The sequence below is a fragment of the Bacillus sp. B1-WWTP-T-0.5-Post-4 genome (assembly GCF_009183795.1).
GTDB lineage: Bacteria > Bacillota > Bacilli > Bacillales > Bacillaceae_G > Bacillus_A > Bacillus_A cereus.
In genome coordinates, this window is sequence record NZ_WEIJ01000006.1 from 115,344 (window position 1) to 173,014 (window position 57,671).

Here is a 57,671-nt window from a genome sequence, read left to right on the forward strand (position 1 = left end):
CGTGGTTATATACGATAAAGCACTTAGATGTTGAAGTAGATAAAGAATTTATTTTATATTGTATCGATAAGTTAATGGAAAAGTTTCCGAACTCGGACTTTGTTAAATTGCATGGTGCACAATGTTTTATTCGTCTTCAAGAAGTAGAGAAAGCGGAGCAAATGCTGACAAGCGTTGAGAAGAAAAATAATCGTGCTTTATATCATTTAATAAACGGAAGATATGCGTTTGAAAAGGAAAGTTATCTAGAAGCGATTTCAAGCTTTCGTTTATCGTTACAATTAGATGCAGATCAGCCTATTGCTTGGAGTTTTCTCGCTTTATCCTATATGTATATTGATCAATCTGAAAAAGCAATGCAATACTCTCAAGTTGCATTAGAGCGTAGTCCTGAAAGGTTCACTTTAACAAATCACGGTTTAATATTAATAGATTTAGAAAGATATGAAGAAGCATATGAAATCTTTAATGACTTGTTAAAAGAGTATAAATATGAAGCGCATGTATGGTATGAACGAGCGAGATGTGCACATCAACTAGGGAAATTATATTTAGCAATAAAAGGGCTTAAAGTAGCGATTCATTTGGATAGTAATGCACCTTACATTTATACGAAACTTTCGGAAATATACGAATCTGATTTGAAGGATGAGGAAAGTGCGAAAGAAATTTTATTAAACGGTATTGAGAATTGTGATGATAAAGCACCTCTTTACGTAAAATTAGGTGATTATCATTTTCAAAATGATAGCTTGGAAGAAGCAGAAGTATTGTATAAGCGTGCTTTAGAAGAAAATGATGAGGATGTTTATTCTCACTTCGGACTTACACAAGTTTATATGGCAAGAGAACAATATAAGGAAGCAAAAGAATATATACTTGGTCTTGAGAAGCAAATTGAAAAGAGCCAAGATTTCCTCATGAATGCAGGAATGGTTTTATGGGATGCTGAAATTGAACTTGGTGGAAATGAAGAAGGGTTTAAAGTAGCACTATCTAAGTTAGAAAATGGTATAAAGAAAAGTGATTATAATGTAGTAAGTGCGTTAGATGAATATGTGAATCGAATTAAAGGAACGGAATTTGTACAACGAGGTATAGCATTTTTAAGAACGTTACACAAAGAAAGAAATGAAGTAAGTGAGTACGGTTGTTATGCAGGTATTTTATATGAATCTATTGGACAGTACGGCCAAGCGATGAAAAGATATAATAAGGCGATAGAACAAATGGAAACGGCATTACCGTATTACCGAATTGGTGAAACACTTATGGCATTAGGGCAATTGACGGAAGCAAAACAAGCGTATGAAACATGTTTAGAGCTTGATGGGAATTTCGTAGGTGTACATTTACAGCTTGCGGAAATATACGAAAAAGAAGAAAACCGTTCTAAAGAACAAAGTCATATGGTTCAGGCGATGAAAGAAGAGCCGTTGCATATTAATATGGAATATTTAGCACAGCTTTCAGTAGATATGAATCTTCAGGAAGAATTGCTGACTGAACTAGAACAATTAGCGGACGAAGTACCTGAAATATGGCGTTTAGATGCGATTGCGTATGTGTACGGAGCGATGAATGAAATAGATAAAGAACAAGCACAGGTTGAATACGCACTACAATTAGATGGTGAGCATATAGAAGTTCTATATCATTATGCAAAAGTATTAGTGAAAAAAAGAAATGTAAAAGCAATTGAAGTTGCAATGAAAGTAATACAAAAAGATTTTGATAATGAACGTATATTTGATGTTTATGTAAAAGCAGTAGAGCAACATAAAAAATTGTCTAACATACGAGATTTTCTTCATACGTTAAAGGTGAAAAAAGCAGAAAGAAGTACAGCATTCATGTATGCTGCAGCTGCGGTTACGGAAATATGGATTGAACGCCAGCTGCATGAACAGCCGAAACGATCTATCATTACGAGAGCTTTTTATCGTATGAAAAATCGTGCGAAAGAAATTTCAATGGTTACTATGATAATTGATTTATATGAAATCTCTTTAAAGTTAAATCCGAAAAATAGTATGGCAGCACAGCGATTTGCGCTATTTTATGAGAATGTAGAGATGAATAAAGAAGCAATAGAGATTCTGCACACGTCACTAGAAAATAAATGGGATTATGAAGTAGCGAAGCAACTTGTAAATCTTTTCGTTGAGTGCGAGGAAGAAGATATGTTAAGAGATGCTTTGGAATTAACGAAACAAATGGTTCGAGAACTACCAGATGATTATGATACTCTTCTTCTGCAAGCACAAGTATTCTTTAAAGCAGGGGAAGAAAGAAAAGCAGAAAAGATTATCTTACAATTAACAGAGCAAACACCGTTTGTAAGTAGAGCATTTCTTGCTTTAGGAGAAATATATCAAAGTCAAGAAAGGTTTGAAGAGGCAATTCATGTATTAGAAAATGCTTCTATACATCATCCAAATGAAACAGCAATTCTTCTTTCTTTAGCATCTTCATATCATGGTGCCGGCCAAACGATACAGGCAGAAAAAATAACAAATGAAGTATTAATAATTGACGCGAGTGATTTGTTAGCAAGATATGATCGTGCTTGTTATTTAGCGCAGTTAAATAGAAATGAAGAGGCGAAGGAAGAGCTTGAATTTGTCCTTCGTGAGGATGAATCGGGATTCTTTGCTGAACTTATTGAGGATGATGAAAATTTAGCAGCATTGCGAGAATTTGAAAAGTAATTGTATAAGAATAGGGAAAAAAGATAAGGATATATTTTGAATTAGTTGACAATTAGTTGCTAAATGGCATAAAATAACTTTTAACAAAGTATACAAATCTGAAGACGAGAAAGAGTAAAATAGTGAGCTGTTCTCCAGAGAGCCGGTATATTGCTGAAAGCCGGTGTGCAGACGTTATTTGAAAATCATCTCCGAGGAGCCGAGGCTGAAAGTAAGTAAGCCCGGACGGATGTCTACCGTTACAAAGAACACGTATGATAGTACGTTGCTAAGTGCTATTAGTGAAAATGCTAATAGAATTAGGGTGGTATCGCGGGTAAACCCGTCCCTACTTTATAGGGACGGGTTTTTTGTGTGTTTTAAAATATTCAAAGGAGTGATTGTATATGGAAAAAGTAGATGTAAAAGAATCAGCTGTAGGAAGAGAAATGCGAATTCGCAAACAGTGGAACGAACAAAATATTTTCGAACAATCAATTCAGAATCGAGAAGGCGCACAGTCTTTCGTATTTTATGAAGGACCACCAACGGCGAACGGACTACCGCATGTAGGTCATGCACTTGGACGAACAATTAAAGATTTAGTAGCAAGATATAAAACGATGGCTGGTTATAAAGTGTTAAGAAAAGCGGGATGGGATACACATGGTTTACCTGTAGAATTAGGCGTTGAGAAGCAACTTGGTATTTCTGGTAAACATGAGATCGAAGAATATGGTATTGAACCATTTATTCAAAAGTGTAAAGAGAGTGTTTTCACATATGAGAAGCAGTGGCGTGAATTCACTGAAAGTATTGGTTATTGGGTAGATATGGATGATCCATATGTAACTTTAAAGAATCCATATATCGAAAGTGTATGGCATATTTTGGGGACAATCCATGAAAAAGGATTGTTATATAAAGGACATAGAGTTTCACCATACTGCCCAAGCTGCCAAACCTCATTGAGCTCACATGAGGTTGCACAAGGGTATAAAACAGTAAAAGATTTAAGTGCAACTGTGAAGTTTAAAGTGAAAGATAGTGAAAATGAGTATTTCTTAGGTTGGACCACAACACCTTGGACACTTCCAGCAAACGTTGCGCTTGCTGTCCATCCAAATATGGAATACGTTAAAGCAAAACAAGAAAGTCATGTATACATTGTTGCGAAAGAACGTGTACAAGAAGTATTAAAAGAGAACTATGAAGTATTATCTGTTCATAAAGGCGAAGAATTATTAAACACATCTTATACAGCGCCATTTCCGATGAAAGAAGTTACAAATGGTTACCGCGTTATTGCAGCAGATTTTGTAACGGGAGATAGTGGTACAGGACTTGTTCATATTGCTCCAGCATATGGAGAGGACGATTATAGAGTTGTTCAAAGTGAAGGCTTGTCATTCTTGCACGTTGTAGATGAAAAAGGTGAGTATACAGAGGCAGTACCATTTTTGAAAGGGAAATTTGTAAAAGATTGTGACGTGGATATCGTTCGTTATTTAGCGAAGGAAGGTTTACTGTATCATAAAGAAAAATATGAACATAGCTATCCGCATTGCTGGCGTTGTGATTCACCACTACTTTATTATGCAGGAGAAAGTTGGTTAATCCGAACAACTGCAATTAAAGATACATTTTTACAAAATAATGATTCTGTTACTTGGTATCCGGATCATATGAAACATGGGCGCTTTGGTAAGTTTTTAGAAAATATGGTGGACTGGAATATTAGCCGAAATAGATATTGGGGAACGCCATTAAACGTGTGGGAATGTGAAAGTTGTGATCATCAGTTCGCACCGAAAAGCATTGCCGAATTAAGAAAGCATAGTACGAAAGAAACACCAGAAGATTTGGAATTGCATAAGCCTTATGTAGATGAAGTGCAAGTGTGCTGCGGGAAATGCGGAGGCACAATGAATCGTACACCAGAAGTGATTGATGTTTGGTTTGATAGTGGTTCTATGCCATTTGCACAATATCATTACCCATTTGAAAATAAAGAGTTATTTGAAGAGCAGTTTCCAGCGGATGTTATTGCTGAAGGAATTGATCAAACACGCGGCTGGTTTTATAGTTTATTAGCAGTATCAGCACTATATACAGGAAAAGTACCGTATAAACGAGTGTTATCACTAGGGCATGTTTTAGATGAAGAAGGGCAGAAAATGTCTAAAAGCAAAGGAAATGCACTAGATCCAGTTGATTTAGTAGATAAATTTGGTGCAGATGCGCTAAGATGGGCTTTACTTGTTGATAGTGCCCCGTGGAATGCGAAGCGTTTTTCTGAAAGAACAGTACTGGAAGCGAAATCTAAATTTGTAGATACATTAGTCAATGTGTATAGCTTCTACGTTTTATATGCAAATTTAGATGAATATAATCCGAAAGAAACGTATGATGTAAGGCTTACAAAATTAGACGAATGGGTATTATCAAGATTGCATAGTACAACGAAAAAAGTAAGAACTGCACTTGATGATTATCAATTTACGAATGCAGCTCGTGAAATTGCAGCACTTGTAGATGAAGTGAGTAACTGGTATGTAAGACGCTCACGTAATCGTTTCTGGGAATCTGGTATGAACGCTGAGAAAGCAGCTGCGTATGAGACACTTCATGAAGTGCTTGTAACAATTAGTAAATTAATTGCACCATTTACACCGTTTGTCGCGGAAGACATTCATCTAAATTTAGAAGGAGGCAGCGTTCATTTAGCTGATTATCCAGTTGTAAATGAATCACTACTTCAACCGAAATTAGAAGCGGAAATGGATGCTGTTTTACAAGTTGTTGAACTTGGAAGAAGTAACCGTAATCAGCATTCTTTAAAAGTAAAACAGCCGCTAGCAGAACTTGTATTACTTGAGCATAACGAGAATGATATGGATTGGGAATCTTATCGTGATATCGTTATGGATGAGTTAAATGTAAAAGCATTCCATGTTGAACTCGATGAAACAAAATACACATCATATCAATTGAAGCTTAATTTTAAAACAGCGGGGCCGAAATTCGGTAAAAATGTGAATGCAGTGAATGGTTGGCTAAAACAATTATCACAAGAAGAAGTACAAAACTTTGTATCAACAGGAAGAGCAGTTTACGAAGCAACACCAGGAGAAGAAGTAGTTGTAACTGCTGAAGATGTGTTAGTTGAGAAAGTTGCAAAATCAGGATTCTCTAATACGACTAACGGACAATATACGGTTATGTTAGATACGAATGTAACGGAAGAATTGTTGCAAGAAGGAGTAGCGCGTGAATTCATTCGTGCGGTTCAAGAATATCGTAAACAGTTGAATTTACCAGTTAATTTACGAGTGGATGTTATTCTTGATACAGAAGTAGAGCTACAGCGAACGTTAACGAACCATAAAGATTTATTGGAAGAAAACTTACTCGTTAAACAATTTACATTTGGTCACTTAACGAACGAAGACGATGAACTTTCTTTAGGTGAAACGAAAGTTCGAATTAAATTAAGCGCGGCTCATTAAAGGAGAAGGAAGTTGGAATGATTCCAACTTCCTTCTTGTATGATGGAAATTTATCCGGCTAATTTCCTCATAATCCATTCGATAGGACCTCTAGAAAATTTCTTTCTCCATAACACACTAATTAAAATGCTGAAAATGAAAAATGCAGTAGCAAATAATAAAACGAATAGTAGTGATTGATTTTCCATTCTATTTAATAGAATTAATGTCCCAATACCGATAAATACATGACTGACATAATGAGTTAATGTTAATTGTCCTGTTTGTACAATGGAAGTGACAAACCAATTATTTCTATATTTTTCAGCGATATAGAGGCAAATGATTAATATAGCAATAGAGGATCCTGTAGCAGATAAAATATATAATACATTTGGTAAGATGGGTCCTGTATTAAATAAAAATGTGGCGGCCTCTCTGCCGATGTATGGAATAAAAAAGTGTGTAAGTCCTTTTGATAAAAGTTCTGTCAATATTGTGATTGTAATACCGAGTAAGAGTAATCTTTTTTTTATTTTTTTATTATGAAGATCTAACCTGCCAATTAACATACCGATTAAGAAGAACGAGAACCAAGGGAAAATAGGGTGATAGCCATTAAAGAATAAGTTGCGAAGAAAACCCTTTATTGTCCAGAAGTCTACATAATTTATAAATGGAGTTGGACCTACCCAACCCTCGAAAGTATTGAAAGTAAGCTGAAGAGATTGTGCGAACAATAAAATAATGATAGAAAGAAAAAGTAATAGTTTTTTGCGTACTGTCATGAGTAATGCAGCAACGAAAAGGTAAACACCATAGTAGTGTAATATATCCCCAGTCCACTCCATTACATATAGTAGTAATCCTAAAATAAATAAGAAAAGTGATCGTTTCCATATGGTCTTTCGGCTATTAGAAATTTTTATTTGTTCATTGCTAGCAACGGCTGACCTAGTCATTAAAGTTATACCGATGCCAGCAAGTATAACAAACAAAGCAGAGGCTCTACCTTCAAATAGTGACATGAAGGTTATTAAAAAAGGGGGACCATTTCCTTCTGCACCTGTTATCACCATGAAATTAACAAGTAGCATACCAAACATCGCCCAAGCTCTAGCAAAATCTAAGCCGATAATGCGTTTTTTTATATTCACTTCAACCCCTTCTTTCAAAAATGTTATTTACAGCTTCAATCCAAATTTGTTTATAATCTATCTTTGCATCAATCATCATAAAATTTCCGATATTATCAAGCACTAATGCTAACATATGAGCTTTTGAAACTAGATTTTTATTTTCAATTAATTGAAGTTCATTTGCTTTTGTAAGGAGTACTTCAAATCCATGTAAATATTCTGTTTGCACAGTTAGTAATCGATCTTTGTACATCTTGTTTCTTGAAGATAGTAATACATATTCTTGTAGCACTCGGTTAAAATAAGGGTCGTTTCGCTGTTCATCAATTATTTTAAGGCCAATTGCAATACATTTTTCAATAAAATTTGATTTTGTAAACTCTTCTGTATGGAAATACGAAGAGAACTGCATAGCTTTACATAATTCAGTAAAAATACATTCAATTAAAGCATCTTTAGACTTAAAGTAGTAATATATAGATGGTTTTGCGATACCAACCTCCTCACCAATCATTGTATAAGTTGTTTTAACAATACCGTACGTAGCAAAAAGGCGATAACTTGCTTCCATTATTGAAGAGAGTGTTTCTTCACTTTTACTCATATAGATCCTCCTAAAAAAAGGTTATTTAAATCGTATCATTTACAAGTGATTTTTTCAACCTACCGTTAGGTAAAAATAGGCTATTTTTTTAAACAGTAATATGAAAAGCTTTAGGGATAAGGAATGGATTTAGAAATTTCTTTCTAAAGTATTGTGTTCACTTTACACATAAATATTGAGAAAATTTCACTTACCCTAAATGGAAAGGTAATAGAAGTGTTCATAGAGAATTACTCGTAGATTCAATTTTTATCCATCCGTTTTGCGGGGAATCATTGCCTAGTGGTAATGGGATAAGGTTGAGCTACTTTATTAGGGGGAGTGGTTCTATGTTTAATAAAAAAATGGTGGCAATGGCAATGACTGTGCCGTTAGTAATGGGGACAATTTCTACGGTTTCGGCATTGGAAAAACAACAGCAAGTAAAGTTAGAAGCTTATTCGCCACAGAAAAAAGCAACTGAATATTTAAAAGAAAATGCTGCGCAGTATGGATTGAAAACAGATCTTTCAGACTTGCAATATATTTCTACAACAGAAACGTCAGTAGCTTCATATGTTAGGTTCCAACAAGTTGTTAATGGTGCACCTGTATTTTCAAAACAAATAACAGTTACGCTTAACGGAGAGGGAAAGGGAGTACTCGCTGTTTCTGATTATCAGCCTGTTACAGGTGTGAAGGAAGTAACGACAAAAATTAGTGAAAAAGATGCAATACAAAAATCAATGGCGTATGTTGGAGAAGCAAGTGAGCAAAATTTATGGGCTCCTACAGATAAAGAGTTCGGATATATTGTTGAAGAAGGAATTGCTCGTCCAGTATATAAAGTTGTAGTCCATTCTAATAATCCATTTGGTGCATGGGAAACATTTATTGATGCAGAAAATGGAAAGTTAATTAAAAAGGTTGATATAAACCGAAAAGCTGAAGGGTCAGGAAAAGTATTTTTACCTAACCCAGTCGTATCTAGCGGTAGTAAAGTAGGCTTAAAAGATAATAACGATGCAGATTCAACAGCTCTAACGAACCAACTGAAAACTGTTACGTTAAAAGGTTTAGATGGAACAGGATTTTTAATTGGAGAATATGTAACGATTTCTTCAAAAGCGAAAACAAAATCTACGAATTTACAATTTAACTATACACGCGCAAATGATAGCTTTGAAGATGTTATGTCGTACTATCATATCGACACATTGCAACGTTACATTCAAAGTCTAGGTTTTAAAAATATTAATAACCGTTCGATAAAAGTGAATGTTAATGGTACAACTGATGATAACTCATTCTATTCTCCATCAACAAAAGCTTTGACTTTCGGTACTGGCGGTGTTGATGATGCAGAAGATGCTGGTATTATCGCACATGAATATGGGCATTCGATTCAAGATAACCAAGTTCCTGGCTTTGGTAGTTCAGCAGAAGGTGGAGCGATGGGAGAAGGATTTGGCGACTTCTTAGGTGCTACATATGAAGATGCAGTATCGACTACTGGATATGGTAAAGCATGTGTTGGAGAATGGGATGCGACAGCTTATTCTAGTTCAGATCCAACATGCTTACGCCGATTAGATACGAATAAAGTATATCCGAAAGATATAACGAATGAAGTGCATGATGATGGTGAAATTTGGGCTCAAGGCCAATACGAAATGGCACAAGCTTTTGGCCGTGATGTAGCAACAAAAATCATTTTACAATCACACTGGTCATTAACACCAAACTCTAAATTCAGTGATGGAGCGAAAGCGATTAAGCAAGCGGATGCTCTTTTATATGGCGGACAACATGCTGCTGATATCGATCGCATTTGGGCAGCGAGAGGCATTAGTACGAATTAATATAAAAAGTCGTGGCATTATAAGCCACGACTTTTTAATTTGCTTACGAACTGGTACTAGTAAATAAAGCTATATCAATGATAGTGTGAATATATCCGTATCCCATTTACTTTTTAGCTTCTTTAAAAACAAAATGCTCTTTAAATTTTCTAGATTCAACTTTTTGACCATTTCGCATCGATTGGAATGGGTGTTCTTGCCATGTAATAATAACATCAACTTCATCTGCTTTTGTAGCAACGGGTAAATTAGCGTGTTCAAATCCAGTTTTTCCACTTGCCAAACGACTTTCCTTTAGGGAAAAGAGTTCATATTTCGTTTTCTTATTTGGTTCGTTGCGGAATACTTCGACGTTTACATTATATACTTCACTATTCCCGACATTCTTTACTGAAAAATGATATGTTTGAAATTCATCTTTTTTAGCTTGAAGCATATTCTTGTTTGTTTTTTTCGGTTTATCAATATTCACTTGCCATTGATCAGAGTTTTGAGAGATTGGTAAAGATTTTGGTGAATAGGCATACGTTTCGTTTACTACAATTAAGCAAAACAAAAGGAGAAAGAAACTAATTGCTTTTTGCATATACACACCTCGCTTTAAAATTTTTATTAATATGCGTAAATGAATTAGTTTTTATGTAAAAATTGGAAAATATTAAAGGTGTAATTTTGGATTTAATACATAAGAATATGTATTACAAAATTAACTTTTCACAATTTAGAAGAAGTTAGGAGTTATAAAACCAGAATGTTTCAAAAAAAGCTTGCGTTTTATAAGGTGAGGAGTTAGAATACTCTGTAAATATAAAAAGTGATGATCAGGAAAAGTACATGGTGCAAAGGTCTACAGAGAGCAGCCGATTGCTGGGAAGGTTGCGATACCGCATGATGGAAAGACACCTGTGAGTGTTGCTTTGAACGTGATTATTAGTAAAAGCAAACGGTACCTACCGTTATCAGGGCTAAGATGGTCAATATGACAATTTGGGTGGTACCGCGGAAAAAATCCGTCCCTATTTATAGGGGCGGATTTTTGTATTCTTTGAAAGGGGGTGAGTGACCGTGGATGATGACGATGACAACAATAACGTAAATAAATATAAAATTACTGGAGGGAAAAATAATGGATTCAATAATGAAGCGTTCACTCACAAAAGAATGTACAAAGCAAAGTGGAAAGGTTGTATTACTTCAAGGATGGGTAAAAAAGATTCGACACCTTGGAAATGTTAGTTTTTTATTATTACGGGACAGAACAGGAGTAATTCAATGTGTATTAGAAAATGAATTGGCTGGATATAAAGTTGATGTAGAAAGTGTCGTCCACGTAATTGGTGAAATAGTCGAGACATCGAAAACAGAATTGGGTGTTGAAGTACTTGCTCATGAAGTGAAAGTAATAAACGGTGCAGAGCCACTTCCATTTGAAATAAATAAAAAGAAGTTACAAGTTGGCTTAGATCAACTACTTAATGAGCGAGTAATATCATTAAGGCATGAGCGAACCGCAGCGATTTTTAAAGTGAAATCTACACTCGTTCAGAGCTTTAGTGAATTTCTTATAGAGAACGATTTCACACGGATCTTTACGCCGAAAATTGTTTCGCAAGGGGCAGAAGGAGGAGCAAATGTTTTTAAGCTTCCATACTTCCAAAAAGAAGCTTATTTAGCACAATCACCACAGTTCTATAAGCAAATGATGGTGGCAGGTGGGTTAGAACGAGTTTTTGAAATTGCACCTGTATATAGAGCGGAACATCATAATTCTTCCCGTCATTTGAATGAATATATATCGTTAGACTTAGAGCTTGGTTTTATTCATGATTTTTATGAAGTGATGCAACTAGAAACGGATGTTTTACGATATATGTTTCAACAAGTAGCGAAAAAATGTGAAATAGAACTACAACTATTACAAATAGAAGTACCTGTTATTACTGAAATACCTAAAATTACATTGTTAGAAGCACAAGAAATTTTGAAAAGTAAGTATCGTAAAGAATCTCCTGTAGGGGATTTAGATACAGAAGGTGAAAAGTTACTAGGGAAATATGTGAAGGAAATATATAATAGTGAATTTGTTTTTATTACGCATTATCCGAAAAAAGCGAGACCGATGTATACGATGCCGAATAAAGAGAATCCAGCTATTACTGATTCATTCGACTTATTATATAAAGGATTAGAAATAACGTCAGGGGCACAGCGAATTCATAATTATGAAATGTTACTCGCTTCGTTTAAAGAAAAAGGATTACACCCAGATAAATTTCAATCTTATTTAAATACATTCCGATACGGTTGTCCACCACATGGAGGTTTCGGAATTGGGTTAGAAAGGGTTGTATATAAACTTTTAGAATTAACAAATGTACGAGAGGCGAGTGCTTTTCCGAGAGATTGTACTCGTCTCATACCGTAAAAAGAATCTTCGCGATTATCGCGAAGATTCTTTTTTTATAGTTCGTTTGAAAAGGTGAAAATATAGATTCTTTCTTTTTCTAATAAGCTTAGTAAAAGTCAGTTGAAATATGAACCATTTCGACAAAAAAATCAATATACCCCTTGACAGTTACAAATATAACCGATATACTTCATATTAATTTCAAAAGAAAATATATTCTAAATATTACAATGTGTTGAATAGGAGTAGTAAGGTCATGTATTTGTGCAGAGAGCTATGGGTTGGTGCGACATAGTCAAATGACATCCTGAACTCGCCTAGGAGCAGTAAGGTGGAACGGAATCACATTCTTAGTAAATCTTAACGGTTAACCTTCGATATTAGGTTTGTAATCAAACGATTACTACTAAGGTGGATTCATAATGGAATCAATAAGGGTGGTACCGCGTTAAGTAAATGGCTTAGCGTCTCTTTATATAGAGATGCTAGGCCATTTTTTTATTATATGGAAGAAGAAATGGAGGGTTTATTTGAATAGGTTTATAAAATTTATTTATTTACATAAAAAGATTTAATTAGGAGGAAAATGAGATGAAACAGACGGAGCAATGGACTTCGAAATTAGGTTTTATAATGGCAGCAGCCGGATCAGCAATTGGACTTGGTGCGATATGGAAGTTTCCTTATATCGCTGGGAAGAGTGGGGGAGGAGCGTTCTTTTTAATCTTTATATTATTTACTGTTTTAATTGGACTACCGCTACTTATAGCTGAATTTATGATTGGACGCAGTACGCAGAAACAAGCAGTTGGAGCATTTAAAAGCATCGCACCAAATACAGGATGGCACTGGATCGGACGCCTTGGCGTTGGAACGTGTTTTATACTACTTTCGTTTTATAGTGTTGTAGGTGGATGGGTATTAATTTATTTATTCAGAGGAATAACTGGACAACTGATTACTCCAGGACAAAATTACGGTGCGTTATTTACTGAAACAATTGGGAATCCCACTTGGGCTATTATGGGACATTTCGCTTTTATGTTCATTACGATATGGGTTGTATCAAAGGGTGTACAAAACGGAATTGAAAAAGCAAGTAAATATATGTTGCCAGCATTGTTCGTTTTATTTGTCGCTCTTATTATTCGTTCGTTAACACTTGATGATGCAATGAAAGGTGTGAAGTTTTTCTTACAACCAGATTTCTCAAAGATTACTTCGGAAAGTATTTTGTTCGCAATGGGGCAATCATTCTTTGCAATTAGTATCGGGATTTCAATTATGGTTACGTATAGTTCCTATTTAAATAAAAAAGAAAGTTTACCAAAATCAGCAATAACAATTGTTGGATTAAATTTATTTGTTTCATTATTTGCAGGTCTTGCTATTTTTCCAGCCGTATTTTCATTAGGAATGGAGCCAACAGAAGGACCTGGATTACTATTTATCGTATTACCATCTGTATTTAGTCAAATTCCATTTGGTGGGTTTTTCTTAACAGTATTTCTTGCACTATTTACATTTGCGACATTAACATCAGCATTTTCTCTACTAGAAACTGTTGTTTCAGCATTAGCAAATGGTGAACAAGAAAAGAGAACGAAATTATCATGGCTGATCGGTTTCGGCATTTTCTTAGTAGGTATACCATCAGCGTTATCATTTGGAGTATGGAGTGATATTACGATTTTCGGAAAGAATATTTTTGATGCGGTAGACTTCTTATCTAGTAATATATTAATGCCACTTGGAGCACTATTTATTAGTATTTTCGTTTCATTCAAAATGGAGAAGAAGGTACTAGAAGCAGAGTTTTTTGTAGGTGGAAATTATGGAAAGAAAGTATTTACTTGTTGGGCATTTTTACTTCGATTTGTAGCACCACTTGCAATAATTATCGTCTTCTTAAATGTAATAGGAATTATTTAATATTAAATGTTATAATATTCAGTAAAAAAGGGGTGGTGATCATAAAGGAAAATTTGATAGAAGCAGGGAAATACATGAATATTAGAGGGAAAAAGCTATACGTTGAAACACATGGAAATCCTAAAAATAAGCCAGTCTTATACTTGCATGGTGGACCAGGAGAAAGTTGTTATGATTTTTCATTTCATCAAGCGGAACGTTTAAAAGATTCTCTATATGTAATTATGATAGATCAAAGAGGTGTTTGTCGCTCAGAAGAAATTACTGAAGACGAAGCTTTTGGATTAAATGATTTGATTGAAGACTGTGAGGAACTAAGAAAAGCATTACAAATTGAAAAGTGGTCTGTAATTGGACATTCTTTCGGTGGCTATTTAGCATTGTTATATGCGTCGATATATCCAAGTTCAATAGAGAAAATAATATTTGAAGGGCCAACTTTCGACTTTGCATTAACAAGTAGAGCTTTATTACAAAAAACAGGATATTTATTAAAAAAGCATGAAAAAGAAGAAGTAGCAAAAGAGTGCTTTGCTTATTCATCTAGCTATGCTAGTTCAGAAGAGTTGTTAGAAGCCTATATAAGATTAAGCGCTGAATTAGAAGAAAAAAGAATGGAGATTTACAATTATAAGGAAGATGAGACAGACTATAGTTTATATAGCGATGAAGAGTGGGAAGTATTTTCAAATCGCTCTCAAATTCATTTTGATAGATTAAAATTAGAGGGTGCATGTCATACATCATTATTATATAAAATAAAAGAAGTACAGAATCCAATGTTATTAATTGTAGGAAAACATGATGTAGTAACGTGTGAAGAACAAATTAAAACATTTAATAAAGATGCCCGAAACGGCAAGTATATCGTATTTGAAGAGAGCGGTCATTCACCTCATTATGAGGAAGCAGATAGGTTTGCAGAAACAGTCATACATTTTTTGAAATGAAGAAAAGGGTGCTTCTATAAATGAGAGGCACCCTTTCTATATTTCTGGATATGTGATTGTGATGTTAGGCCACTTACTTTGCCAATTCTTTTTTATAACTCTGTTTTTGTACATATGTAATCGTTCTTTCGATTCAAGAAAATGAGCTGTTGGTCTCACTTGTAAGGAAAGGACATCTTCAATACCACATGGGGCTGTTAATATGACGTTGTTTAGTTCATCAAGTGTAACTCCTAATGCCGTTGCTGTTTCAGGAAATTTAGAAATAGCATCAACAGAAGAAGAATATGGTGGCATATTATTCACTACATGCATACGAGCTTGATTTTTTACAGACCAAGGGATAGTAGCATCAATATTCATTAATTTCGTTTCTAATGATTGTTCGTATATCTCATCTTGATGTAGACTATCATAATAAATTACATCAACATCAGGCATAGCCGTTTTAGCTTCATAGTCATGTAAAGTATCCCAAATTTTAGAACGAACAAATCCGGCACAAATCCACCAATCAGGTAACTCTAGTGATTTTGCCATTTGTAATACATTCATCATCCATTCGTCGTTTTCTATTAAGCGAATGATATCTTGTTCTGTTTGTATAGTCATTTGTTATCTCACCTGCTTTTTTTTAGAGAGTAAATTTAATTCATAAGCTTTATAATCCATGTAATCCAGTAAGCACCTGGTATGAATAACAGTTGAGCAAGTAATGTACCAAAAAGTCTAGAAATCATTAGCCAAGCATACATTTTACTCATTGCTTCAGCACCTTCTTCTGATTGAAGAGCTCGCTCTGTTAAAAGAGCAATACGTGGATCTAGTAGCACTGTTAATAAAATAGTAGCAAAACCATTAATAAGACCAGAAGCTGTAGTGGCTTTTGTTGCGAAAGCTGGAATTAAAAAAGAAGCATATAGTGCGGAAAGAACTCCCGCTGTATAAATTGCAGTAGCGAACATGTTAATAAGCATTATACGCTTTGGAATACCGCCGATACGCAGTCTATGAATCATTTCTAATTTTGGAAAGCGGACATATTTTTTTGTGTACTTTAATTTTTGAATGTTATTCGTTTTCATCATTCGAATGAAAGAACCGTCTGTTTCAAAGTTTTGAATGACATATCCAAATAGTTTTGTCAAAGTTGGATACAGTATAATCGCAAGCAATGTACCGATAGAAGCAGATAATAGTACAAGACGTATAATATGCTCTAAATCAATAGAAGGATCTAGTTTTGCTTCGTCCACAATCCCGCCAAGTAAAAAGGCTTGTAGTAAGTTTGACGTTCTTGAAATGAGTAATACGATTCCTACGACGGATAATGCGACAGCAATCTTCTTTAAACGAACCCCCGCTAATCGAATACTATAAGAGCTTGTTTCAACTGCGTGGATCACAATTGTGAAAGCCATTATAAAAATTAACGTAATTGACATTTGTTTCACCAGTTTCTATTAAAATAATTGTAACTTTTTTACTGTATCATATCTATCGTATTTTGTAACTGAAAGTATGTGACATATGGAAATTGATTTTTCGAAAAAATAGATAATGATAGTATAATAGGGAGAAGTGGAAGAGATGTTAGCACTTAGTTATACAGCAAATTAAGTGGAGGAATGAAGCATGTATAAAACATTTCTATTTGATTTAGATGGAACTTTAACGGATCCGAAAGAAGGGATTGTAAACTCGGTTTTATATGCATTAAAAAAAGTAGGAATTGAAGAAGTACATATAAGTGAGTTAGATTCATTTATAGGTCCTCCTATTCAGCAATCATTCATAGAGAGATATAATATGAGTGAAGGAGAGGTTGAACGTGCTGTTTTTTACTTCCGTGAGTATTTAAAGCAGCGTGGATTGTTTGAAAATAATGTATACGAGGGGATTCTGAAGCTCTTGCAACAATTAAAAAGTTCAGGGAATCGCATATTCGTAGCAACTTCAAAGCCCACTGTATTTGCGAAACAAGTTATAGAGCATTTTCAATTAACGAATTATTTCGAAGACATCATTGGAAGTAATTTAGATGGTACGAGAATAAAAAAAGAAGAAATAATTGCTCATATTTTACAAACAAATGAAGAACTAAATAAAGAAGAAATGATAATGATCGGTGATAGAAAGCACGATATAATAGGTGCGAATCAGAATGGAATTGCTTCAATTGGTGTTTTATATGGCTATGGCTGTGAGAAAGAACTGACTGAAGTTAGTGCGACTTACATAGTGAAAGATGTTGAAGAACTGTATCATTTTTGTGTAGAGAAAAATTTAATAAAGCAGTAAATATAGATTCTAGCAATCCCTTTATAACGTATGACGATGAATTCGTTTCTGTTTAAAGGGATTTTTCATATGTAATCGAATAATTATAATTAGACATTTTTAGCATAAAAATTTGTATGAATAAGAGGAGGGATGTCAGAATTAAAAGGTTAGTAGAAATTTATCAATAAAATTTAGAATATTCTGTTTAATGGAGGGGTAAAATTGGAGTTAGTTATTATATTATTAGCACTAAGTTTACTTATGTTCGTAGCATACAGAGGTTTTTCTGTTATTTTATTCGCGCCGATATTTGCATTATTTGCAGTATTTTTGACAGAACCTAGTTATGTATTACCTTTCTTTTCTAATATCTTTATGGAGAAAATGGTTGGATTTATAAAATTATATTTTCCTGTGTTTTTATTAGGAGCAATATTTGGGAAAGTAGTGGAAATGTCAGGAATTGCAGATTCTATCGCAAAAACGATTATTGAGTTAGTTGGTGAAAAACGTACTATATTAGCGATTGTATTAATGGGGGCTATTTTAACGTATAGTGGTGTTAGTGTGTATGTAGTAGTGTTTGCTGTTTATCCGTTCGCAGCTAAGTTGTTTCGACAAGCTAATATTCCAAAGCGTTTAATCCCTGGAACGATTGTTCTTGGAGCAGTAACGTTTACAATGGATGCGTTACCTGGATCACCACAAATTCAAAATGTAATACCTACAACATTTTTTAAAACGGATATTTATGCTGCACCGATACTTGGGATTGTAGGAGCAATTTTTGTTCTTACATTAGGTTTACTATATTTAGAGAGTAGACGTAAGAAGGCAAAAGCGGCAGGTGAAGGATACTTTGGTTTTAATGATGGAAATACTGAAATGGCAGCATCTTTGCAAGTAGAACAAAAAAATATGCCATTAATTAATAACATTGAAATCACAAGAGCACAACAACTTATTGCATTTATACCACTTATTTTAGTAGGTGTAATGAATAAAGTGTTTACTATTATGATACCGAAGTGGTATCCAAGCGGTTTTGATTTTTCTGCAATTGGTATGAAAGCATTTGGAAAAGTAGAATTAAGTGCAGTAGTAGGAATTTGGTCTGTAGAATTGGCACTTATTATAGGGATCTTAACAACGTTATTATTATATTGGAAGCGAGTAGTAACAGGTTTCCAAGCTGGATTGAATACAAGTATTGGTGGAGCGCTACTTGCAACGATGAATACAGGAGCTGAGTTTGGATTCGGTGGTGTCATTGCAGCACTTCCAGGTTTCGCAATTATGAGAGATGGCATCTCTGTTACTTTCACAAATCCGTTAGTGAATGGTGCAGTAACGACGAATATTTTAGCTGGAATTACAGGCTCTGCATCAGGAGGTATGGGAATAGTATTAAGTGCAATGGGAGATAAATTTATTGCAGCGGCCAATCAATTTGATATTCCATTAGAAGTTATGCACCGTATCGTATCAATGGCATCAGGAGGAATGGATACACTACCACATAACGGGGCTATTATTACTATTCTTACAGTAACAGGATTAACACATAAACAGTCATATAAAGATATATTTGCTATTACAATTTTGAAAACGGTTGCTGTATTTTTAGTTATCGCATTCTATACTTTAACAGGACTCTATTAAAAAATTTGAATCGTAAAGATTCATCAAATCGATAATTTATGTTATAAAATATTAATTAGGATAAGAAGGGGTGGGGGACTTGCAAGAGGTTTCTGAGTTTCGTATGCCAAAGTCGGTATTATATGGAAGGAATTCGCTTGAAAAACTGGGAGAACAATCAAAAAAGTTAGGGAAAAGAGCTTTTATAGTTACTGATACAATTATGGAAAAATTAGGATATGTTGAAAAGTGTATGCAACAATTAAATAAGAAAGGTATTACTGTTAGTACATATAATAAAGTGGATGCTGAGCCTACAAATATACACGTATTAGAAGCGTTATCTCTTTGTAAAGAGGAAAAGTGCGATTTTATTATCGGTATTGGTGGTGGAAGTTGTATTGATGCTGCGAAAGCGGTAGCGGTTTTATATACAAATGGTGGAGAAGTTGAGGATTATGTCCAAAAGGATATTAAAATAGAAAACAATCCACTACCACTTATTGCAATTCCAACAACTTCTGGTACTGGATCGGAAGTTACAAGTGTAGCAGTAATTACGAATAAAAAAACAGATGTAAAAATGATGATGAAGCATCCTAGTTTTATACCGAAAGTAGCAATTATAGATCCAGTTTTGACAAGTTCGTTACCCCCACAAATTACGGCAGCAACAGGAATAGATGCGTTATGTCATGCGATTGAAGCGTATATTTCTAAAGTTTCACAACCACTTACAGATGTACTTGCTCTTTCAGCTATTGAAAGTATTATGAAATATTTACGTATAGCATATGAAGATGGACGTAATATGGAGGCAAGAGAAGCGATGATGATTGCTTCCTTACAAGCTGGAATTGCATTTTCTAATGCATCAGTTACATTAGTTCATGGAATGTCAAGGCCAGTGGGAGCATTATTTCATGTACCGCATGGAATATCAAATGCCATACTATTACCTACAGTGTTAGAGTTTACAAAAACAAGTGCAATGAAAAGGTTAGCAAAAATTGGACGTAGTTTAAATAAGGATTTGTATTCGAATTCTGATGAGGAAGTAGCAGACTACACACTTGGTGAAATAAAAAAACTTTGCTTTGATCTTCGTATTCCAAATTTAAAAGAATACGGAATCGATGAAATTGAATTTGAAAATGCTATTTCTAAAATGGCATCAGATGCAATTGAAAGTGGTAGCCCAGCTAATAACCCACGTGTTCCATCATATGATGAAATCAAAGAGTTGTATCGAGAGTGTTTTAATTATAAGTATAAAGAATTTATAAAAACATCAGATTGTTAATTTCAGAATATTCTATAAAAATTTCCTTGGAAATGAAAGTAGAATTATTCTTTATTATTCCGTTAAAACAAGACTTTATATTCCAAACTTAAAGTCTTGTTTTATTATGTATAATATACATAATAAAACATTGTTATTAGTTTTATAAAAATAGTTTAGGTAGGTGTTTATATGAAAATGATAGGTCTTATAGGTGGTATGAGTTGGGAATCAACTTCTGAATATTATCGAATTATTAATGAAGAAATAAAAGAGAGATTAGGAGGGCTACATTCAGCAAAATGTTTGATTAATAGTGTGGATTTTGAAGAGATTGAACGATGTCAGTCTAGCGGAGATTGGGATGGTGCTGGAGAAATTCTAGGGAATGCGGCATATTCATTACAAAAGGGGGGAGCAGACTTTATAATCATTTGTACAAATACAATGCATAAGGTAGTTGGAAAAATAAAGGCGAAAATTGATATTCCAGTCTTACATATTGCTGATGCAACTGCAAAAGAAATTAAAAGAAAAGACATTCAAAAGGTTGGTCTGCTTGGAACTAAATATACAATGGAGCAAGATTTCTATAAGTCACGTATTGAAGAGCATGATATAAAAATAATAGTACCATCAGGAACAAATAGAGAAAAAGTAAACGAAGTAATATATACAGAATTATGTTTAGGAAAAATAGTAGTTCAATCTAGAGAGTATTATAAAAGGGTTATAGAAGAATTAGTACAAGAAGGAGCACAAGGAATTATATTAGGTTGTACGGAAATAGGTTTATTAATAAAGCAAGAAAACGTATCAGTCCCGATATTTGATACGACCCATATACATGCAATTGAAGCAGTCAAGGTAGCTTTAGATAAATAGATTATAATTATATTATGTAAACTTAATTCGTATATCTGGAAAACATTCAGAAAATATTTTATAATGTAAGTGGTTACATTTAAGGGGGAATGCGTATGTTTTCAGTTCAACCAATCGCATTTGTACATAATGAAAGAAAGGAAATAAAAGATGATGAGTGGGGAGAAGTAAGATCCCGTATAACTTTAACTGAAATGTATGCAGAAGAAAGTATACAAGGGATTGAAGATTTTTCTCATATTGAAGTTGTTTTTTATTTTCATAAAGTAACTGACGAGCAAATTCAGTATTTTGCTAGACATCCTAGAAATAATAAGGATTATCCTGAAGTAGGTATTTTTGCACAGCGCGGGAAAAATCGCCCAAATCGCATAGGTGTAACAATTGTAAAGGTAATCAAAAGAGAAGGTAAATTGAGGGATTAGATGCTATTGATGGCACTCCTATATTGGATATAAAACCAATAATGAAAGAGTTTATGCCGAAAGAAGAAATACACCAGCCTAAATGGGCAACGGATATAATGAGACAGTATTGGAAGGGGAATGGAGTAAAATGAGAATATATGAGGCAACAATTGCAGATTTAGATGGACTAGCATCAGTTTTTAATAACTATCGCATGTTTTATAGGCAGGATTCTGATTTAGAAGGTGCAAAAGTATTTTTACGAAATCGAATTGAGAAAAAAGAGTCCGTTATTTTCGTAGCAGTTGAAGGCGGCGAATATATTGGATTCACGCAACTATATCCATCATTTTCTTCCATTTCAATGAAAGAATTATGGATTTTAAATGATTTATTTGTACAAGCGGCGAAGCGTGGAGCCGGAACAGGTAAAAAATTATTAGAAGCTGCTAAAGAATACGCATTAGAAAATGGAGCAAAAGGTGTAAAATTGCAAACAGAGATTGATAATTTATCAGCACAACGATTATACGCTGAAAATGGCTATTTGAGAGATAATCGTTATTTCCATTACGAATTAACGTTTTAAAAAATTAAGTTGAAAGAGGCATTTTCAAGAAAAAGAATTTCTTTGTAATGAGAAATTCTTTTTTATTTTTGCCTAAATTAAAAAACATGACAAAAATAAAACGATATTTATTTATTGTTAAACAATAAATGTTGTGATAAAATTATGTTGCCATTAAATAAGTGAGGTATTGTAAATGAATCTTAAACGAAGTTCAACAACGTTCTTAAAAGTAATTATTTTTCTTGCTGGAATTTCAGTACTTGCTTTATGCATATTTTTAGTGCCGGAAATGGCGAATTTCGCAGCAAATTTGTATCCTAATATTGCTCCGATGAAATATCTTGTTTTCATTGTGATGTATGGAGCAGCTGTGCCTTTTTACGTTGCTCTTTATCAGGCTTTCAATCTTTTACAGTACATTGATGAGAACACAGCGTTCTCGGAATTATCAGTAAAGGCGTTAAAGAATATAAAGCGCTGTGCAATTACAATCAGTGGTTTGTATGTATTAAGTTTGCCACTTTTTCATTTTATAGCGAAAAAAATGGACCCTCCTATTGGGCTAGTGGGACTCATTATCGTTTTTGCTTCGCTCGTTATCGCCGTTTTTACTGCTATCCTCCAACGACTTCTACAAGAAGCAATTCACATAAAATCAGAAAATGATTTGACGGTCTGAGGTGGCGGATATGACAATCATTATTAATATTGACGTCATGTTAGCAAAACGAAAAATGAGTGTAACGGAGCTTTCGGAGAAGGTTGGAATTACGATGGCGAATCTTTCTATTTTGAAAAATGGGAAAGCAAAAGCGGTTCGTTTTTCAACATTAGAAGCGATATGTAAAGCTTTGGAGTGTCAGCCAGGGGATATTTTGGAGTATAAAAACGATGAGAATACTCAATAAAAACAGATAACAAATGTAAATAATAGAAGTCAATAAAGAAGGGATAGCCACTAAGCTATTCCTTCTTTACGTTAATTGCTGTTACTAATAAAAAATATAATTTGAATTGCAATGTTTGCGTATCAAAAGGGAACTTGCTACCTTTTGAGGTGATCTGTTTTGTGGAATACAATTATTTGCCAAAAAGGCTATTTTAACTATGTTTTAAATTATTTCGGGTGAATCAAAATTTTCATTTGTATTATAGTTGATTTAAAACCCAGTTTGTTGCATCTTCAAAGTTATCTGCAATGTAGTTTGGTTCAATATGTGCCCATTTGTCTCGGTACGTATGCAAAGCATCATACCCAGCGCCTGTTCGGACTAGAATCGTAGTCGCATTTACTTTTGCTCCTGCAACAATATCAGTCCAACGATCACCAACTACAGCACATTGTGTTAAATTAAGTCCATGTTTTTTTGCTGCTTTAAGCAGCATGCCTGTACTTGGTTTACGGCATTCACAACCATCACCGTGTTTATGAGGACATACATAAATATCATCAAAACCGAAGCCTTCTAATTCTTGTACAAAATCGGCTACAGTTGCTATTCCATCTGCGATACCGGGTTGATTTGTGAAAGAGAAAATTTTTATATTTTTAGCTTTTAGTTTTTGCAAGGATGTTTTTGTGAATGGAAATAATGTAAAGGATCCTGGATAATGTATTGTAGTGTCACCACCAATTGTACCGTCACGATCAATGAAAATTGCTTTAATGTTTGTCATAGTTATAGTCCCTTCACTTTATAAAGTAGTTTAAAAATATTTTACAAATCGGTAGCCATTTACTTCATAACCTAATTTTTTGTAAAAAGGATGAGCTTCTACTCTTTTTGTTCCACTAACTAGCCATGTGCCAATGCAATTATGTTTCTTTGCTAATTGCTCGGCATAATCCATCAAAACTTGTCCAATGCCTTTCCGTCGTATGTTAGAATCAACGCTAATAATTGAAATCTCTCCATAACGTGTTACATCTTCTAAATTTTCACGTATACGAAATCCAAGTAATCCAAATATAGATTCTTCTTCCTCGTAAACATATAAAAAATCAAACGGACTCATTTGTACGAATTGTAGGCGGTTGTTCATATCTTCATAGGAAATAGAGGAACCTTTTAATTCTTTCGTTAAAGAACAAAGTGCGTCTATATCATCTATCGTTGCTTCACGAATTTGAAAAGACATATTATCAACTCCAATAAAATGTAATCAAACATTTAATATTCTGTTAAAAAATGTTTTTTCCTGCTATGAAAATAAATATTTTATAATAATATATAGATAATTATATGTTATTATTTTCCTTGATTGTATTAGAAATGGAAATAGGGGAAATACATGTTAGAAGTAAATATCCGCTCAGCTGGATATGAAATAGGCGAAAAAACAATTCATGATATAGCTTTTTCTATCGAAAAAGGTGAACTAGTTACTCTTATTGGAGCGAATGGTGCTGGGAAAAGTACGACGATTAAAACGATACTCGGATTACTTGTAAATATGGACGGTGAAATATCATTCGGTGAAAAGAAAAATCCGTATGCATACGTACCAGAACATCCAACATACTATGATTACTTGACGCTCTGGGAACATATTGAATTATTAATGGCAGCTCGTGGAAGTGAAATGGGAAGTTGGGAAGAACGAGCGGAACAATTATTACATACTTTTCGAATGAATAAGCATAAACATGAGTATTTATCAAAGTTTTCAAAAGGCATGAAACAAAAATCTATGCTAATATTGGAGTTTTTAACTGAGCCAGATTTTTATATCATTGACGAACCTTATATCGGTTTAGATCCAGTAGCTACGAAAGAGTTTTTAAATTATTTATATAAAGAAAAAGAGCGCGGGGCAGGAATTTTACTTTGTACGCACGTATTAGATACTGCTGAAAAAATTTGTGAAAGATTTTTACTCATTTCACAAGGTACATTAGTCGCAGATGGACATTTAGAATCTATTCAAATATTAGCGGAAATGCCGGGTAGTTCATTATTAGACTGCTTTGATGTAATTGTAAGGCGTGAACAACATGATTAAACAACAATTTTATAAGAGATTACGCCATGAACTCCAGCGGAAATGGAAGTCTATATGTTCGGTAACAGATTGGACAGTCGCATTATATATTATTATTCCAGCACTTATATTTATGGGAATCTATTATCGATCGCTATGGATAAATGAATTATCAACGGAAGAGACGATGTATTTCGGATTAGGATTACTCGCATTTTATTTAGTAACATATCCAAGAGGAGTTCGTTCATTTTTTGAGCAAGCGGATAGTTTATTTTTAATTTCGTATGCAACACATATGCGAAAATTAGTCCAGTATGGCATGATGTACACAGTTGTTCGAATAGCGATAACGAATATAATAGTAGTCGTTATTATGTTACCGGTGTTGATGAAAAGTATCGAAGTAACAGAGATACAAGTCCTGTTATTTTGGGTATTCTTTACTATATTTCGATTTATGTTGTCGTTGTTAACGAGATTTGTTCATGTACATGTGGGGAAACGATGGATTTTATGGATTGTAAAAAATGTAGTATTTTCTATGAGCGTGTCCTTTTTTGGAATTAGTTTATTTTTTATTTATAAAAATCCGTTGTATTCAATTTTATTTATCGGTCTAGTAATTTTCTTAAGTAGTGTATTAGTAAAAGAGAAAATGAATTATAAAAAGTTCTTTTTTAAAGAAATCGAGAAAGAAAAGGAGGAAAGCATGCGCTGGACGAGCGGAATTATGCAAGTTGGTGGTCATGCGGCTAAACCGAGTAGTTCGAATAAAAAACCGTGGATGTTTCCGCGCTCTAAAAGACTTTTAGGGAAAAAAGCTGATTCTCGTATTGTCGAATCTTTTTTGAAAGAATTTTTCCGTACAAGTACTGCACGAATATTTTATATTCAAATTGTATGTATCAGTACTGCAAGTATAATTATGACTCCAAGGTGGATTGCAGCTATTGTTCTCGTATTTACTGTAGTTGCAATTTCTCGCTATGCACGTGATTATTGGAATGAATTTACGAATAAGATGTTTCTTCGTTTATATTGTGATGAAGGGAAATTACTATTGTTAAGATGGAAGGCAGATCGTTATTTATTACTACCAGCAATACTTTTATATGGAATAGTTATACTTTCACAGTTTTATTTATTGCCAGCTGTGGTAGGCAGCGTTGTTTTTATTTTATTAATTGTATGGATTGTATTTGTACCATTAAAAAAGAGCCATTGACGGCTCTTTTTCTAGTCTGTAACACATTGATAAATAAAATATACTAAAACGAGTATACTTGCGGCGGAATACATGACATCTAAAGTCATCTGATCGCCTCCTTATTGTTGTTGTATTTTTATTGTATGAAATCTTACAATTTCATATTCAAGTGAAAAATATGTGAACGTTAACAAAAATGTAAAGTGCAAAAATTACAATCATTTTGTATAATAGAAGAAACCACCGTTATATAAAAAATAATGAGTGAAAGGGGAGGGAACATAAATGCCAAATTGGTTTAGAAAAACCTTAGTCGCATTAATTACCGTGTTTACATTTGGTTTAGTGACGCCTCCTTCCATATTACTTGATAATGCCAAAGCTGCGGACAAGCCTACGAGCACAGCTGGGCAACAAAGTTTGGAGAGCACGTCCTATACATATGAAGAAACGAATGACAGGTTAACCACCGATACTTTTATTACTTATGCAATGCAAGAAGCAGAGAAGCAGTCGATGCAAAAGTTTGGTACTAAAATTGGTCCAGTAATTGAAGATGAGTTTAAAGATGTAATATTACCGAAAATTGAAGAGGCAATTGCTGAGCTTGCTAGTGATGTACCAGAAGATTCACTACAATCATTAGCGATTTCTCAAAAACCAGCTGGTGGAAATAATGAGAAGATTTTTCACGTCTACGATACGAAATCTGGAAATGATTTATTGCGTTTCCATGTAAGAAGAGATCATCCACCGCAAGATGGTTATTATTTTAATTTCCATTACCACCGTTTTGATGATGGATACTCTGGACATCATGAGTTAGGAAATATTTATTGGAATACGAATGTACCACCGAAATGGTTGTCTTAAAAAGAACAAGAGAAAATCTTGTTCTTTTTTATTTTTATAGAAGGGACAGACAACTATGTTGTTGAATAACATAGGTTTAGAAAAAAGAAGCAAAGGGAGTATGGGAATGCAAAAATATATTGTTTTTGACTTTGATGGCACATTAGTAGATTCACAAAATATATTTGTACCGATTTATAATCAACTTGCTGAAAAACATGGGTATAAAGCAGTAAAGGAAGACGAAATTGAACATTTACGTAAATTAACGATGCCAGAGAGATGTAAACAACTTAATGTACCACTGTATAAACTACCGATATTAGCGTTGGAATTTTATAAATTATATCAGCCTGCTATAAAAAATCTCGTTTTGTTCCATGGGATGAAAGAAGTATTAGATGAACTACATAAAAAAGGCTACGGAATTGCAGTCATATCATCGAACTCAGAAGAGCATATTCGGGCGTTTTTACACAAGAATGGTATCGAAAATATTCAAGAAGTGTATTGTTCTAAAAATTTGTTTGGTAAAGATAAAATGATAAAAAGATTTTTGAAATCAAAAAAAATAACAGAGAAAGATATGTTATATGTCGGTGATGAACAGCGAGACGTAGCAGCGTGTAAAAAGGCTGGAGTGAACGTAATTTGGGTATCTTGGGGATATGATGTTATTGAAACAGTGAAAAAAGATGCACCAGATTACATGGTTCATAAGCCGATGGAAATTGTGCAAGTAGTACAAGGAGCGTATTCTTAATATGAATACACTGCGAGCAGGCATTCATCATATTGAATTTTGGGTAGCAAATTTAGAGGAATCCATTTCTTTTTATAATAAGTTGTTTTCCATAATTGGGTGGAGAAAGTTAAATGAAGTAGCATATAGCACAGGAGAAAGTGAAATATACTTTAAAGAAGTAGATGAGGAAATTGTAAGGACGTTAGGGCCTAGACATATTTGTTATCAAGCTATTCATAGAGAAGTAGTTGATGAAGTAGCAGATTTTCTTTCTAGTACGAAAGTGAAGGTAATACGTGGTCCAATTGAAATGGATCATTATTCGGAAGGTTATTATACGATTGATTTTTACGATCCGAATGGATTTATTGTAGAAGTTGCCTATACACCAAATGCAGAAATGTAAGGGGAATAGATATGAAGATAATTACAGCATGGCAAAATAATATACAAATAGTAAAAGATGCAGTGGATATTAAAGAAATTTCTAAAGGTTTTTCGCCTGATAAGAAATATATAATTACGAGTACGAATAATGAAAAATATTTATTGCGGACAGGCGATATAAAAGAGTATGAAAGAAAGAAAATAGAGTTTCAAATTTTAAATGAAATGCAAAATCGTAGTGTGCAAGCACAAAAACCAATTGAAATGGGTTTGTTGGCAGAAGAAGGTTTATGCTATGGCATTTTTTCATATTTAGAAGGGGAGGATGCGAAGAAGCTATTGCCTACGTATTCACCAAAAGAACAATATGATATTGGTATAGAGGCAGGAAAAGATTTAGCAAAAATGCATACATATGAAGCTCCTAATAATATACTTCCATGGTATGAAAGAGCAATGAAAAAACATAGTAAATATTTAGAGGCATATAAAACATGTGGAATAAACATAAAAAATGATGATAAAATCATAAAGTTTATTGAAGAAAATGAAATATCTTTAAAGAACCGCCCAAATCGATTTCAACACGATGATTTTCATTTAGAAAATATAATTGTACGGGATGGAAAATATGTAGGTGTTGTTGATTTTAATGGCTACGACTGGGGCGACCCACTTCATGATTTTGTGAAAATTGCACTGTTTGCAAGGGACATTAGTATTCCGTATTCAATCGGACAAATAGAAGGATACTTTAATAGGAAAATACCAGAGGAGTTCTGGAAATTATACACAGTGTACGTTGGCATGACAGTTTTCTCCTCAGTTGTCTGGACATTACGAGCAGCACCGCATATGTTAGAGGATATGTTAGAGCGTCTTACTATAGTTTTAGAGGATCATAATAACTTTGAGTTATCGAAGCCAATTTGGTTTCAACCAGATAAGATTGATATGAAATAGAAAAGGTAGGTGTGATTCGCACCTACCTTTATTTTTTACCATCAAAATACTTATTTAATTTTCTTAAATGTAAGCGGCTGAGTACTTAATGTAGCTGGTACATGTAACTGAAGGGATGGGAATTCACCACTTACATTCATTTCATAAGCGAATAATAAGCTCATTTTCATTTGGAATAAGTCAACTTTTGCAGAGAAGATGTCGTAATGATGATGCCCTAATTGAATATCCATTTCCATAAATTGTGCATATAACGAATCATCTCGTTTGTATACTTGTAATGTTCCGTATGCAGGATGTTCAAAAGTACCAGTATAATCCTCTAACTTGTGCGAAGGTGTAGTCCCTTTAATTTGTTCAGGGAGGGATTCAGTTGCTTCTTTCATCATTTCCTTCATTTTTTTAGTATCTTCTACAGCACGTTTATGCCAATCAATGGATTCTAATTCAAGTAGTTCGTCATAAATTTGATTAGCGAGATAAGTAGGAAGTAATGTTCCTCCAGCATTCGTTAAAATGACAAGGCCTATGTTTTCTGTTGGTATGAATGAAACAAGCGCTGAAAATCCATCGATATTACCGCCATGATGAATCACTTTTTTACCACGATAAGCGCTAATAAACCAACCAAGACCGTAACTATTTAATGGAGATTCAGGGAGTGATAAAACCGGTTGGTCTGGAATTGAATTGTGTGGTGTATACATTTGTTGTAATAATTCAGAGGAGATTAATTCATGATCTCCAAATTTTCCTTCATTCAAGTGGAGAAGTACCCAATTTGCCATATCTTCAATTGTGGAATTAATACACCCAGCAGCGCCAACTGTATCGATGTTACGGAATGGAACTGCTTTTATTTCACCGTCATTTTCAATGTAAGGTAAAGCATAATCATCTGTAGTTTGTGAATCGTTAACAGAGAAGTTTGTATGTCTCATATTTAAAGGTTCTAAAATATGTTCTGTAGTGTATTGCTCCCACGTTTGATTTGTAATGTTTTCAACAATGTAGCTAATTGTTGCATACATTAAGTTGTTATATAGAAATGCAGTTCGGAACGGTGCATCAAGTGGTAAATGTTTTATTTTTTCAACGAGATCTTTTCGAGATAAGGAAGAACTGTACCAAAGAGCCTCATGACGACTCACTCCAGTTCGATGAGAAGCTAAATCCCGTCCTGTAACTTGTGAGCTAGCAAGTAGTTCAGATAAAGTAAAGTTAGGTATATAAGACTGGATAGGGGTATCCCAATTAAACTTTTTTTGCTGTGCTAACAAGCTTAATGAAAGTGTGCCAAATGCTTTCGTTGAGGAACCGATTGCGAATCGAGTATTCGGTGTAACAGCCTCTTTTGTTTCTATATTACGATAGCCAAAACCTTCTGAAATAATAACTTCACCGTCTTTTATAACAGCGACAGCAGCACCAGGAACATTTAAATCCTTCATCATTTTTTCAACCGTTGTTTGTAAAGAAGTCATAACAGGCGTTTCAATTTTAGACATACTTCTAACCTCCAAATATAAATTTTGTTCTACCGCACTATACTTTCGGTAATAGAAAATGAAAACCTTTTTATATTCGGAAAGTTAATAATTTTGTAAGAATTAGCGCAAGAAATTTTATTAATTAGGATTATTAAATTTATCATTTTTCATGTTATGATAAATTGCATATACGATTGAAAGAAGGTTTTCCTACATATGAAACATGCTGAAAATGAATACTTAAATTTATGCCGCCATGTAATGGAACATGGTACGAAGAAAGAAGACCGTACAGGGACAGGCACTGTATCTGTATTTGGATATCAAATGCGTTTTGATCTAAGTAAAGGTTTTCCTTTATTAACAACAAAGAGAGTACCGTTTCGCCTTGTAGCAAGTGAACTGCTTTGGTTTATGAAAGGTGATACAAATATTCGCTATTTATTGCAGCATAATAATAACATTTGGAATGAATGGGCTTTTAAGAGCTGGGTAGAAAGTGATGAGTATACTGGTCCTGACATGACTGATTTTGGTCTTCGCTCACAACAAGATGAAGAATTTAAAGTACAGTACGACGAGCAAATGGAATTGTTTAAAAAGAACGTTTTAGAAGATGATGAGTTCTCAAATAAATATGGTTATTTAGGAGACGTTTACGGTAAACAGTGGCGTGCTTGGAAAACGACAGCTGGTGAGACACTTGATCAATTAAAAGATGTAATTGAAATGATTAAAAAAACACCAGACTCACGTCGTTTAATCGTTTCTGCTTGGAATCCAGAAGATGTACCAAGTATGGCCTTACCGCCTTGTCATACGCTATTCCAGTTTTATGTAGCAGATGGAAAGCTTTCTTGTCAGTTATATCAAAGAAGTGGTGACATATTCCTTGGAATTCCATTTAACATTGCAAGTTACTCACTACTAACACATTTAATTGCACATGAATGCGGACTTGAAGTGGGAGAATTTGTTCATACAATTGGTGATGCACACATTTATACAAATCATTTTGAACAAGTAGAAAAGCAATTGGCACGTGAACCACGTCCATTCCCGAAACTTACATTAAATCCAGATGTGAAATCTGTTTTCGATTTTGAAATGGAAGATTTAACGATTGAAGGATACGATCCGCATCCAGCAATTAAAGCACCGGTTGCAGTATAATTGTAGAGGAGATGAAAAAATGATTGTTTCATTTATGGTCGCTATGGACGAAAATAGAGTAATTGGTAAAGATAATAATTTACCTTGGCGTTTACCGAGTGAATTACAATACGTGAAGAAAACAACGATGGGTCACCCGCTTATTATGGGAAGAAAGAACTATGAAGCGATTGGTAGACCACTGCCTGGAAGACGTAATATTATTGTAACTCGTAATGAAGGGTATCATGTTGAAGGCTGTGAAGTTGTTCATTCTGTAGAAGAAGTGTTCGAACTATGTAAAAATGAAGAAGAGATTTTTATTTTTGGTGGAGCGCAAATTTACGATCTCTTTTTACCTTATGTAGACAAGTTATATATAACAAAAATCCATCATGCATTTGAAGGAGATACATTCTTCCCAGAAATAGATATGACAAATTGGAAAGAGATTTTTGTAGAAAAAGGTTTAACGGATGAAAAAAACCCGTATACGTATTATTACCATGTATATGAGAAACAACAATAATAAAAAAGATTGATGTGAGAATTCGCATCAATCTTTTTATTTATATTCACTAATATAAGTTTATAGATGAGATTCGATAGTGCTATAATGATAGGTAGCATGTAAAAATGCTAAAATTTTCAAAAGTACTAATATAGAAAGAGGAGGAGAATCGATTGAGAAAGATATGGGGGATTCTTTTTCTTTGCTTAGCATTCATGTTAGTTGGATGTGGTAAAGAAGAAAAACCACAAGAAGCGTTTGATACATATGTAAAAGCGTGGAATAAACAAAAATTTGCAGATATGTATGATCAACTATCAAAAAATGCAAAAAAAGATATTTCAAAGAAAGAGTTTACTGAGAAATATGAAAAAATTTATTCTGGTATCGAAGTGAAAGACTTAAAGGTAGAAACAGGGGAAGTAAAAGAAGATAAAAAAGATGAAGGTCCTGTTCCTTTTAAAGTAAGCATGGATACAGTTGGTGGTAAAATTACATTTGGTCATGAAGCAAAAATGGTGAAAGAAAAAGATGGAGATAAAGAATCTTGGAAAATAGATTGGACTCCTGATTTTATTTTCCCAGGCATGACGAAAGATAGTAAAGTGCGTATGCAGACAACACAGCCAAAACGTGGTGAAATATACGATCGTAATGGAAAAGGTCTTGCAACGAATGGGAAAGCTTCTGAAATCGGATTGATTCCTGAAAAGTTAGGCGATACTGCTCCGCAAACGAAAGAAACAGTAGCGAAGTTATTAAATATGTCTGTAGAAGAAATTGATCAAAAATTAGCTGCTAAATGGGTAAAACCAGGGTATCTCGTACCAATTGGAATTTTGCCTGAAGGGGCAACACAAAATACGTACATTGATTTACCAGGTGTTTCAACAAAACCTGTAAATGTTCGTACATATCCGTTAGGGGAAGCGGCAGCTCATCTGACTGGTTATATTGGAAAGGTAAATGCTGAAGATTTAAAAACGCTACAAAAGAAAGGCTATCAAGCTGATGACCCAGTTGGTAAAGCTGGTTTAGAGCAAGTATTAGAGGAAAAGTTACGCGGTAAAAAAGGTGGCCGTGTCTTTGTAGAAGATGCGCAAGGAAAAGAAATTAAAAACTTGGCAAAAACAGATGCTGTTGATGGAGAAAATGTAACTTTAACTATTGATAGTGCTGTTCAAGAAAAAACGTATAATGAAATGAAGGGTGAAGCTGGTTCAAGTGCAGCAATTAATCCGAAAAGTGGAGAAACAATTGCACTAGTAAGTAGTCCAGCATATGATCCTAATATAATTGCACGAGGGACATCGAAGGCACAACGCGAAGCTTGGAATAATGATCCGAAAAAACCAATGACAAATCGCTTTACACAATTGTCGGTACCAGGTTCTGTATTTAAACCTATTACAGCTGCAATTGGTCTTGAAACGAAAACGATTGATCCAAAAGAAGAGTTGAAAATTGAAGGATTAAAATGGACAAAAGATTCTTCTTGGGGTAATTACTATGTAACGCGTGTGAAAGATGCAAATCCGATTGATCTTGATAAGGCGATGAAATACTCGGATAATATTTACTTCGCACAAGAAGCTTTGAAAATCGGAAAAGACAAGTTTATGAGTGAAGCAAAAAAATTCGGATTCGATGAGAAACTACCAATTGAATATGGATTCCCTGCTTCTAAAATTGCAAATGACGGCATTAAAAATGATATTCAAATGGCAGATACGGGATATGGACAAGGACAAGTATTAATGACTCCTCTTCATTTAGCTTTAACGTATGCGCCAATTGTAAATGATGGAACGATTCCGTCACCGTATATTATTAAAACAGATAAACAACCAAAAGCTTGGAAAGAAAATGTAATTTCTAAAGGAAATCAGGATATATTAAAAACTGCAATGACGAAAGTAATTAATGATCCAGATGGTACAGGGAAAATTGCTAAAATTGATGGCATGACTCTTGCTGGAAAAACAGGTACAGCGGAATTAAAAGTATCAAAAGAGGCCGAAGGAAAAGAACTAGGTTGGTTCGCTGCATTTGATTTAAATTCCCCAGATATGGTCATTACAATGATGATTGAAGATGTAAAAGGTAGAGGCGGAAGTAATATTCCAGCTGAAAAAGTAAAACATGTATTTCAAAAATAATATGTAATAGTAGGCTATCTCTATAAGTTGTAGAGGTAGCCTATTTATATGAAAGAGTTTGTAATATCCGTATACTAAATTTTAAGGAAACAAAGTAAATCATTAACTTACGAAAAAAAAGTAGCTATTTTTTATTGACATTGATTAAAACTTTTTGTATTATACTTACATAAGGTAAGTTATTAACTTTTGAAAAATAAATCTTGAATTAAAGATAAAGAGAAAAAAGGGAGAGAATACAATGACAAAAGTACTATTTATCACAGCAAATCCAAATTCAGCAGAAGGTTCTTTCGGAATGGCAGTAGGGGAAGCTTTCATCGAAGCTTATAAAAACGAACATCCACAAGACGAAGTTGTAACAATTGATTTATTCAACACTACAGTACCAGCAATTGATGCAGATGTATTTGCTGCTTGGGGTAAATTTGCAGCAGGTGAAGGCTTTGAAGCTTTAACTGAAGTTCAACAACAAAAAGTAGCAGCAATGAACACAAACTTAGAAACATTTATGAATGCAGATCGTTATGTATTCGTAACTCCAATGTGGAACTTTAGCTATCCACCAGTAGTAAAAGCATACTTAGATAACGTAGCAATCGCAGGTAAAACATTCAAATATACTGAAAATGGTCCAGTCGGCTTATTAGAAGGTAAAAAAGCGCTTCACATTCAAGCAACAGGTGGCGTATATTCTGAAGGAGCATACGCAGCTGTAGACTTCGGTCGCAATCACTTAAAGACTGTATTAGGATTTGTCGGTGTAAATGATACTGAATATATTGCAGTTGAAGGTATGAATGCAAACCCTGAAAAAGCACAAGAAATTAAAGAAGCAGCAATTGCTAATGCTCGTGAATTAGCAAAACGTTTCTAATATAGAATGCTTAAAAAGTCCGAACACTTGCTGTTTGGACTTTTTTTCTTCTTTTTCCTTCGTTTGTCTAGTATAATGAAGGTCGGAATGATAATAGGTGGGGGTTCTGTATGATTCAAACGTTTTTTAAAATCTTTTATTTAATTTTAATCGTAATTGCGATTACACCGAGAATGTGGCGTCTTAAAAGACAAGTAAATACGATGGCGCCAAAAGAAAAAGACAATGCTGTGTATAAAACGACAAATTGGTTTGGTAAGAAAATGGTACGTGTAGCTGGAGGGGCAGTAGAAGTGAAAGGACTTGAAAATGTTCCGAAAGACAAGCCAGTACTAGTTGTAAGTAATCACCAAAGTAATATGGATATCCCTGTTTTACTAGGTTACTTAAATAAACCAATTGGATTCGTTTCAAAAGCAGAGATTAAAAAGTTCCCAGTTGTACCAACTTGGATGGAACTGATGAATTGTGTATTTATGGATCGTAGCGATCGTCGTCAATCTCTTCAAGCGATTAAAGATGGAATTGAACTATTAAAGAATGGACATTCTATCGTAATTTTCCCTGAAGGAACGAGAAGTAAGGGTGGCGAAGTTGGAGAGTTTAAGGCTGGTAGTTTTCATCTGGCAGTAAAGTCAGGTGTAGCAATTTTACCTGTAACATTAGATGGTACATATAAGATGTTTGAAGCGAATGGAAATCGTATGAAGCCAGCTCATGCAACAGTAACAATTTCTAAGCCGATTACACCTGAAGATTATGCGAATATGGATATTAAAGAATTAACGAAGCATACACAGGAAGTTATTGCCTCACAATTACATAAGTAATAAAAAAGGATTCAGCTTATCGTAAGCTGAATCCTTTTTTATTATGCTGTAGGTAAGACATAAAAGAGTACACAGAAGAACATCATCGCACTACCACCTAAAACGAACAGGTGCCATATGGCATGGTTGAAAGGTAGCTTTTCCCAAAGGAAGAATATAGCTCCAACAGAATATAAAATTCCACCTGCTAAAAGTAGTGAAAAACCATGTCCAGTTAGATTTTCATAAAGTGGTTTAATAGCAACGATTATGAGCCATCCCATAATGATGTAACATAAAGTTGAAGCCTTTATAAAGCGACGTACAAAGAAAATTTTGAAGACGATACCTCCGATTGCTAGTGTCCATATTATAGCAAGCAACGTCCATCCTAATGGGCCACGAAGTGTAATAAGTAGAAAAGGAGTATACGTGCCAGCAATCAATAAGTAAATGGCTGAATGATCTAAAATAGTAAATATTTTTTCTACTTTAGGATGATGAATGCTATGTAGCAATGTTGAAAACAAGTACAGTAAGAACATACTTACACCATAAACAGTAAATGCAACTACGGCTGATGCGGTACCGTGCTTAGAAGCATGAATAATCAATATGATTAAGGCAGGGATGCTTAAAATGGCACCGATACCATGTGTAATTGCATTTGCAATTTCTTCTTTTACAAATTGGGTCATTCGTGTCATTTTTTCAGTCATAATGCAAATCCTTTCTACTATCATAAAATAATATGTCATTTCCCTTACCATATCATACACAAGAGCAATAGAAAATGAAATTTGTATAATTGATTATATTTTTGAATTTTTTTGACAAAAGACAATGGATTTGTTGACGTTTTCAAACTTTTTTGACAAAATAAAATTATGTAATAGTAGGACAAGGAAACTACTAATAAAGGGGATGGGGAAATGTTTTCAAATATTGGCTTTCCAGGGTTAATTTTAATTTTAGTAGCAGTACTCATTTTATTTGGACCTAAAAAATTGCCGGAAATCGGGAAGGCTTTAGGGGAAACGTTAAAAGAGTTTAAAAAATCAACGAAAGAATTGACAGATGACGCATTTCAAGAAAAGGAAAAGAAAGAAAAAATGTAGTGTATTTTCCTTGTAATGGATAAATAAAGTGTGGTGAACGAGATGGAAAATCGGGAAATGAGCGTAGTAGAACATATTGTTGAGCTTCGAAAAAGAGTAATATATACGGTGTTATCCTTTGTACTATTTTTAATTATTGGATTTACTTTTACAAAGGATATTTATTTTTGGCTTGTAAAAGATTTACCAATGAAATTAACTGTTCTCGGTCCAAGTGATGTATTGTGGATTTTTTTCTCGATTGCTACAGTATTTGCTATCGTTTGTACAATTCCTTTTGCTGCTATACAAATTTGGTTATTTGTAAAACCGGGTTTACATCCAAATGAACAAAAGATGACAATAATGTATATACCGGTATTGTCTATATTATTTATCGCAGGTTTATGTTTTGGATACTTTATTGTAATGCCGTTTCTATTTCACTTTTTAACTACGATAGGTAATGAAATGTTTAATACGATGTTTACGACAGAAAAGTATTTTCATTTTGTACTTAATTTAACAGTTCCATTTGCTGTGATTTTTGAATTGCCAGTCGTTGTAATGTTTTTAACTAGTATTGGAATACTTACGGCGGAATTTTTAATAAAAATAAGAAGGTATGCTTACGTAGCATTAATTATCATTGCATCTTGTATATCACCGCCAGACTTTTTATCTCATAGTTTAGTTGCAGTGCCGCTTATTTGTATTTATGAAGTAAGTATTGCGTTATCAAAGGTTGTTAGTAAGAGGAAAAAGAAAAGAGAAGAAATGCAGTCGAAAAGTGCCTCGTTATAAAGGCACTTTTTTATTTATTTGTTATACTATAGCTATAAACGTATACAATATATAGAAGAAAAAAATTATAGAATCTCCAAAATTTAGACAAACTTTGCGCTTTTATAAGCTTATACTAAATGTATTAAACAATTGATGGATAATGAGATTCCCGTCTCAGAGATATTTAGAACGGGAAGGTGAATTAGGTGGAGATGAATAGAGTATAAATCTTCTAGCCATAAGGACTACAGAAATCATATAAGTCTGATTTTACTCCACTTTAAACAACGTGTTACAGCGCAAAGTAGAGGAAGTTCAAAAATCCAATGAAAAAGAGGATTGATATTGTGATTACGAAAAGTTTTTATTTCACTCATTCAACAGGGGATTGCATTAAAATATTTGAAATCCCTGTCCTACAGGCACAGCATCCATTATCGTTTCTAATTCAGTCTCGTCTTCAATTATTTATTGCAAAAATTCAAAAACAAAAACACCCAAGATTTTCGTATTCTTTCCGTGAATATTTACAAAATTGTTTGAAGTGGAATGATTATTTAAATGTATATAAAACAAATACCCTTGAAAAAAATGCATGATACGAAGTACGGACAGGGTTAGTAAACTCTGTCTTTTTCATTTTAGATATGAAAATATAATTAATTTGATGAAATTTCGTTCCAAATTGTTGAAAGCAATGGGAATACTAGTATAATAACAAGGAGAGCGTATTGGAAAGGGAAGAAGTATAGTATGCAAAAAATTAAAATTGTAACAGATTCAACGGCAGATTTATCACAAGACGTAATCGAAAAGTATGACATTCATGTTTTACCATTATCAATCTCTGTAAATGGACAAACATATTTAGATCGCGTTGATTTACAACCTGACGAATTTATTGAAGAAATGATTAAATCAGAGGAATTACCAAAAACATCACAACCAGCTATGGGTACATTTGTAGAAATGTATGACAAGCTAGGGGAAGATGGAAGCGAAGTCCTTTCTATCCATATGACAAGTGGAATGAGCGGTACTGTAGCAACTGCAAATAGCGCTGCATCAATGACTGATACAAAAGTAACAGTTGTTGATTCTCAATTTATTACACATGCTTTAGCATATCAAGTAATTGAAGCTGCAAAAATGGCAAATGACGGACGCTCACTAGAAGAAATTTTAAAACGTGTAGATGAAGTAAGAAAGAATACTCGTTTATATGTAGTAGTGGATACATTAGAAAACTTAGTGAAGGGTGGACGTATCGGTAAAGGAAAAGCGTTTATCGGTTCGCTACTTAATATAAAGCCAATTGCTAGTCTTGAAGACGGTGTTTATAATCCTGTAACGAAAGTTCGTAGCCAAGGCCAAATTGTAAAAACATTAGCTAAGTTATTTGAGCAAGATACGGCTGGAAAAGTCGTAAAAGCTGTTGCAATTCCGCATGCGAAAGCAATTCCTTTAGCTGAAAGTATGAAAGCGGCGGTTGAAAAAGTGAGTGGATTTGCTCAATCAGAAATTTTCTATACAACGCCTATTATTAGTACTCATACAGGTCCGGGCGCAATCGGATTTATGTATTTAGCAGAGTAATAAAAAAGCTACTTGAAAATATATTTCAAGTAGCTTTTTTATGTAAATAGAAAGTAAGAAATAAGAAGAGCTACACAGGCACTACCGCTAATGATATAGCGAGTCTGTAAATATTCATTCATAGAAAACACCCTTTATCCCGCTATTTGCGGACAGTAAAACTCTCTACCTCAAATTTAGCTGGAGCAAAGAGGTTAGGTAGCGGGCTGCCCGTAAAAGCTTGATTGGTGAAGGCAAATAATCAGTGGGGATGAAGAAAACCCACTAATTAAATTTTCACTATAGGATTTTCTATATTATATGTTGGATATAGAAAATCAGTCATTACGTTACACATGTAAAGTTTCAATTTTTTCGTTTATTTGCTTATTATTTGTTGCGTTACTATAAATAAAAGTTTGACCTAAAAAGAGTACATGCAGTTGTTCCCACGGTAACATGCGCAAATTCCAATTATTTCGAAGTCTAGTTATTGCTTCACGAGGTGTTTCATCGGCGAGTGCAAAAGCTCCGTAATGCATTGGTATAAAATGCGTAGCGTTTAAATCTAAATAAGCTTGCACGGCCTCTTCAGGTGAAACATGAGATACTTTCATAAACCATTCTGGTTCATAAGCGCCAATGGGCATAAGAGCAATATCAATTAAAAAGCGTTCACCAATTTCTTTGAAACCTTGGAAATAGCCACTGTCACCACAAAAATATATGGTTTCCATAGTCGTTTCATTATCAATAATCCATCCACCCCAGTGAGACGTATTCATATCAAATAAGAATCTTCTCGTCCAGTGCTGAGCAGGTACGAAGTGAAAAGAAACTTCGTTAATTATCGTACTTTCCCACCATTTATACTCTTCTACATGTTTAAATTTCTTACGAGTAAATAATTTTTTTAATCCAATAGGTACAAGATATAGAACATCATCATTCAACTGACGAAGAGTTGAAAAATCTAAATGATCATAATGACCATGTGAAATAAGGACAATATCAATTTTAGGTAGTGCTTCTATAGAGAGTCCAGGTTCTGTAAGTCTTGGAACTAGCTTTAATTTATTAGCCCATACTGGATCTGTTAATATATTAAGTCCATTCGTTTGGATAAGAAAAGTGGAATGCCCAATCCATGTGATAGTCGTTTTTTCAACATTACTTTGCAAAAATGCACTTTGTTTAACGGGTGATTGTTCTACTAAGAAAGAAAAATCTTTTTTGTTTTGCTTTCGTTCTTTACGCCAGCGTAAAAAAGAGCGAATTGATTTTTTTGTACTAACATTATCCATATTTTCATAGCGCTTTGCCATGAACATCACCTCATTTAAAATCGTTGTATTTGTATTGTACCGAAATGTTGTTAAGGAATACAGTGTAAAACATGGATTAATGTTTAAGGAATTGTTAAAAAATAGGGAGAGGTATTTACAAAAGTAACAATAAAATTAGTTTTATCACTTTTATTTATAGAAATAATAGTAAAAAAATATATTTTGTCTAGTAATTCGCTTGAAATAAAGAAGTAACATACGTAAATTCGTACGATTTCGTGAACAAATGTAGTAAACAATTTTCTCGTAGTGTTAACTTTTGTTATTATAAACATAACCTATTTAAATTTAGGATAGAGAAAAGAGGTTTATAAATGAAGCGTTATCAAAAAATAATTGGTCTTATGGTTGTATTTTGTCTCTTTGTACTTGCTGGATGTAGTGAATCAGGTTCAAAGCTTCGTAAACCATTAAATTGGGATTTAGAAACCTTCCAATTTACAAATCAAAATGGAAAGCAATTTGGTACAAAAGATTTAAAAGGGAAAGTTTGGGTTGCAGATTTTATGTTCACAAATTGTCAGACAGTTTGTCCACCAATGACTGCAAATATGGCCAAGCTTCAAAAGATGGCAAAAGAAGAGAAATTAGACGTTCAGTTTGTTTCATTTAGTGTAGATCCAGACCTTGATAAGCCAGAAAATCTGAAAGCTTTTATTCAAAAGTTTACAGAGGATACTAGTAACTGGAATTTATTAACGGGGTATTCGTTAGAAGATATTACAAAGTTTTCAAAAGATAATTTCCAATCACTTGTAGATAAGCCGGAGAACGGTCAGGTCATGCATGGTACATCATTTTATTTAATTGATCAAAACGGAAAAGTAATGAAAAAGTATAGTGGCATTAGTAATACGCCATACGAAGACATTATACGTGATATGAAGCGATTAGTGGGTTAAAAATAAGGGTGCATAGCACCCTTATTTTTTTGCATTAGTCTATCGATAAAATGTCATGTTGCTGGGGAAGTTTCGGCGCCCGAATTTCTAATACGCCGTTTTGATAAGAAGCTTTTGCCGCTTTTTTATTAATTGAATACGGCAATTTAATCAATCTTGATGCTTCTGAAATGGAACGTTCTCGGCGATAATAGTTATGGGATGTTTGTTCTTCTTCCTCTTCAAGTATCTCTTCTTTTACAGAGACTTTTAAGTATTCACTTTGTATTTCAATTTGGATTTGTTCTTTTTGTATACCTGGTAGTTCAGCTGTAACAACGAGTTCTTCACCAACTTCATATAAATCTACAGGGAATGTTAATAAACGGTTTCCTTTTTGGAAAAAATGATTTAAATCAGCGATTACATTGCGAAGAGGTGTTTGCTCGAAGAAATCATCAATTTGCTTTAAGTAATTACGAACCGGTGGGCGAGAAGAATCTTTTTTTTCTTCACTCATGGTATTCCCTCCTAGAAATCAATTTGCAATATCATATGACAAAAGCGGAGAAAGGTGAGTGCCTAGTTTTCATGTTTTCATAAAAAATTGTTAAAAATGTGAAATGGAGTGATTTTTTTATAGTTTTTGGTCGCCATATTCAGTTGATTATGCTAGTATAAATAGGGTTGATATAGTAGTATAGAGACAGAATGAAAACTGAAAGAGGGTAAGAAGTATGTGTGGTTTTGTAGGATGTTTATGTGAAAACCCTAGAGAGTTTTCAGAAACAGAAAAACATCAATTTGAAAATATGAACACGATGATTTTCCACCGTGGTCCAGATGACGAAGGATATTTTCGTGATGAACATGTACAATTTGGCTTCCGCCGTTTAAGCATCATTGACTTAGAGGCAGGACATCAGCCGCTAACTTATGAAAATGATCGATATGTAATTATTTTTAATGGTGAAATTTACAACTATGTAGAATTACGTGAAATGTTACTTGAAAAAGGTGCAACGTTTGCAACGCAATCTGATACAGAAGTTATCATTGCATTGTATGCACATATGAAAGAAAAATGTGTAGATTACCTTCGTGGTATGTTTGCATTTATGATTTGGGATCGTGAAGAAAAGAAACTTTTCGGTGCACGTGACCACTTCGGTATTAAACCTTTATACATCGCACAACAAGGTGATACTACATTCTTCGCATCTGAGAAGAAAAGTATTATGCATGTGATGGAAGATAAAGGCGTTAATCCAACGTCACTACAACATTACTTTACGTACCAATATGGTCCAGAGCCAGAAACTTTAACAATTGATGTTAATAAAATCGAGCCTGGTCATTATTTCGTAAAAGAAATCGGTAAAGAGATGGAAATCCATCGCTACTGGAAACCTTATTTCAACGCTTCAAGTGCAACGAAAGAGGAGCATATCCAAGCAATTCGTGATGTGTTATATGATTCAGTAAAAGTGCATATGCGTAGTGATGTACCAGTAGGTTCATTCTTATCTGGTGGTATCGATTCATCTATCATCGCTTCTATCGCAAGAGAAATGAATCCAAATCTTTTAACATTCTCTGTTGGTTTTGAGCAACGTGGTTTCAGTGAAGTTGATGTTGCGAAAGAAACTGCTGAGAAATTAGGCGTTAAAAACCATAACGTATTCATTTCAGCGAAAGAATTTATGGATGAGTTCCCAAAAATCATTTGGCATATGGATGATCCTTTAGCTGATCCAGCAGCTGTACCATTGTACTTCGTTGCGAAAGAAGCACGTAAACATGTAACAGTTGTTCTTTCTGGTGAAGGCGCAGACGAGCTATTTGGTGGTTATAACATTTACCGTGAGCCAAATTCACTAAAAATGTTCTCTTACATTCCTAGCCCAGGTAAGAGCGTTCTAAAAGCATTAAGTGGTGCTCTTAAAGAAGGATTTAAAGGTAAGAGCTTCCTAGAGCGTGGATGTACACCAATTGAAGAGCGTTACTATGGAAATGCTAAAATCTTCCGTGAAGAAGAAAAAGCTGAATTAATGAAGTATTACAATGAAAGTGTTAACTATATGGATATCACGAAACCATTGTATAACGAGATTAAAGATTATGATGATGTAAGTAAAATGCAGTACATTGACATGTTCACATGGTTACGCGGTGACATTTTATTAAAAGCTGATAAAATGACAATGGCAAACTCATTAGAACTTCGTGTACCGTTCTTAGATAAAGAAGTATTCGATGTTGCATCTAAAATTCCAACTGAATTTAAGATTGCTAACGGAACTACGAAAGCTATTTTACGTGAAGCAGCACGCGGAATCGTTCCAGATCACGTATTAGATCGTAAAAAACTTGGATTCCCAGTACCAATTCGTCACTGGTTAAAAGACGAAATGCATGATTGGGCTATAAATATTATAAACGAAAGTAAGACAGAGCATTTAATCGACAAACAGTATGTATTAAACTTACTGGAAGCACATTGTGCAGATAAAGGCGATTATAGCCGTAAAATTTGGACTGTACTTGCGTTTATGGTATGGCACCAAATTTATGTTGAGCATAAATACGATACGAATAAGTTCCATGAAGAAACAAAACGTGCGTATAGCTTAGTTTAATTAGAAAAACCTTAAGATCGCATACGGTCTTAAGGTTTTTTTCATAAATAGGAAGTATTATTGATACAATAATAGTAAAAGGATGGACAACATATGATTACGTTTGAGAAAGTTACTGTAGAAAATGAAAGCGTTGTTAAAGAAATGTTTAAATCGCATAGTTTAGGTGAGAAAAAGGTACAGTACTGTGTGAAAGTTGATGATACATATATTGGTGTAATAGATTATAGTGTACAAGAGGAACGGGCTGTTTTATCACAGCTAATTATTCATTTTGATTACCAAGGTTACGGTTATGGTACAAATACGTATTTTACATTTGAAGAAATGATGAAACAAAGAAATGTGAAAGAAATAAAAGTGCTACAAGAGAAATTAACAGAAAAGGCGAAGTCTTTCATAGAGAGTTTTGGTTTTACTTCAGAAGATGAAGAGTATGTAAAGAAAATATAACGATGATTATTTATACGATACAATAAATATAAGGCAGGTGGATGTATGACGATGACTTCTGGTCTTGTATTAATTGGAGGGTGCTTTATAGTAGCAGAATTATGTCATATAATCATTCGGAAAAGAATGATTAAGAAAAAAAAGCCGTATGAATTACAATACGTCCCTGTCTTTTTCATTATGTTTTGTATGCTTAGTACATTACAAAATCTAACAAACTTTCCACCACTTGTAAATGTTTTTTTAAAGTTCGGTTTACTTTATAGTGGTGTTGGAATAGCACTTTTATTTATTTTATTTTGCATACGTTATGTTCACTATCAATCGTATATATTTATTTTAAATTGGTTAAAGCAAGATGATAGAAACCGCCTTACATAAGGCGTTTTTTTTATTTGCAATTGTAACAGAACTTGTACATTTCACATAAAATAGGACGAGTAGAAATGCAAACATATTACAAGAAAGGGGCGGGGCAATAAAATGAAACTTGTTATAGACGCAGGGCACGGTGGATATGATTCTGGTGCTGTTGGTAATGGTTTAGTAGAAAAAAACTTAACACTTCAAATTGCTAGACGCGTTCGAGACATTTTAACGGTAAATTACCCAATTACAATTAAAATGACACGTGATAGTGATGTGTTTATTTCTTTATCTGAACGTGCTAATATTGCTAATGCTTTCAGTGCGGATTATTTTATTTCATTTCATATTAATAGCGGCGGGGGTACAGGTTTTGAAAGTTATATTTATAATGCGTTATCCAATAGCAGCACTGCATATGCAAAGCAACAAAAAATGCATACAGCTGTCAATCCTGTATTAACAAAATATGGTCTTCGTGATCGAGGAGCAAAAAAAGAAAATTATGCGGTATTAAGAGAAACCGCAATGGATGCAATTTTAACTGAGACTGCTTTTATTGATACAGCTTTTGATGCAAATTTATTAAAAAATCCACAATTTATTGAAGATCTAAGTCAAGCGTATGCAAATGGAATAGCAGCTATTTTTGGAGTAACTCCAAATCCACAACCTCCTAACCCACAACCGGTACCTCAAACGAAGGGAATCGCTTATGTTCTTGGGAAAAATGTAAATTTAAGAAATGGTCCATCAACTTCTTCCTCAGTTATTCGTCAATTAAATTCTCCAGAATCTTACGTTGTATATCAAGAAAGTAACGGATGGCTAGATTTGGGGAATGGACAATGGGTGTATAATGATTTTTCTTACATTAATTTTGTAAAGACAAGCAATAGTGATGGAAGCCCGATTGGGGTTGCATATATACAAGGGATGAATGTAAATTTAAGAAGTGGTCCATCAACTACATCTGCAGTTATCCGCCAATTAAATTCTCCAGAATCTTATTTAGTATATATAAATGAAAATGGTTGGTTAAACCTTGGTGGAAATCAGTGGGTATATAATGACCCAGCGTATATTAAGTATACTCAATATTAGGAATTGAAATGATAGTGCAATATGGATGCGTATCCTTGTTATGTATAACAAGGATACGCATTTTAATAACAACATTTTTTTCATACTTATGCACTATGTTTTAAAAAGAAACATTAGAAAAGCGGATAGAATCTAAATAGTATATATTAAAAAAGTTTTCTGATATACATTGACAATGTATGTAAGATACATTAATCTTTAAATGTTAATGATAATCGATTTCATCTAGGGAGGACATATGATACATACTAAAAAACTAATTATGTTCTGCATTATGATACTCATGGTTGTAATTGCAGGATGTGGTAAAGAAGAGGAAAAAGAAAATAATATATCAGCGAAAGCAAAAGATTCATATACGGTAAAGCATGCAATGGGTGAAACGACAGTAAATGGTACACCTAAAAAAGTTGTTGTTTTAACAAATGAAGGCGCAGAGGCTCTCCTAGCTGTGGGCGTAACGCCAGTGGGGACTACGAAACCACGTGCTGGTGATGAATGGTATCCTCATTTAGCGAAAGAGTTAAAAAACACGGAAGTTGTAGGAACTGAACGTGATATTAATTTAGAGGCTGTAATGAAGCTTAAGCCAGATTTAATTATCGGAAATAAAATGCGTCATGAAAAAATATATGATCAGCTAAAAGAAATCGCACCAACTGTTTATGCAGAAACATTACGCGGTGATTGGAAAGAAAACTTTACACTTTATACAAAAGCTGTAAATAAAGAAAAAGAAGGGCAAAAAGCTCTTGATGATTATAAAAAACGCATTGAAGGAATGAAAGAGAAGTTAGGCGATAAATTGAATTCTAAAGTTTCTATTATTCGTTTCGTGCCAGGTGATGTTCGTATTTATCAAAAAAACTCATTCTCGGGCGTTGTTTTAAATGATATTGGATTTAAACGACCACCATTACAAGATAAAGATGATTTTGCGATAAAAGGAATTACAAAAGAGCAGATTCCAAATATGGACGGAGACTACTTATTCTATTTCACGTCTGATAAAGATGCAGATAAGAATAATGAAGGAAATTCGTTAGCGAAGGAATGGACAGAAGATCCACTCTTTAAGCAACTACAGGCTTCTAAAAATAATAAAGTATTCCAAGTAGATGAGGTAATTTGGAATACAGCAGGCGGTATTAAAGCTGCGAACCTTATGTTAGATGATATTGAAAAATATTTCCTTAAATAAATGATAAAATACATCACTTTTACGAAGTGATGTATTTTTAGTTTGTAAAAATACAGAAAATTCCTTCTTTAAGGGTGTCATAAGTTGTACAATAAAATCAATCATGTGATAAAGGAGTGGGGAAGAATGAAAGCTATTCATAAAGATTGGATCTTGTTTAATGGGAGAATGATTAATACGAAAGAAGAACAGCCGATGGTAGCATTAGAAGAGCGAGGCTTCCAATTTGGTGATGGGATTTATGAAGTATTTAGACTATACGATGGCAAGCCTCATTTATTAGATTTACATTTGGAACGATTCTTTAACTCTATGGCAGAAATAAAACTAATTCCACCATTTACGAAGGAAGAATTAGTAGAAGAGTTATATCAAATGATTGAAAAAAATCAATTTCAAGAAGATGGGAATGTATATTTACAAATATCAAGAGGTGCACAACCGCGCAATCATTTATATGAATCAGATTTACAACCGACATATTTTGCAAATCTTGTTTCGTTCCCAAGACCAGTTGCTTCAATGGAGGCAGGGATTAAGGTGACAGTAGAAGAGGACATCAGGTGGAAGTTTTGCCATATAAAATCTTTAAATTTGCTTCCTAATATCATGATCAAAAACAAAATAAATGAACAAGGGTATCAAGAAGCAATATTAGTACGAGATGGTATTGTGACTGAAGGGTGTCATTCCAATTTCTTTATCGTGAAGAATAATAAGTTGATTACACATCCAGCGGATCATTTCATTTTACATGGTATTACACGTCACTATGTAATTACATTAGCGAAAGAGTTACATATCGATGTAGAGGAGCGAGAGTTTTCATTACAAGAAGTATATGAGGCTGAGGAGTGCTTCTTTACAGCGACGCCACTTGAAATATTCCCAGTCGTTCAAATTGGTGATGAACAGTTCGGGGCTGGTGAAAGAGGAACAATTACGAAAAAACTACAAGCTGCATACGAAGAGAGGATTCGTTTGTTGAAAGTTACAAATTAATCATGAAGAAAAAAGCTGGTATTCTTCCAGCTTTTTTTCATGATATAATTCAAGCATAGGACAAGTTTTGAAAACGCTGTAAAAAGGGGATTTAATATATGAATTATGAAGATTTTAAAGAAGTAATTCACGGAAGACGAAGTGTTAGAAAGTTTACAGATCAAGAAGTATCTACTAATGATATAAAAGAAATAATTGATTGTGCTCGTTACGCACCAAGTGATACGAATTCACAAACGTGGGAATTCTTAGTTATCATGAATCGAGAGAAGATTAAAGAAATTGAACAAATGACATGGGATGCATTACATAAACTTGCGGCAAAAGCAGCAGAAAATGGAGAAGAGAAAGCAGGGAAATTACTTACACGTTCTTTCGGACCATATGCAACAGCTTTCTCGGAGGCACCAGTATTAATCGTATGTTTGGCAACACCATATGAATCAAAGTTCCGTGAAAAGATATTTGATCCAATTGCTTTTGTTCCAGATTCAGTTTGGGAAGAAGAAGGCATTAAGAGTAGCTGTTTAGCGGCACAAAACTTAATGTTAGCTGCACATGCAAAGGGACTTGGTACTTGTCCAATGACAGGGCCAGTATTGCTAGCTCAAGATGAACTGCGCCAATATTTACAAATTGAGCCTGAAAAACAAATAAATATGGTTATTTCACTCGGATTTCCGAAAGATAAACCGAAGAAACTTCCAAGAAAAGATGTAGATGAGATTACAACGTTTGTTTTTTAATTGCTGTATAGAAAAGACATTGAATTAACAATGTCTTTTTATTTTTGAGGGTATGTAATTCATATGTTGGGCTAAAATGATAGATAAGAGGGAATTACTATTTATTTCATAAAAAAAATTAATGTTCTATTAAGGAAAGTATGATACATTAATCGTGAGCAGGATTCTATTTGTTCATGAAAGTGTTGAATGTAGTCTCAAAATTTAAAAGTTATTTTTGTATAATAAATTATAATGAAGTTACAGGGGGGATGAATTTTGAAAAAATTCATAATCACTGGATTGTCTGTATTGTTATTAGTTGGTTGCGGTGCTCCACAGGAAAAAGAGGACGCGCAATCAAAACAGGAAGAACAAGTTGTAAACGCAAGTGATGAGAATATGGTTGTATTTCCTGAAGGAGCAATGTCAATTGGAGAAGGGAAAGTAAAAGTTATTACTCCAGATGGTACTTCTGAAAACGGCAATATACCGACTGTATTCATCAAAAAGGATACGTTAATTCAGCAAGTTGAATTAGAACTTTCTAATTTTCAAAGTGATAAAGAAACATTCGTATTTGTAGATCAAATGTATACAGATAAACATCAAGTAACTAGTACAACGCAGACAACAGTGCAGTTAAAAGAAAAAACGCTGGAAACAGGTAGTCATACAATTACTGCAGTTCAGTATGAAAACAATGATCCGAAAGGAAAGGTTATTAGTTTTAATCAAGCAACATTTGAGACAAAACCTGCGTCTTAATAAGAATAAAAAGTACATTACTCAAAAAGTAGTGTGCTTTTTTGTTTGGACTAGAGTGTGCAAGAGTGAATAACTTATTTCATTTTCTAATACGATTAAATAGGAAGTAATCACTTGTTACTACTATGACAGAGAAAGAGGTTGAATACGTGAATTGGTGTATTCGTATCATTTTGATTAGCCTAATGATGGCAGTAATTTGGTTTACGATACAAGAGTTTATGCAAATAACGCTCAATTATCAAATTCATGACTTGTTAATAGGAGTTATTTGTTTTACCATTGTTTATTTATTATATGATAAACTCGGACTAAGGTAAGTTTCAGAAGAAAAATGTAGGTATTTCATTTGAAATGTCGAATAGTACATACGATGTCGTAATAACAAATTTTCTATTGTTTACTGTGAAACAGAAGAAGGAGAGATAGTGGTTATGAAACGAGCTCTTATTAATATTGATTATACATATGATTTTGTAGCGGAAAAGGGGGCTTTAACTTGCGGGAAACCAGGACAGGAAATTGAGAAGGAAATTGTACATATAACGAAGCAATATATTGAAAATGGAGATTACGTTGTCTTTGCTATTGATAAACATGAAGAAAATGATGTATATCATCCAGAATCAAAGTTATTCCCGCCCCATAATATAGCTGGTACAAGTGGAAGAGATTTGTTTGGTGAATTACAAGATGTGTACGAAACATATAAAAATGCAGAGAATGTATATTATATGGATAAAACACGGTATAGTGCATTTGCTGGAACGGATTTAGATATGAAGCTAAGAGAAAGAGGAATAGAAGAAGTTCATCTTGTAGGTGTTTGTACCGATATTTGTGTTCTTCATACAGCAGTAGATGCTTATAATAAAGGGTTTAAAATTGTTGTTTATGAAAAGGCGGTTGCATCTTTTAATGCACAAGGGCATGAATATGCACTTGTGCATTTTAAGTCATGCTTACATGCAGAAGTGAAGTGAAAAAAGAGGCCTTTAAAAAAGGTCTCTTTTATTTGTCCTTGTTCATTGAAAACAGCTACAGCAACTCCTGCTAGATTGAGTGGTCTTGATCCGACAACTTTTCTAAGTTCTTCAATATATCCCATTGTATGTAACCTCCGTAAGAAAAAATAAGAGCAAATAAACTATTCGTTATTATGTAGATATATTCCTCTTTATAAGGGGAGAGATGACATATAACTTATTTGTTTTATTTGGTAAAATATACATCAAAAAAGGTCAAACAAAAACTTTGACCTTTTTTGACCAAATGTTATAATAAAGGCAGAAAGAGATAATCTTTCATTCATAAATAATAAGGAGGAAAAAATATGCGTAATTTATTTCCAGAGATAACAAAACGTCAAAATGGCATTTTTGATTTTGGGCCTTCTTTATTAGAAGGGATGACAGATGCTTTCTTTAAGCCACTGAACATGGATACTTTTAAAGTAGATGTTCATGAGCAATCTGGTAAATATACTGTGAAAGCAGATTTACCAGGTTTTCAAAAAGAAAACATTCAAGTTGATTTTGAACAAGATATATTAACGATCCAAGCAACGAATCATAATGAAGTAGAAGAAAAAGACGAGAATGGCACATATATTCGTAAAGAACGTTCTATAGGTTCTGTAACTCGACGCTTTAATTTTAAACAAGTTGAGGAAGAAAATGTTAAAGCAAATTATAAAGATGGCGTATTGACAATTGAATTGCCAAAATTGAAAGAAGAAAAAAGTAGTAAGACAACAATTAATATTGAATAAAAGAGCTGATAAATTCAGCTCTTTTTTTACGTAGTTAATGAATAAATGAGTTGAAATCGTAATGAGATGAATAAAGTTTTAACGTATAAAAAAATTTCACGATTTGCTCCCCCCTTAGGTTATTAAAAAGGGTATATTTAAAGGGAAAGGAAAAAGAACACCTAGACATACTGTTTAAGGTGAATTAGTAATAGAGTCAAAATACATAGTAAGGATAGTGGCATTTTAGATTAGGATAATAGATTTTTCTGGAACAAACTTAGGCGATTATGAATTTTTTAATTAGTAAGGAAGTGGTTAAATGAGCTTATTAACGTATACTGAAGAATTTTTTAATTATGTAAGAGAGTTTTTACTTTTAAGATTTTTACTATTTGCTTTAGTTTTAATCATTATTTCTTTTGTAATAAACCGTATTATTGATTGGTTTTTTAGGAAATCAAGCTTTTTTGATGAAGAGGTAGAGCAGACGATTCAAAGTGTAATTCGATCTATTTTTAGATATATCATTATCATCAGTCTTATCATATATTTAATTAGCCAATTTGTAGATATAAAAAGTATTATTGCAGGTGCAGGGATAGCTGGAGTTGTCATCGGTTTTGCTGCACAACAGATGCTAAAAGATGTTATATTAGGCTTTGCAAGATTAGCGGACAAAGAGTTTCGGGTTGGTGATTTTGTAACTTTTAACGGAACAAATTCAGGAACTATTGAAGAGATTAGTATTCGTTTTATGCAAATTCGTGAATGGTCAGGAAAACTACTTACCATCCCGCACGGAGAGATTAGAACGATACAAAATTTTAATAAAGGATGGATGCGTGTAATTGAACGCATCACGGTAAGTTATCAGGAAGATCCAACAAGAGTGAAGGAATTGTTAGAAGAAGTATGTATTATATGTAATGAAGAATTGAATCAAACTCTTTATAGAGTAGAGGATGAGGCTGTTGAACCATTTAAATACGTCGGTGTTACAGACTTAAATCCTAACTTGAAATATGTTGGCTATGAATTTTGTATTACAGGTTTAATAAAGCCAGAAGATTATTTTGAAACTTCTAGACAAGTAAGATTTGAATTAATGTCTATGTTCCATAAGAATCAAGTGCAAATGCCAGCAGCGAATATGGTTGTTACTACTGAAGGTTTACAGCATATCCATGGTGGACAATCTTTATCGGACAGCTAAAGTAGAATCGTTTGTTAACAAAAATTCTGCTTCCAACATTGGATAGAATAACAATAATAAAATGATTGATATAAAGAAAGGGCTGAAGGAATTCGGTTCTTTTTTTATTTATAGAATTTAGAAATTTCTTAATGTTATAATTGTAGTTGGTGATGAGAATGAACTTTGAAGAAAAAGAGATGCGTCGTTTAGAAGCATTAAAAGAAATTGCTGAATTATTAAATGAAGCAACAAACTTACAGCATATGTTGGAAAAAGTGTTGCATACATTGTTACAAGTAATGAATTTACAAACAGGGTGGATATTCTTTATTGATGAAAGTGGAAAGCACAGCATGCTTGTAGACGAAAATTTACCAGAGGCTCTTACGTGGCAAAAGAAGAAGCCGATGTGTGAAGGAAACTGTTGGTGTGTAGAACGTTTTGTGAATGGGAGATTGGAAAAAGCGACTAATATTATTGAATGTAAGCGAATAGAAGATGCAATTGAATGTAATTGGGGAGAGACAGAAGATGTTACACATCATGCGACAATTCCGCTTAGGTCTGGATCAGAAAAATTTGGTCTACTAAATGTGGCTGCACCTCATAAGACTCATTTTTCTGAGGAAGAGTTAGCATTATTAGAATCAATTGCATTTCAAATTGGAACGACAATACAACGTATTCAATTAGTTGAGAAAGAACGTAAATATGTAGTGGTAGCGGAAAGAAATCGCCTTGCACGTGATTTACATGATTCAGTAAAACAATTGTTATTTTCTATTATGCTAACGGCGAAAGGTACTCTGAATATGACGCAAGATAGAGAATTGCAAGAGATGTTAAGTTATATTGGGGAATTATCACAAGAAGCATTACAAGAGATGACGCTATTAATTTGGCAATTAAGACCTGAAGGATTGGAGAAAGGATTAGCAGAAGCAATTCAAAATTACGGGAAGTTATTAGGAGTTCAAGTGGAAGTTCGAATTGATGGGATGGTTTCAATTGGGGATGAAATAGAAGAAGTTTTATGGCGTATTAGCCAAGAGGCGCTACATAATTGTAAAAAGCATGCTTCGTGTGAAAAGGTACATATTCTTTTGAAAATAGAAAATAACCAGTTACATTTTTACATAGAAGACAATGGAATAGGATTTATACAAGAACATGTAAGGGAATCAGCACTTGGCCTGAAAAGTATGAAGGAACGTATTCAGTTAATGAAGGGATCGTTTCAAATTATAACAGAGCTGAAAAAGGGTACAAAAATAGAAATTCAATTGCCGATTTGAAGGGGAGAATAAGGTTGAAGATTAAACTGCTACTAGTTGAGGATCATCATATCGTTCGAAGAGGACTTGTATTCTTTTTGAAAACGAGAGAAGAATTTGAAATTATTGGGGAAGCGGAAAATGGCGAAGAGGCATTACATTTCGTGCAAAAAGAAAGACCAGATGTCGTACTAATGGATGTATCGATGCCGAAAATGGATGGAATTGAGGCAACAAAACGTCTAAAGCAATATGATGAGACAATAAAGGTACTTATATTAAGTAGTTTTTCAGAGCAAGATTATGTTATACCAGCACTTGAAGCTGGAGCAGATGGTTATCAATTAAAAGAAGTACAACCTGAGCAACTTGTCGCTTCTATTATTGCAGTACATCAAGGAAATGCGAATTTTCACCCGAAAGTAACACCTGCATTAATGGGGCGTTCTGCAGTAAAGAAGGAAGTAGAAAATCCTTTTTCAATGTTAACGAAAAGAGAGCAAGAGGTACTTCGCGAAATTGCGAAAGGAAGAAGCAACAAGGAGATTGCAGCAGAACTTCATATTACAGAACAAACTGTGAAAACACACGTTTCAAACGTTTTAGCTAAATTGGAAGTGGATGATCGTACGCAAGCCGCATTATACGCAGTGAAACATGGAGAGAATTATTCATAAGCATGAATAATTCTGTTATATCGTATGACAGAATACATAGGAGCAATTAAAATTTATAGTAATCCCTAATATAGGTTTTTCTTCTTTCGATAATTAGGTACAATAAAGTGAAACTCTAATCAGTGGGGGACCATCCCCACTGATGATTAGTTTAACTAATCGGTTTTTACAGGATAAAGCTACGATGGAAGGGGAGGATATGCTATGCCTGGTACAAGAAGTGGGATTGGAAAGATTCAGGCTTCGTTAAATGGTTTATCACCGAAATTGCGAAGTATTGCCGAACATATTTTGAAACATCCACAAGATGTTGTACATAAATCTATTACAGAATTAGCTGAAGTTACGAATAGTTCCGAAGCTACGATATTCCGCTTATGTAAAAACCTTGGTTTGCAAGGTTTTCAAGATTTAAAGATTACATTAGCTCGTGAAATTGTACATACACCGATGCAAAATATCCATGAAGAGGTATCAGCAGAAGATAGTATGGTAACTGTTGCTAAAAAAGTTTTTCATTCGCATATTACAGGACTGCAAGATACTTTACATTTGCTTAATGAAACGGCACTTGAGCAGGCTGTACGAGCCTTACAAGAAGCAAGTCGAATTGAGTTTTATGGAAATGGTGGCTCTGGTATTATTGCAATGGATGCGTATCATAAGTTTATGAGAACGGGTATTTCTTGTATCGCTCATACTGATTCGCATTTTCAAATTATGGGAGCAGGTTTACTCTCGGAAAATTCAGTTGTTATTGGTATTTCTCATTCTGGTAGCAATAAAGGATTACTTGAAGCGTTAGAAGTAGCGAAAGCAAGAGGGGCCAAAATTATTGCGATTACGAGCTATAAGAAATCAGCATTAAGTCAACTTGCTGATATAACGTTATATACATCAACACGTGAGACTGAATTCCGCACAGAAGCAAGTTCATCACGATTAGCACAGTTAAGCTTATTAGATACTTTGTATGTAGGGTTGTCGTTGCAGCGACAAGAGGAAACTCTAAAAAATTTACAAAGTATACGTGAAACGATTTCGATGAAGCGAATATAAAAAAAGCTCTTCAAATGAAGAGCTTTCAGACTGTAGACAAACTATTTTTGGAGAGTTCAAATGCTAAAAATAGTTTGTTTCTTATTTTAGGGATAATTTATCCAATGGAATTTATATGTAGTGCTTTCTATACTATAATTTACTATAAGTGAGGAAGATGTCTTATGAAAATATCTGTTTATGTTGCAAGTGCATTTAGCAAGGATCATAAAGGCGGAAATAAAGCAGGAGTGGTATTTATTGAGAATACAAATACATTGACCACTACTCAAAAAATGGAAATAGCCAAACAACTGGGTTATGCGGAAACCGCATTTATATCAGAATCTGAACTTGCTGATTATAAATTTGAGTATTTTACTCCAAAAGAAGAAGTTGATTTATGTGGTCATGCCACAATTGGCTCTTTCGCGATACTGATGCATTTAAATAAACTTTTCAGGAATCGCTATACGATTGAAACGAACAGCGGTGTTCTTACTATTACTATAACAGATGACATCATATTCATGGAACAAAATAAACCGATATTCTATGATGTTGTATCTCCAAATGAGTTCACCGACTGTTTTGATAGTAAAGATATAGACAATAAATACCCAATTCAAATTGTCTCCACGGGCTTAAAAGATATTTTAATTCCTATAAAAAGCGAAATACAATTATATGCACTGCAACCTAATTTTGAAAAAATTAAAGAAATCAGCAAGTATTATAATGTTGTCGGGATGCATTTATATACTTTTAATGACAATCGAATTATATGCAGAAATTTTGCTCCGCTATACGACATCAATGAAGAAGCAGCGACTGGAACTTCGAACGGTGCATTAGCTTGCTACCTTTATGAACAGGACTACTTGAAAAAAGAAGTCTATGTATTTGAACAAGGTTATTCTCTACACTCGCCTTCTGAAATATTAGTTAAATTAGCAACCAATAGCAAAAATAAAATAGAAAAAGTTTATGTTGGTGGCAAAGGATATTACTGTGAAACTAAGTGTTTACATGTAGAAAATATTGAGTGAAGAGCTTTTTTATCGGTGAGAAGTTTGTTACTTTATTTTGTTTTAGAAATATGTGACTTACTTATAGTCAATGATAAACTCTCATTTTTAAAAATTTAAAATAAAGACCGATTTGTGTAATAATTCAAATATTGTTCATAATTTCACAAGTTGTTTATGAAGTGTCATGTTATGATGAAGATGTAATGATGATTGAACACTTAAATTTGGTACAATAACTAGCCAAAGTAGTGAAGAAAGTAGTTGTGAGATAAACTCATTAAAATGCTAAAACACTAAAGGGGAGATCACATATGAAAGCAGTAGTGGTTAATAAAAACAGCAAAGCAAACATCGAAGTGATTGAAAAAGAATTACGTCCGTTACACTCAGGTGAAGCGTTAGTAGATGTAGAGTATTGTGGAGTGTGCCACACTGATTTACACGTTGCGAATCATGATTTTGGTAACACTGATGGCCGTATTCTTGGTCATGAGGGTGTAGGT

At 33.9% G+C, this 57,671-nt stretch carries 57 protein-coding genes, 2 pseudogenes and 3 other annotated features (2 of these 62 cut by a window edge); of the genes and pseudogenes, 47 read left to right on the forward strand and 12 right to left on the reverse strand.

Annotation, left to right across the window (positions count from 1 at the left end; all coding sequences use genetic code 11):
- Positions 1-2,711: the 3' portion of a bacteriocin-processing peptidase family protein gene (locus tag GBN91_RS19095; RefSeq protein WP_152122038.1), read on the forward strand. It extends 1,492 nt beyond the left edge of the window; only the last 2,711 of its 4,203 coding nucleotides appear in the window; its start codon lies off the left edge, out of view; its stop codon occupies positions 2,709-2,711.
- A 92-nt stretch (positions 2,712-2,803) separates the two neighbouring features.
- Positions 2,804-3,044, forward strand: a binding site (T-box leader).
- Positions 3,045-3,097: 53 nt separating this feature from the next.
- Complete coding sequence (ileS, locus tag GBN91_RS19100; protein ID WP_044306552.1) at positions 3,098-6,199, forward strand: isoleucine--tRNA ligase; 3,102 nt, start codon at positions 3,098-3,100, stop codon at positions 6,197-6,199.
- 50 nt (positions 6,200-6,249) lie between these two features.
- On the opposite strand, the gene GBN91_RS19105 is transcribed toward ileS, so the two are convergent.
- Together GBN91_RS19105 and GBN91_RS19110 are read right to left on the reverse strand one after the other, a co-directional pair.
- Complete coding sequence (locus GBN91_RS19105; RefSeq protein WP_001022158.1) at positions 6,250-7,335, reverse strand: DUF418 domain-containing protein; 1,086 nt, start codon at positions 7,333-7,335, stop codon at positions 6,250-6,252.
- A gap of 1 nt (position 7,336) precedes the next feature.
- Complete coding sequence (locus tag GBN91_RS19110; protein WP_000045224.1) at positions 7,337-7,921, reverse strand: TetR/AcrR family transcriptional regulator; 585 nt, start codon at positions 7,919-7,921, stop codon at positions 7,337-7,339.
- 329 nt (positions 7,922-8,250) lie between these two features.
- Here GBN91_RS19110 and GBN91_RS19115 point away from each other — a divergent pair, with 329 nt between their 5' ends.
- Entirely contained in the window at positions 8,251-9,762 is a 1,512-nt protein-coding gene (locus tag GBN91_RS19115) for a M36 family metallopeptidase (RefSeq protein WP_000482274.1), read from the forward strand.
- 106 nt (positions 9,763-9,868) lie between these two features.
- Here GBN91_RS19115 and GBN91_RS19120 read toward each other — a convergent pair whose 3' ends face one another.
- Positions 9,869-10,348 (reverse strand): hypothetical protein, encoded by a 480-nt coding sequence (locus GBN91_RS19120; protein WP_001167910.1) that lies wholly within the window; start codon positions 10,346-10,348, stop codon positions 9,869-9,871.
- A 222-nt stretch (positions 10,349-10,570) separates the two neighbouring features.
- Positions 10,571-10,783 (forward strand) — a binding site (T-box leader).
- Between the two features lie 105 nt (positions 10,784-10,888).
- Here GBN91_RS19120 and aspS point away from each other — a divergent pair.
- The 3 genes from aspS to GBN91_RS19135 all read left to right on the forward strand — a co-directional run bounded on the left by aspS (position 10,889) and on the right by GBN91_RS19135 (position 15,051).
- Entirely contained in the window at positions 10,889-12,187 is a 1,299-nt protein-coding gene (gene aspS / locus GBN91_RS19125; protein ID WP_086411910.1) for an aspartate--tRNA(Asn) ligase, read from the forward strand.
- 208 nt (positions 12,188-12,395) lie between these two features.
- Positions 12,396-12,644: a binding site (T-box leader), on the forward strand.
- A gap of 116 nt (positions 12,645-12,760) precedes the next feature.
- Positions 12,761-14,101, forward strand: coding sequence for a sodium-dependent transporter (locus GBN91_RS19130; RefSeq protein WP_086411911.1), 1,341 nt, complete (start codon positions 12,761-12,763; stop codon positions 14,099-14,101).
- Positions 14,102-14,175: 74 nt separating this feature from the next.
- A complete protein-coding gene (locus GBN91_RS19135) occupies positions 14,176-15,051 on the forward strand; it encodes an alpha/beta fold hydrolase (RefSeq protein ID WP_149215369.1) in 876 nt (291 codons plus the stop codon).
- A gap of 36 nt (positions 15,052-15,087) precedes the next feature.
- On the opposite strand, the gene GBN91_RS19140 is transcribed toward GBN91_RS19135, so the two are convergent.
- Positions 15,088-15,663 (reverse strand): nucleotidyltransferase family protein, encoded by a 576-nt coding sequence (locus tag GBN91_RS19140; protein WP_006922721.1) that lies wholly within the window; start codon positions 15,661-15,663, stop codon positions 15,088-15,090.
- A gap of 35 nt (positions 15,664-15,698) precedes the next feature.
- Positions 15,699-16,496 (reverse strand): lipid II flippase Amj family protein, encoded by a 798-nt coding sequence (locus tag GBN91_RS19145; protein ID WP_000028911.1) that lies wholly within the window; start codon positions 16,494-16,496, stop codon positions 15,699-15,701.
- Positions 16,497-16,686: 190 nt separating this feature from the next.
- Here GBN91_RS19145 and GBN91_RS19150 point away from each other — a divergent pair, with 190 nt between their 5' ends.
- From GBN91_RS19150 to GBN91_RS19185, 8 genes and pseudogenes are all read left to right on the forward strand, one after another.
- Positions 16,687-17,352 carry an HAD family hydrolase gene (locus GBN91_RS19150; RefSeq protein ID WP_000278481.1) on the forward strand — a complete coding sequence of 222 codons (666 nt, stop codon included), beginning with the start codon at positions 16,687-16,689 and terminating at the stop codon, positions 17,350-17,352.
- 204 nt (positions 17,353-17,556) lie between these two features.
- The gene (locus GBN91_RS19155) at positions 17,557-18,996 is read left to right on the forward strand and encodes a GntP family permease (protein WP_070179280.1); all 1,440 of its coding nucleotides are present in this window, start codon (positions 17,557-17,559) and stop codon (positions 18,994-18,996) included.
- Between the two features lie 79 nt (positions 18,997-19,075).
- The gene (locus GBN91_RS19160) at positions 19,076-20,278 is read left to right on the forward strand and encodes an iron-containing alcohol dehydrogenase (protein ID WP_006925116.1); all 1,203 of its coding nucleotides are present in this window, start codon (positions 19,076-19,078) and stop codon (positions 20,276-20,278) included.
- A gap of 171 nt (positions 20,279-20,449) precedes the next feature.
- Entirely contained in the window at positions 20,450-21,142 is a 693-nt protein-coding gene (locus GBN91_RS19165) for an aspartate/glutamate racemase family protein (protein ID WP_152122040.1), read from the forward strand.
- Positions 21,143-21,237: 95 nt separating this feature from the next.
- Positions 21,238-21,701, forward strand: a pseudogene (locus GBN91_RS19170) (SAM-dependent methyltransferase).
- Positions 21,698-22,138: a GNAT family N-acetyltransferase gene (locus tag GBN91_RS19175; RefSeq protein WP_006925117.1), complete on the forward strand. Its 441-nt coding sequence runs from the start codon at positions 21,698-21,700 to the stop codon at positions 22,136-22,138. The pseudogene GBN91_RS19170 and the gene GBN91_RS19175 overlap by 4 nt, the downstream one beginning before the upstream one ends.
- Positions 22,139-22,313: 175 nt before the next feature.
- Complete coding sequence (locus GBN91_RS19180) at positions 22,314-22,799, forward strand: DUF2975 domain-containing protein (RefSeq protein WP_149215371.1); 486 nt, start codon at positions 22,314-22,316, stop codon at positions 22,797-22,799.
- 10 nt (positions 22,800-22,809) lie between these two features.
- Entirely contained in the window at positions 22,810-23,028 is a 219-nt protein-coding gene (locus GBN91_RS19185) for a helix-turn-helix domain-containing protein (RefSeq protein WP_000152534.1), read from the forward strand.
- A 241-nt stretch (positions 23,029-23,269) separates the two neighbouring features.
- Here the strand turns inward: GBN91_RS19185 and GBN91_RS19190 are convergent, their stop codons facing one another.
- Positions 23,270-23,797, reverse strand: coding sequence for an HAD-IIIA family hydrolase (locus GBN91_RS19190; protein ID WP_000181785.1), 528 nt, complete (start codon positions 23,795-23,797; stop codon positions 23,270-23,272).
- A 30-nt stretch (positions 23,798-23,827) separates the two neighbouring features.
- Positions 23,828-24,259 (reverse strand): GNAT family N-acetyltransferase, encoded by a 432-nt coding sequence (locus GBN91_RS19195; RefSeq protein ID WP_006925122.1) that lies wholly within the window; start codon positions 24,257-24,259, stop codon positions 23,828-23,830.
- Between the two features lie 153 nt (positions 24,260-24,412).
- Between GBN91_RS19195 and GBN91_RS19200 the strand changes: the two genes are divergently transcribed.
- The 6 genes from GBN91_RS19200 (at position 24,413) to GBN91_RS19225 (ending at position 29,259) form a co-directional block, all read left to right on the forward strand.
- The gene (locus GBN91_RS19200; RefSeq protein WP_006925123.1) at positions 24,413-25,123 is read left to right on the forward strand and encodes an ABC transporter ATP-binding protein; all 711 of its coding nucleotides are present in this window, start codon (positions 24,413-24,415) and stop codon (positions 25,121-25,123) included.
- Complete coding sequence (locus tag GBN91_RS19205; protein ID WP_149215373.1) at positions 25,116-26,330, forward strand: ABC transporter permease; 1,215 nt, start codon at positions 25,116-25,118, stop codon at positions 26,328-26,330. Before GBN91_RS19200 ends, GBN91_RS19205 begins: the two co-directional genes overlap by 8 nt.
- A gap of 267 nt (positions 26,331-26,597) precedes the next feature.
- Positions 26,598-27,185, forward strand: coding sequence for a YpjP family protein (locus tag GBN91_RS19210; protein WP_001134421.1), 588 nt, complete (start codon positions 26,598-26,600; stop codon positions 27,183-27,185).
- Positions 27,186-27,291: 106 nt separating this feature from the next.
- A complete protein-coding gene (locus tag GBN91_RS19215; RefSeq protein WP_025687389.1) occupies positions 27,292-27,927 on the forward strand; it encodes an HAD family hydrolase in 636 nt (211 codons plus the stop codon).
- Between the two features lies 1 nt (position 27,928).
- On the forward strand, positions 27,929-28,315 hold the full coding sequence (locus tag GBN91_RS19220; protein ID WP_001094666.1) for a VOC family protein: 387 nt from the start codon (positions 27,929-27,931) through the stop codon (positions 28,313-28,315).
- Positions 28,316-28,326: 11 nt separating this feature from the next.
- Positions 28,327-29,259 carry an aminoglycoside phosphotransferase family protein gene (locus GBN91_RS19225; RefSeq protein WP_000692085.1) on the forward strand — a complete coding sequence of 311 codons (933 nt, stop codon included), beginning with the start codon at positions 28,327-28,329 and terminating at the stop codon, positions 29,257-29,259.
- Between the two features lie 50 nt (positions 29,260-29,309).
- Here GBN91_RS19225 and GBN91_RS19230 read toward each other — a convergent pair whose 3' ends face one another.
- Positions 29,310-30,767 (reverse strand): serine hydrolase, encoded by a 1,458-nt coding sequence (locus GBN91_RS19230; RefSeq protein WP_114555965.1) that lies wholly within the window; start codon positions 30,765-30,767, stop codon positions 29,310-29,312.
- Positions 30,768-30,965: 198 nt separating this feature from the next.
- Between GBN91_RS19230 and GBN91_RS19235 the strand changes: the two genes are divergently transcribed.
- From GBN91_RS19235 to GBN91_RS19255, 5 genes are all read left to right on the forward strand, one after another.
- A complete protein-coding gene (locus GBN91_RS19235; protein ID WP_000679609.1) occupies positions 30,966-31,922 on the forward strand; it encodes a thymidylate synthase in 957 nt (318 codons plus the stop codon).
- A 19-nt stretch (positions 31,923-31,941) separates the two neighbouring features.
- Positions 31,942-32,430, forward strand: a complete 489-nt coding sequence (locus GBN91_RS19240) for a dihydrofolate reductase (protein WP_000637205.1) — start codon at positions 31,942-31,944, stop codon at positions 32,428-32,430.
- Positions 32,431-32,585: 155 nt separating this feature from the next.
- Positions 32,586-34,571 (forward strand): penicillin-binding protein 3, encoded by a 1,986-nt coding sequence (gene pbpC, locus GBN91_RS19245; protein WP_086389039.1) that lies wholly within the window; start codon positions 32,586-32,588, stop codon positions 34,569-34,571.
- 241 nt (positions 34,572-34,812) lie between these two features.
- On the forward strand, positions 34,813-35,448 hold the full coding sequence (locus tag GBN91_RS19250; RefSeq protein ID WP_000170025.1) for an FMN-dependent NADH-azoreductase: 636 nt from the start codon (positions 34,813-34,815) through the stop codon (positions 35,446-35,448).
- Positions 35,449-35,558: 110 nt separating this feature from the next.
- The gene (locus GBN91_RS19255) at positions 35,559-36,278 is read left to right on the forward strand and encodes a lysophospholipid acyltransferase family protein (RefSeq protein WP_000616577.1); all 720 of its coding nucleotides are present in this window, start codon (positions 35,559-35,561) and stop codon (positions 36,276-36,278) included.
- 41 nt (positions 36,279-36,319) lie between these two features.
- On the opposite strand, the gene trhA is transcribed toward GBN91_RS19255, so the two are convergent.
- Positions 36,320-36,976 (reverse strand): PAQR family membrane homeostasis protein TrhA, encoded by a 657-nt coding sequence (gene trhA, locus GBN91_RS19260; RefSeq protein ID WP_000136889.1) that lies wholly within the window; start codon positions 36,974-36,976, stop codon positions 36,320-36,322.
- Between the two features lie 213 nt (positions 36,977-37,189).
- Here trhA and GBN91_RS19265 point away from each other — a divergent pair, with 213 nt between their 5' ends.
- The 4 genes from GBN91_RS19265 (at position 37,190) to GBN91_RS19280 (ending at position 39,736) form a co-directional block, all read left to right on the forward strand.
- Positions 37,190-37,375 carry a twin-arginine translocase TatA/TatE family subunit gene (locus GBN91_RS19265; protein WP_000492443.1) on the forward strand — a complete coding sequence of 62 codons (186 nt, stop codon included), beginning with the start codon at positions 37,190-37,192 and terminating at the stop codon, positions 37,373-37,375.
- Positions 37,376-37,417: 42 nt separating this feature from the next.
- On the forward strand, positions 37,418-38,158 hold the full coding sequence (gene tatC / locus GBN91_RS19270) for a twin-arginine translocase subunit TatC (protein ID WP_000431523.1): 741 nt from the start codon (positions 37,418-37,420) through the stop codon (positions 38,156-38,158).
- A 329-nt stretch (positions 38,159-38,487) separates the two neighbouring features.
- Positions 38,488-38,739 carry a DUF2535 family protein gene (locus GBN91_RS19275; RefSeq protein ID WP_000629012.1) on the forward strand — a complete coding sequence of 84 codons (252 nt, stop codon included), beginning with the start codon at positions 38,488-38,490 and terminating at the stop codon, positions 38,737-38,739.
- Between the two features lie 154 nt (positions 38,740-38,893).
- Positions 38,894-39,736, forward strand: coding sequence for a DegV family protein (locus GBN91_RS19280; RefSeq protein ID WP_001169470.1), 843 nt, complete (start codon positions 38,894-38,896; stop codon positions 39,734-39,736).
- Between the two features lie 329 nt (positions 39,737-40,065).
- On the opposite strand, the gene GBN91_RS19285 is transcribed toward GBN91_RS19280, so the two are convergent.
- Positions 40,066-41,040 (reverse strand): MBL fold metallo-hydrolase, encoded by a 975-nt coding sequence (locus tag GBN91_RS19285; RefSeq protein WP_001129630.1) that lies wholly within the window; start codon positions 41,038-41,040, stop codon positions 40,066-40,068.
- A gap of 335 nt (positions 41,041-41,375) precedes the next feature.
- Here GBN91_RS19285 and GBN91_RS19290 point away from each other — a divergent pair, with 335 nt between their 5' ends.
- Positions 41,376-41,963, forward strand: a complete 588-nt coding sequence (locus GBN91_RS19290; protein ID WP_152122042.1) for an SCO family protein — start codon at positions 41,376-41,378, stop codon at positions 41,961-41,963.
- 34 nt (positions 41,964-41,997) lie between these two features.
- Here GBN91_RS19290 and GBN91_RS19295 read toward each other — a convergent pair whose 3' ends face one another.
- Positions 41,998-42,462 (reverse strand): Hsp20/alpha crystallin family protein, encoded by a 465-nt coding sequence (locus GBN91_RS19295; RefSeq protein WP_001288085.1) that lies wholly within the window; start codon positions 42,460-42,462, stop codon positions 41,998-42,000.
- A 217-nt stretch (positions 42,463-42,679) separates the two neighbouring features.
- Between GBN91_RS19295 and asnB the strand changes: the two genes are divergently transcribed.
- The 10 genes from asnB (at position 42,680) to GBN91_RS19345 (ending at position 51,183) form a co-directional block, all read left to right on the forward strand.
- Complete coding sequence (gene asnB / locus GBN91_RS19300; protein ID WP_000333816.1) at positions 42,680-44,581, forward strand: asparagine synthase (glutamine-hydrolyzing); 1,902 nt, start codon at positions 42,680-42,682, stop codon at positions 44,579-44,581.
- 93 nt (positions 44,582-44,674) lie between these two features.
- On the forward strand, positions 44,675-45,034 hold the full coding sequence (locus tag GBN91_RS19305; RefSeq protein WP_000627523.1) for a GNAT family N-acetyltransferase: 360 nt from the start codon (positions 44,675-44,677) through the stop codon (positions 45,032-45,034).
- A gap of 51 nt (positions 45,035-45,085) precedes the next feature.
- Positions 45,086-45,415 (forward strand): hypothetical protein, encoded by a 330-nt coding sequence (locus tag GBN91_RS19310; protein ID WP_142384854.1) that lies wholly within the window; start codon positions 45,086-45,088, stop codon positions 45,413-45,415.
- A gap of 102 nt (positions 45,416-45,517) precedes the next feature.
- Positions 45,518-46,504, forward strand: a complete 987-nt coding sequence (locus GBN91_RS19315) for an N-acetylmuramoyl-L-alanine amidase (protein WP_016122426.1) — start codon at positions 45,518-45,520, stop codon at positions 46,502-46,504.
- A gap of 238 nt (positions 46,505-46,742) precedes the next feature.
- Positions 46,743-47,705 (forward strand): ABC transporter substrate-binding protein, encoded by a 963-nt coding sequence (locus GBN91_RS19320; protein ID WP_016122427.1) that lies wholly within the window; start codon positions 46,743-46,745, stop codon positions 47,703-47,705.
- 126 nt (positions 47,706-47,831) lie between these two features.
- Positions 47,832-48,707, forward strand: a complete 876-nt coding sequence (gene dat, locus GBN91_RS19325; RefSeq protein WP_049107733.1) for a D-amino-acid transaminase — start codon at positions 47,832-47,834, stop codon at positions 48,705-48,707.
- Positions 48,708-48,805: 98 nt separating this feature from the next.
- Positions 48,806-49,453: a nitroreductase family protein gene (locus GBN91_RS19330; RefSeq protein ID WP_152122044.1), complete on the forward strand. Its 648-nt coding sequence runs from the start codon at positions 48,806-48,808 to the stop codon at positions 49,451-49,453.
- A 258-nt stretch (positions 49,454-49,711) separates the two neighbouring features.
- Entirely contained in the window at positions 49,712-50,200 is a 489-nt protein-coding gene (locus GBN91_RS19335; RefSeq protein WP_000713496.1) for a putative periplasmic lipoprotein, read from the forward strand.
- 125 nt (positions 50,201-50,325) lie between these two features.
- Entirely contained in the window at positions 50,326-50,520 is a 195-nt protein-coding gene (locus GBN91_RS29590) for a hypothetical protein (protein ID WP_033686798.1), read from the forward strand.
- Between the two features lie 114 nt (positions 50,521-50,634).
- Positions 50,635-51,183, forward strand: a complete 549-nt coding sequence (locus GBN91_RS19345) for a cysteine hydrolase family protein (RefSeq protein ID WP_152122108.1) — start codon at positions 50,635-50,637, stop codon at positions 51,181-51,183.
- A 29-nt stretch (positions 51,184-51,212) separates the two neighbouring features.
- Here the strand turns inward: GBN91_RS19345 and GBN91_RS29290 are convergent.
- A pseudogene (locus tag GBN91_RS29290) lies at positions 51,213-51,308 on the reverse strand (NUDIX hydrolase); the annotation flags it as partial.
- Positions 51,309-51,533: 225 nt separating this feature from the next.
- On the opposite strand from GBN91_RS29290, the gene GBN91_RS19355 reads away from it, so the two are divergent.
- From GBN91_RS19355 to adhP, 7 genes are all read left to right on the forward strand, one after another.
- Entirely contained in the window at positions 51,534-51,971 is a 438-nt protein-coding gene (locus GBN91_RS19355) for an Hsp20/alpha crystallin family protein (protein WP_016122429.1), read from the forward strand.
- A gap of 301 nt (positions 51,972-52,272) precedes the next feature.
- Positions 52,273-53,166, forward strand: a complete 894-nt coding sequence (locus tag GBN91_RS19360; RefSeq protein ID WP_000055426.1) for a mechanosensitive ion channel family protein — start codon at positions 52,273-52,275, stop codon at positions 53,164-53,166.
- A gap of 158 nt (positions 53,167-53,324) precedes the next feature.
- Entirely contained in the window at positions 53,325-54,443 is a 1,119-nt protein-coding gene (gene casK, locus GBN91_RS19365; protein WP_016122430.1) for a two-component system sensor histidine kinase CasK, read from the forward strand.
- A 14-nt stretch (positions 54,444-54,457) separates the two neighbouring features.
- On the forward strand, positions 54,458-55,099 hold the full coding sequence (gene casR / locus GBN91_RS19370) for a two-component system response regulator CasR (protein WP_000694629.1): 642 nt from the start codon (positions 54,458-54,460) through the stop codon (positions 55,097-55,099).
- A 204-nt stretch (positions 55,100-55,303) separates the two neighbouring features.
- A complete protein-coding gene (locus GBN91_RS19375) occupies positions 55,304-56,158 on the forward strand; it encodes a MurR/RpiR family transcriptional regulator (RefSeq protein ID WP_001119646.1) in 855 nt (284 codons plus the stop codon).
- Between the two features lie 164 nt (positions 56,159-56,322).
- Positions 56,323-57,186, forward strand: a complete 864-nt coding sequence (locus GBN91_RS19380) for a PhzF family phenazine biosynthesis protein (RefSeq protein ID WP_016122431.1) — start codon at positions 56,323-56,325, stop codon at positions 57,184-57,186.
- A 293-nt stretch (positions 57,187-57,479) separates the two neighbouring features.
- On the forward strand, positions 57,480-57,671 hold the 5' end (the start) of the coding sequence (gene adhP, locus GBN91_RS19385) for an alcohol dehydrogenase AdhP (RefSeq protein ID WP_016122432.1). 846 nt of this gene lie beyond the right edge of the window; only the first 192 of its 1,038 coding nucleotides appear in the window; the start codon lies at positions 57,480-57,482; its stop codon lies beyond the right edge, outside the window.

What these genes read in the sequence shown, in the direction of transcription:
- ileS (WP_044306552.1), top strand. Translation starts at nt 3,098, where the DNA reads ATGGAAAAAGTAGATGTAAAAGAATCAGCTGTAGGAAGAGAAATGCGA.
- GBN91_RS19110 (WP_000045224.1), bottom strand. Translation starts at nt 7,921, where the DNA reads ATGAGTAAAAGTGAAGAAACACTCTCTTCAATAATGGAAGCAAGTTAT.
- GBN91_RS19115 (WP_000482274.1), top strand. Translation starts at nt 8,251, where the DNA reads ATGTTTAATAAAAAAATGGTGGCAATGGCAATGACTGTGCCGTTAGTA.
- GBN91_RS19120 (WP_001167910.1), bottom strand. Translation starts at nt 10,348, where the DNA reads ATGCAAAAAGCAATTAGTTTCTTTCTCCTTTTGTTTTGCTTAATTGTA.
- aspS (WP_086411910.1), top strand. Translation starts at nt 10,889, where the DNA reads ATGGATTCAATAATGAAGCGTTCACTCACAAAAGAATGTACAAAGCAA.
- GBN91_RS19130 (WP_086411911.1), top strand. Translation starts at nt 12,761, where the DNA reads ATGAAACAGACGGAGCAATGGACTTCGAAATTAGGTTTTATAATGGCA.
- GBN91_RS19135 (WP_149215369.1), top strand. Translation starts at nt 14,176, where the DNA reads ATGAATATTAGAGGGAAAAAGCTATACGTTGAAACACATGGAAATCCT.
- GBN91_RS19140 (WP_006922721.1), bottom strand. Translation starts at nt 15,663, where the DNA reads ATGACTATACAAACAGAACAAGATATCATTCGCTTAATAGAAAACGAC.
- GBN91_RS19145 (WP_000028911.1), bottom strand. Translation starts at nt 16,496, where the DNA reads ATGTCAATTACGTTAATTTTTATAATGGCTTTCACAATTGTGATCCAC.
- GBN91_RS19150 (WP_000278481.1), top strand. Translation starts at nt 16,687, where the DNA reads ATGTATAAAACATTTCTATTTGATTTAGATGGAACTTTAACGGATCCG.
- GBN91_RS19165 (WP_152122040.1), top strand. Translation starts at nt 20,450, where the DNA reads ATGAAAATGATAGGTCTTATAGGTGGTATGAGTTGGGAATCAACTTCT.
- GBN91_RS19175 (WP_006925117.1), top strand. Translation starts at nt 21,698, where the DNA reads ATGAGAATATATGAGGCAACAATTGCAGATTTAGATGGACTAGCATCA.
- GBN91_RS19180 (WP_149215371.1), top strand. Translation starts at nt 22,314, where the DNA reads ATGAATCTTAAACGAAGTTCAACAACGTTCTTAAAAGTAATTATTTTT.
- GBN91_RS19185 (WP_000152534.1), top strand. Translation starts at nt 22,810, where the DNA reads ATGACAATCATTATTAATATTGACGTCATGTTAGCAAAACGAAAAATG.
- GBN91_RS19190 (WP_000181785.1), bottom strand. Translation starts at nt 23,797, where the DNA reads ATGACAAACATTAAAGCAATTTTCATTGATCGTGACGGTACAATTGGT.
- GBN91_RS19195 (WP_006925122.1), bottom strand. Translation starts at nt 24,259, where the DNA reads ATGTCTTTTCAAATTCGTGAAGCAACGATAGATGATATAGACGCACTT.
- GBN91_RS19200 (WP_006925123.1), top strand. Translation starts at nt 24,413, where the DNA reads ATGTTAGAAGTAAATATCCGCTCAGCTGGATATGAAATAGGCGAAAAA.
- GBN91_RS19205 (WP_149215373.1), top strand. Translation starts at nt 25,116, where the DNA reads ATGATTAAACAACAATTTTATAAGAGATTACGCCATGAACTCCAGCGG.
- GBN91_RS19210 (WP_001134421.1), top strand. Translation starts at nt 26,598, where the DNA reads ATGCCAAATTGGTTTAGAAAAACCTTAGTCGCATTAATTACCGTGTTT.
- GBN91_RS19215 (WP_025687389.1), top strand. Translation starts at nt 27,292, where the DNA reads ATGCAAAAATATATTGTTTTTGACTTTGATGGCACATTAGTAGATTCA.
- GBN91_RS19220 (WP_001094666.1), top strand. Translation starts at nt 27,929, where the DNA reads ATGAATACACTGCGAGCAGGCATTCATCATATTGAATTTTGGGTAGCA.
- GBN91_RS19225 (WP_000692085.1), top strand. Translation starts at nt 28,327, where the DNA reads ATGAAGATAATTACAGCATGGCAAAATAATATACAAATAGTAAAAGAT.
- GBN91_RS19230 (WP_114555965.1), bottom strand. Translation starts at nt 30,767, where the DNA reads ATGTCTAAAATTGAAACGCCTGTTATGACTTCTTTACAAACAACGGTT.
- GBN91_RS19235 (WP_000679609.1), top strand. Translation starts at nt 30,966, where the DNA reads ATGAAACATGCTGAAAATGAATACTTAAATTTATGCCGCCATGTAATG.
- GBN91_RS19240 (WP_000637205.1), top strand. Translation starts at nt 31,942, where the DNA reads ATGATTGTTTCATTTATGGTCGCTATGGACGAAAATAGAGTAATTGGT.
- GBN91_RS19250 (WP_000170025.1), top strand. Translation starts at nt 34,813, where the DNA reads ATGACAAAAGTACTATTTATCACAGCAAATCCAAATTCAGCAGAAGGT.
- GBN91_RS19255 (WP_000616577.1), top strand. Translation starts at nt 35,559, where the DNA reads ATGATTCAAACGTTTTTTAAAATCTTTTATTTAATTTTAATCGTAATT.
- trhA (WP_000136889.1), bottom strand. Translation starts at nt 36,976, where the DNA reads ATGACTGAAAAAATGACACGAATGACCCAATTTGTAAAAGAAGAAATT.
- GBN91_RS19265 (WP_000492443.1), top strand. Translation starts at nt 37,190, where the DNA reads ATGTTTTCAAATATTGGCTTTCCAGGGTTAATTTTAATTTTAGTAGCA.
- tatC (WP_000431523.1), top strand. Translation starts at nt 37,418, where the DNA reads ATGGAAAATCGGGAAATGAGCGTAGTAGAACATATTGTTGAGCTTCGA.
- GBN91_RS19280 (WP_001169470.1), top strand. Translation starts at nt 38,894, where the DNA reads ATGCAAAAAATTAAAATTGTAACAGATTCAACGGCAGATTTATCACAA.
- GBN91_RS19285 (WP_001129630.1), bottom strand. Translation starts at nt 41,040, where the DNA reads ATGGCAAAGCGCTATGAAAATATGGATAATGTTAGTACAAAAAAATCA.
- GBN91_RS19290 (WP_152122042.1), top strand. Translation starts at nt 41,376, where the DNA reads ATGAAGCGTTATCAAAAAATAATTGGTCTTATGGTTGTATTTTGTCTC.
- GBN91_RS19295 (WP_001288085.1), bottom strand. Translation starts at nt 42,462, where the DNA reads ATGAGTGAAGAAAAAAAAGATTCTTCTCGCCCACCGGTTCGTAATTAC.
- asnB (WP_000333816.1), top strand. Translation starts at nt 42,680, where the DNA reads ATGTGTGGTTTTGTAGGATGTTTATGTGAAAACCCTAGAGAGTTTTCA.
- GBN91_RS19305 (WP_000627523.1), top strand. Translation starts at nt 44,675, where the DNA reads ATGATTACGTTTGAGAAAGTTACTGTAGAAAATGAAAGCGTTGTTAAA.
- GBN91_RS19310 (WP_142384854.1), top strand. Translation starts at nt 45,086, where the DNA reads ATGACTTCTGGTCTTGTATTAATTGGAGGGTGCTTTATAGTAGCAGAA.
- GBN91_RS19315 (WP_016122426.1), top strand. Translation starts at nt 45,518, where the DNA reads ATGAAACTTGTTATAGACGCAGGGCACGGTGGATATGATTCTGGTGCT.
- GBN91_RS19320 (WP_016122427.1), top strand. Translation starts at nt 46,743, where the DNA reads ATGATACATACTAAAAAACTAATTATGTTCTGCATTATGATACTCATG.
- dat (WP_049107733.1), top strand. Translation starts at nt 47,832, where the DNA reads ATGAAAGCTATTCATAAAGATTGGATCTTGTTTAATGGGAGAATGATT.
- GBN91_RS19330 (WP_152122044.1), top strand. Translation starts at nt 48,806, where the DNA reads ATGAATTATGAAGATTTTAAAGAAGTAATTCACGGAAGACGAAGTGTT.
- GBN91_RS29590 (WP_033686798.1), top strand. Translation starts at nt 50,326, where the DNA reads ATGACAGAGAAAGAGGTTGAATACGTGAATTGGTGTATTCGTATCATT.
- GBN91_RS19345 (WP_152122108.1), top strand. Translation starts at nt 50,635, where the DNA reads ATGAAACGAGCTCTTATTAATATTGATTATACATATGATTTTGTAGCG.
- GBN91_RS19355 (WP_016122429.1), top strand. Translation starts at nt 51,534, where the DNA reads ATGCGTAATTTATTTCCAGAGATAACAAAACGTCAAAATGGCATTTTT.
- GBN91_RS19360 (WP_000055426.1), top strand. Translation starts at nt 52,273, where the DNA reads ATGAGCTTATTAACGTATACTGAAGAATTTTTTAATTATGTAAGAGAG.
- casK (WP_016122430.1), top strand. Translation starts at nt 53,325, where the DNA reads ATGAACTTTGAAGAAAAAGAGATGCGTCGTTTAGAAGCATTAAAAGAA.
- GBN91_RS19375 (WP_001119646.1), top strand. Translation starts at nt 55,304, where the DNA reads ATGCCTGGTACAAGAAGTGGGATTGGAAAGATTCAGGCTTCGTTAAAT.
- GBN91_RS19380 (WP_016122431.1), top strand. Translation starts at nt 56,323, where the DNA reads ATGAAAATATCTGTTTATGTTGCAAGTGCATTTAGCAAGGATCATAAA.